We start from the raw sequence: 56900 nt of genomic DNA, 5'->3' as shown, positions 1-56900 counted from the left end.
CAAAATGCGAGTAAGTTTGGGTGTTGGCAATTTAGCCATAGCTGCGGCATAAGCTAGATCGACGTCTTTAAATAGCTCCTTGAGTCCAGTACCTTTTTTAGCGGAGATTGGATGAACGTTAGCAAAATCAAGGAAGCGTAATTTTTGAGCAATCTCTAGACGTGCACGCTCTTTCACATACGAATCTAAACCATCCCATTTATTCACGGCAACGACTAATGCGCGGCCTGCCTCCACAATAAATCCGGCAATATGGGCATCTTGCTCAGAAATATCTTGCTGGGCATCAAGCATCAAGATCACCACATTGCAATCCGCAATGGCTTGCAATGTTTTAACGACTGAAAACTTCTCAATCGCCTCAAATACTTTTCCACGGCGACGTAAGCCTGCCGTATCTACCAAGATATAAGGCTTGCCGTTACGCTCAAACGGAACCTCGATCGCATCACGGGTTGTTCCCGGCATATCAAATGCGATGACACGCTCCTCACCGATCAATTTATTGATCAAGGTAGATTTTCCAACGTTTGGACGACCCACCACCGCAATTTTCATTGGGCGATTGGGATCACTTTCCTGCTCTTCGGGCTCGGGCTCAGGAACACCTAAGGAATCCAAGGCGTCATCAATCAAACCACGAACGCCATCACCATGTGCCGATGAAATCGGGAAGGGCTCACCTAAACCCAGCTCATGAAAGTCTGCAGTGACTACACCAGATTGCATGCCTTCGGTTTTATTCACAGCAAGAATGATCGGCCTACCAGTCTTGCGTAAGAAATCAGCAATCACCCGATCCTGTGGTGCCATACCTAAGCGCCCATCAACTAAGAAGATAATGATGTCAGACTCAGCAACAGCTTGTTTTGTTTGCTTAGCCATCTCAGCAACAATGCCGGTCTTGGCTACGGGCTCAAAGCCACCCGTATCTACGCAAATAAATGCACGCTCTCCAATCCGACCTTTTCCATAATGGCGATCTCGGGTTAAGCCTGAAAAGTCAGCCACCAAGGCATCACGTGAACGCGTTAGGCGATTAAAGAGTGTCGATTTACCAACGTTAGGACGGCCGACAATGGTGATTACTGGATTCATTTTGGACTGTACGCCGCTAGTTTGCCACCTTGAGACTGAACCAAGATGAGGCCATTCACCGCAATCGGTGCGGCTGAGATTGGACTACTGTCATGACGAATGCGGGCCAGCATCTCACCATTCGCTTGTGAAAGTGCATGCACATAACCCTGCGCATCACCAACGAGCAAGACCCTACCAACTGCTAAGGGCTCACCTAAATCTCTAAATGTCAGTTGTGTATTTTCCCAAACCTGCGAACCATCTTTCACAGCAAAAGCAGTAACGTAAGACTTTTCATTGGATGAGAATACTAGGTCGGCACTTTGCGCTGTACCGGTATAGCTGGAATAATCTTTGAACCACAATAAGTTGCCTGTGCGTGCTTGACCGCAACCCACACGTCCTTGATAAGAAACAGCGCAAATAATTTCACCTTCCATACTAGGTTTAGCGGTAACATCATTGAGACGTTCAATTTCTGAGAAGCCTTTTGGAAATGAGACTGGGGTTTCCCAAATCAAACCTCCGTTAGCAATCGCAATCATGCCAAAACGACCACCGGAAAATCCAGTCACAATCACCTCATTCGCAATTGGCAACATGCCGTAACCAACACGCAAAGACAATGCCGATTGTTGACGCTGATATGTCCACTTACGGGCACCTGTTTGCGCGTCAAGACCGATGAAGCGGTTATCTAATGTGCGAATGATGACTACGCCACCTGCAACCACTGGCTCAGACAATACTTCACTGCCAACACTCATATTCCAAATAGGCTTACCGGTATCGTCATATGCGTAGACAGTACCTTTAGTGGTAACTACAGCCGTAGTACGACCATCAGATCCAGGTCCTATTGAAAGACGATCGGGAACCGTTACTTCCCATAGCTTTCCGCCTGTAAGCATATCAATCTTAGTGAGATTGCCGCGGTGAGAAGCGGCGTAGATAGCATCACCTGCTACTGCAAGATGAAAATTGAATGGTATAGATGAGCCGATATTGGTCGACCAGACTGGAGCCAAATCAAACTGATTGCTTACCGTTACTAACTCTGCTGGTTTACGTACACGTGAACTACCAGAGCAAGCCGCCAAGACTGTGATAACTAAGCACAGTACTAGACCATTTATTGATAGCCTTACTACGCGCCTGTATTCCATCATCACTGAGATACCCCACCGACAGCATCTAATTTCACTTTCAGGAGGCGTCGCGCCTCTTCAGGGAATTCTTTGACATCATTTAATTGCTTCCATGCTGCTTCATAACTCTTACGTGCATCGGCTGTATTTTTTTGAGCCAAATACCAATCTCCTCGACGCTCTAACCACAAAGCTTCAAACCCTGAGATGGGCTTTTCTTTCAAAATGACATCAGCTTCTGATAAATCTTTCTCAGCACCCTGCTCAATTAATTGAGCAGCCAAACGTAACTTTCCTATGGCTAAATATCCTGAATCAGATGAATTTTTAGCAGCCCATCGTAAATAATCTATTGCTTTCGCAGAGTCGCCGGCGTCAGAGGCAATCTTTGCGGCGACTAGACTCGACATTGCAGCGTAAGGCGTACCTGAGAATTGCTTTTGCAAATCATCAGCGGCACGCAAGGTTTGATCTTTATCGCCCTTATTAATGGCGGCAACCATCGTCTCATACAACTGGGATGCTGCTGCAGCTTGACTGGTTTGCCACCATTGGTAAGCACTATAAGCTGCATAAGCAAATAAAGCGGCAGTCACAAGACCCGTAATGAGGTTGCGATACTTTTGCCAAAATGCTTTAAGTTGATCTAATTGTTCTTGTTCTTCTAGGTCTAAAGGCATATCAATCCAAGCTAATAAATACAGTATTAATAAGTAATGTCTTAATTCTATTCGGTAGCGCCAACTATGGCATCAATTACCGCTTCTACAACGCTATCCAGCGCTACAGACTTCTGCTGGCCAGTGCCGCGCAAATCCTTCAGCTGAGCCTCACTCCTAACCAATTCATCGGGGCCAATAATGACAGCGTAAGCCGCCCCACTTGAATCCGCCTTCTTCATCTGAGACTTAAAACTCGCAGCCTGACCATCTGGGGGGCAAAAAAGGATGACATCAATCCCAGCATTACGCAGACGCTCGGCAATAATCATGGCGGCAGTTAAAGTCTCTCCACCCTGGTGAATGACAAAAGCATCGCATTGCGCTTGCGCCTCAGGCAGGGAATCAGAAACCTTCATTAGCTCCAGAACGCGCTCCATACCCATCGCCCAACCACAGGCTGGGGCTGGTTTACCACCCATACGCTCGATTAATGGGTCATAACGACCACCACCAGCGATTGTTCCCTGGGCACCCAACTCTTCAGTAATCCACTCGAAAACAGTCAAGTTGTAATAGTCCAAACCACGGACCAAGCGGGGATTAATCTTGCATGGGATGTTATTGGCCTTAAGCAAGGCCTGAACCGCCTCAAAATGCTGCAGTGATTCTTCGCCCAAGAAATCCAGTAACTTCGGCGCGCCTTCGATAAGCTCTTGCATTGCCGGATTCTTAGAATCCAAGATACGCAATGGATTTGTGAGCAAGCGACGCTGTGAATCTTCATCTAACTGCTCTTTATTGTTCTCAAAGTAGCTTACTAAAGCAGTGCGATGCTCTGCACGCTCAGGAGCCTGTCCAAGAGAATTAATCTCGAGACGCACACCTTTGAGACCTAGCTCATCCCATAGACGTTGACCCATCAAAATAATTTCTGCATCAATGTCTGGACCAGCAAAGCCCATCGCTTCAATACCAAATTGGTGGAACTGGCGGTAACGACCACGCTGTGGGCGCTCATGGCGAAACATGGGGCCGGTATACCAAAGACGCTTTGGCCCTTCGTAGAGAAGATTATTCTCAACCACGGATCGAACCACAGCGGCAGTACCCTCTGGACGTAATGTCAGTTGCTCACCGTTAAGACGATCCTCAAACGAATACATTTCCTTTTCAACGATATCAGTTACCTCACCAATTCCACGCTGAAATACGGCAGTCGCCTCCACAATCGGAGTGCGCAAAAACTCATAGCCATAGGCACGAGTTAGATCACGCAACACATGCTCTAGATGTGTCCATTGCGCAGCATCTACGGGCAAGAGATCATTCATGCCACGAACGCCATTAATTTTCTGAATCTTCTGTGTCTTTACTTGATCGGTCATGGTGTACGTTGTTGCAATTCTTAATTATTTTTATGATTTACTTCGGTGCGTAATGCTGGTTCACATAATCATCAACAATGACTTGAAAGTCTTGAGCAATATTCTCGCCACGCAATGTTTTTACCTTAACCCCATCCACAAACACAGGTGCAGCAGGCGTCTCGCCAGTCCCTGGCAAGGAGATGCCGATATTGGCATGCTTGCTTTCGCCAGGACCATTCACGATGCAGCCCATGACAGCAACATTCATGGCCTCAACACCGGGATGGGTTTTTTTCCATACCGGCATTTGCTGGCGCAAGTATGACTGAATATTCGCAGCCAACTCCTGAAATGTTGTGCTCGTCGTTCTACCGCAACCTGGGCATGCAATCACCATCGGAGTGAAGTTGCGTAATCCCATGGTTTGAAGGATTTCTTGCGCAACAATAATTTCATTTTCCCGCGGCGCTCCTGGATCAGGAGTGAGTGAGACTCGAATCGTATCGCCAATACCCTCCTGCAACAAGATACCCATTGCAGCAGTTGAGGAAACAATCCCTTTACTTCCCATACCTGCCTCAGTTAATCCTAAGTGCAATGGGTAATCTGAGCGATAGGAGAGATCGCGATAAACCGCTACTAAATCTTGTACGTTGCTGACCTTGCAAGACAAAATAATTTGATTGGGGTTCATACCAAACTCCACCGCTTTTTCAGCAGACTGTAGTGCAGACTGAATCAAGGCCTCAATCATGACCTCTTGCGCAGTCTTGGGAACGGGCAGTGCTGCATTAGCGTCCATGATGCTGGCAAGCAAATCCTGATCTAAGCTGCCCCAGTTCACACCAATCCGAATCGGCTTCTCGTACTTACAAGCAGCCTCGATCATTTGCGCAAATTGTGGGTCACGTTTAGCACCCTTCCCTACATTGCCTGGATTAATACGGTACTTCGATAAGGCCTTGGCACAGTCAGGGTAGTCATGTAATAAGGTATGACCGTTGTAATGAAAGTCACCAATCAATGGCACTAAGACATCCATCTTGTCTAGTTGCTCACGAATATAAGGAACGGCTGCAGCCGCAGCTGGCGTATCCACAGTAATACGAACCATCTCAGAACCAGCGCGAGCCAATTCTTTTACCTGAATAGCAGTTGCAAGTGCATCGGCTGTATCGGTATTGGTCATCGATTGCACGCGTACTGGTGCATTACCGCCGATCGTAATGATGTTCGTTTTCCAAGCAACCGTTGCTTGACGTGTTTCGCGTTTTGGCGATGGGCCTAATGGCAGCTTGGGAGGATTGCTGGAAGTATCACTCATAGGACTCTTTTTTATGAAATTAGTCGTCTAATCTTTTAAGCCACTGCACTGGGTGCTCAGCTTGGTACTGTTGCTCTTCTTCATCAAGACTATCAACATCATCATCTTGACCTAAATTGATCTGATTGTCATGCACGGCACGCTCACGCACTCTAGTGCGATCAACCACATCACCCGCCAATTGACCACAAGCTGCGGCAATATCATCGCCACGGGTTTTGCGAACAGTGGCTACCATACCAGCGTCTAATAAGATGCTGGCAAAGGCATGAACGCGCTGGGCTGATGAGCGCTTCAGCCCAGACTCTGGGAATGGGTTAAATGGAATGAGGTTAATCTTGCACTTGATGTTTGCCAACAAGCGCACTAACTCTTTTGCCTGAATGTCAGAGTCATTCAAGCCATCGAGCATGCAGTATTCAAAGGTTAAAAAATCCCTTGGGGCAAACGGTAAATATCGTTCACACGCAGCAAGCAATTCTCTTAAAGGATATTTTTGGTTAAGTGGAACGAGTTGATCGCGCAGCTTGTCATTTGGCGCATGCAATGACACTGCTAATGCCACCGGACAATCTTGGGCCAAGCGATCAATCATCGGCACTACGCCAGAGGTGGAGACGGTCACGCGACGACGCGATAAACCATAAGCCCTGTCATCAAGCATTAAACGCAAAGCAGTCACCACATTGTCATAGTTGAGCAAGGGCTCACCCATGCCCATCATGACCACATTGGAGATCACTCGCCCTGTATGTTCCCAGCCTGGAGTTGGGTATTTCTCAATACGGCGAACTGCATTCGGATCAGTGCGAAGTAAATGTTCAGCAAACCAGAGTTGACCAATAATTTCACCGGCGGTGAGGTTGCGTGAGAAGCCTTGATGACCGGTTGAACAAAAACGGCAATTGACCGCACAACCAGCTTGGGATGATATGCACAAGGTGCCGCGATCATCCTCAGGAATAAATACCGACTCCACAGCATTACCAGCACCAACATCAAGCAACCACTTGCGGGTACCGTCTGCTGCATGCTCATCTTTAGTAACTGGCAGGGAAAGAACCTGCGCTTTATCTAGCAGTGTTGCTCTAAAGCTTTTTGCTAGATCACTCATGTCATTGATGTCGGAAACACCACGTTGATGTATCCACTGCATGAGCTGCTTTGCCCTAAAAGGCTTTTCATTCAACCCCGCGACATACGCCGCCATTTGGTCAGCGTCGAAATCTAAGAGATTTACGCGCGGGGAGGTCAATGCGCCTACTTATGTATTAAATAGGTTGTTCGTTTTCAATCGTGAATTAACGATTGAAAACGTTCATGCCAGCGAAGAAGAATGCAACTTCAACAGCGGCAGTTTCTGGGGCGTCAGAGCCGTGAACAGCGTTTGCATCAATGCTGTCAGCAAAGTCAGCGCGAATAGTGCCCTTGTCAGCCTTTTTAGGGTCAGTAGCACCCATCAAGTCACGGTTCTTAGCAATCGCGCCCTCGCCTTCCAGTACCTGAATCATGACAGGACCAGAAATCATGAAGCTCACCAGATCCTTAAAGAAAGGACGTGCAGCGTGCACAGCGTAGAACTGCTCAGCCTCAGCTTGTGACAAATGCGCCATTCTGGACGCAACAATCTTCAAACCAGCAGATTCAAAACGGTCATAGATTTTGCCGATCACGTTTTTTGCTACAGCATCAGGTTTGATAATAGAAAGGGTGCGTTCGATAGCCATGTAAAACTCCAATAGTGATTTCAAAGATTTTGCCGAATTAGCGCCAATTTGGACCCAGGGAGAACATCTTCCCCATTCCCTACAACGCGCTAGGAATTCAGCGACCCCCAAATTATACATCGGATGACCGTATTTACCCTGATCCTGGTGGGTCTAAGCCATTGAATTTACAGGGCATAACCCTTCGATTTGTAGTCTTTTTAACAGGGGGCTTGAAATTACTCTATTTTGTCTATACTTACTGTCAACAGCTCCTTGTGGGCTCGTGTAATTACTATGAAAAAGGAGTCAATATGAGTGATCTCAACTCTTACGGCTTTGGGCAAACTAGCTCGATTAGCACCCCCCAGATTCGCAACCGCGTTCTGCGTAATACTTACGCCCTTTTGGCGCTCTCGATGGTCCCGACTGTCATTGGCGCATGGCTTGGCGTTGCCTTTGGACTGAACTTTATGGCGGGTAGCCCTTTTATGGGTTTCATCGTCTTTATGGCAATTGCTTTCGGTTTCTTTTGGGCGATTGATAAAAACAAGGACACCGGCTTAGGTGTACTCTTGCTGCTAGGCTTTACCTTCTTTATGGGCATCATGATGTCCGGCTTGGTAGGCTATACCTTGAATAGCTATAGCAACGGTGCTACCTTAATCATGTTGGCCTTTGGTGGTACTGCTGCGATTTTTGCTGTAATGGCAACCATTGCCACTGTCAGCAAGAGCGACTTCTCAGGCATGGGTAAATGGCTGATGGTAGGTGTATTACTCTTGATCGTTGCTTCATTAGCCAATATTTGGTTACAGCTACCCGCATTGATGTTGACTGTGATGGTTTTGGCTATTGCAATTTTCTCTGCCTTCATCCTGGTTGACGTACAGCGCATCATCAATGGCGGCGAGACCAACTACATCATGGCTACTCTAGCTATCTATCTTGACGTCTACAACGTCTTCACTAACTTGCTTGCTTTACTGGGCATTGTTGGCGGAGACCGTGACTAAGTCATTGCAGAACTGGCCCCAAGGCCTTACCGAACAAAAGGCGCCACTGGCGCCTTTTTTCATACTCATTTTTTTCTTTTTTGATGCAACTTCCCTAGTTACTTTGCTGTTAAATCATCGCACCACGCGTAATAGGTATTAATCCATTGGCCAAATGGCCCTTCATTCACGCGACCAGCGCCACAACCTGTGAGCTTGTTACCGTTGATCTCATAAACGCCAGAGCCGCCCTTATACGCGATTTGTAGCTTCTTACCATCTGGAGAAATTGTTCCGATTTCATAAGCTTTGTAGTTAGGATTCTGATAAGTGAACTCTACATGAGGCCCATCTTGCTTGATGATAGTTAATGTAGCAGGCACATCTTGCGTTTGTGTCTTAGGATTTTTTTTAGAGGCGTTGATAGAGGTTTCACTCGTCTTGCCGCTATAAACCTTTTCCAATACAGGAATGCCTTGGGCATTTACAAGGAAGCTCATCCCCAAACCAAGAGCCAAGACAATAATTGATTTCATAAAGCACCTTTATGTGAAATTAAAAATAAAGTATATCTTCATGAACAAATTCTGGTTAATTCAGATTGAGGCGCTCAAATACCGCCATCGACTCCACATGTGATGTATGGGGAAACATATTGACAATACCCGCACTCTTCAGATTGTAGCCCGCCTGATGGCATAGGATATCGGCATCCCTGGCGAGCGTCTTTGGATTGCAGGATACGTAGACAATACGTTGGGGCGGCAAATCACTACCCTGCTCATGTAATTGAGCTAGGGCCTGGCAGATCTCTATCGCCCCTTCTCGGGGAGGATCCATTAGCCAGCGTTCGGCCTTGCCCCATGAGGCGATCGTTTCCCCGCTAACCTCAAAAAGATTGCTTTGCATAAAGCTTGCTTTATCTGCAAGTTGATTATGCTCAGCGTTGGCTTTAGCTCTTGTGGTGAGGCTTTCTAAACCCTCAATACCTAAGACAGCGTTGGCTTTTCTCGCGAGCGGTAATGTGAAATTACCAATACCGCAGAATAAATCGAGTACACGATCACTTGCCTGAACTTCTAAGAGGCGAATCGCCCTACTAACCAATGCACGGTTCATCATGTGATTCACTTGCGTGAAATCTGCCGGTTTAAATGGCATCTCGATCTCAAACTCAGGCAGTCGATAACAAAGCTTACCTGTTAATGGATAAAACGGCGCAACAGTCTCTATCCCTTTAGGCTGCAACCAAATCCAGACCTGATGTACATCCGCAAATTCTCTAAGTAACTGCTCGTCTGCCGATGTTAAAGGCAGAAGATTTCTAAATACCAATGCAGTGACTGGCTTTGCTTTTTGGGGATCATCTGAGTTTAGATCCTCCGGCTCACCAACTGCAATCTCGATTTGTGGCATGCGATCCACTATGGATAAGCCCATGACTAATTTACGCATCTGCGGTAATAAATCGGAAACCTGTTTAGGAAGAATCTCGCAAGCAGTCATGTCAGCGACATAGCCACTTTTACCCTCATGAAATCCAATCAGCACTGTGCCTTTTTTGATGGAGCGATTGACGGCACTTAAACGAGCACGATGTCGATACTCCCATGTGGGGCCACCCATCGGCCGAAGAATCTCTTCTGGAGCTACTTTAGCGATATGCTTTAAATCATCCTCAAGAACGCGTTGCTTCATCGCTACCTGCGCCCGAATATCTAAGTGCTGCATAGTGCAACCACCACAAACCCCAAATGCTTCGCACTTCGGCTCTGCTCTGAATACGGCAGGCTTGAGGATATCGAGAACCTTAGCCTTACTAAAACGAGCTTTGTCGCGGGTAATGACATAAGTCACCAATTCAGTTGGTAATGCCCCCTGAATAAAGATGACCTTACCGCTTTGACCCTGATTAAGCTCTTCCTCATTAGGCGCTAAGCGAGCAATACCTTGTGCGTCTAAATCAAGGGAGTCGACTCGCACTGGCTCAGTCACCACGATGTGGACTGGCTTTTCTCCTCTACGCATCAGTAGCAAAACCCAGGAGATACTCTTGCCACTGTTCACCATGTGGCTCTTGAGATTCTTTTTCTAGGTACGCTTTCACGAAAGTGATTTCTTCTTTGTACTCTTCTAATGAGAATCCGCCACGCAACAACTGAAAGCGGCAATACATCAAATAGGTGTTGACTACATCGGTTTCGCAATAGCGTCGAATTTCATCAAGCCGACCATCTTGATAAGCTGGCCACACTTGGCTACCATCCATCCCCATTTTGCCCGGGAAGCCGCAGAGTTTTGCCAGCCCATCTAAGGGTGCGTTAGCGCGACCATTAAATTTAGCCAAGAGATCCATTAAATCTAGATGGCGCATGTGATAACGACTAATGTAGTTGTTCCACTTAAATTCACGACTATCGTTCTCTTGACTCTCACCCATCTCCCAATATCGTGGCGCCTGTACATGGTTTACTAATGCGCGGTAATGCAATACCGGCAGGTCAAAGCCACTGCCATTCCAAGAAACCAACTGAGGGGTATATTTTTCAACGAGCTCAAAGAAGGTCTGAATCAGCACCTTCTCATTATCTTGTGCAGTACCTAATGTGCCAACCTTGATTTGAGGCGAGCCTTCCTTAGTTGTTCGGCGAATAACACAGGAGATGGCGCAGATACGTTGCAGATAGAGCGGTAAAAAATCACTGCCCGTCTTCTCCGCGCGCTCTGCCATTGCTTTATTCGCAACCTCACTATCAGATAAGGTATCAGGATAGTCATTCAGGCGACGCAGTCCTACTACATCGGGAATAGTTTCAATATCGAAGACGAGAACCGTTGCCATTCTTAAATCGCTAGCAAGTTATCTAAAGCGATTACTGCAAATATGGCGTTGGATTTACTGGCTTGCCATTCACACGTAGTTCAAAGTGGAGTTTGACCGAATTCGTATCGGTGTCACCCATCTCGGCAATCTTCTGCCCCTTCTTGACCGCATCACCCTCTTTTACAGAAAGTGTACGGTTATGGGCATAGGCTGTGAGGTAAGTATTGTCGTGCTTGATGATGACGAGATTGCCGTAACCTCGCAAGCTATTGCCAGCGTAAACAACCTTCCCATCTGATGCTGCGGTAATAGGCTCGCCTAACTTACCAGCAATATCAATCCCCTTAGTCTTTTCACTGAAGTCTTCGGTGACCTTACCTTTAGCTGGCCAAGACAAACGAATACCCGGTTCTGCAACAATTTCTTTTGCAGACTCTGCTTTAGGAGTATCCCCTTTTGGTGCATCAGCTTTAGCGGCATCACTAGCAGGCTTCGGAATTGGTTTAACAGTCATTTTGCTGTTAGCGGGAGGCTTCACCAAAATGAGATCGCCCACCTCAATTAAATTCGGATTCGATAAATTATTCCACTGCGCCAAATCTCGCGGGGATTGACCGCTATCTAAACCAATCCGCGCCAAAGTATCGCCACGTTTAACGCGATAGTAACCAGGAGGAGTGGTCTCATTATTGTTAACACTGCTAGCACCAATACCACCACTACGATCTACAACATTCGCTGGCTTAGCCCTAGGAGTTGTTGAGCAACCTACGTTGAGCAGTAAAGATGCCATTGCAACTAGCAATAGGAGATATTTGAATAGGATATTCATAGGCGTTTTCATACTACCCCTGATTGTAAGGGGACAAAAAAGACCTCGTCCAGAACGGTTCTTTGATAGCGCTGGGAGCTCATTCGCTCAACCATGATCAATTGCTGCTCTTTCTCATTTTTGGCGACTGGAGCCACTAAACGCCCACCAATAGCCAATTGATCCAATAAGGCATCTGGAATGCCCAAACCTGCCGCCGCCAGAATAATCCCATCAAATGGGGCAGCCTGAGGTAGGCCTAAGATGCCATCCCCATAGATAAGGCGCAGATTTTTAATGCGAAATGGGCGCAGCTTTTCTCTGGCCATATCGTGCAGAGGCCGAATACGCTCAATGGAATACACCTCATCGGATAACAAACTGAGAACTGCGGCTTGATATCCACAACCAGTACCTATTTCTAGTACTTTTCCTAATTTTTGTCTTGGCTTATGCAAAAGCTCAATCATACGAGCGACTACTGATGGCTTTGAAATGGTTTGCGAGTGCCCGATTGGCAAAGCAGTATCTTCGTAGGCCTGCGGATGCATTCCAGCATCCATAAACGCATGGCGTGGAACAGTAGCAATGGCCTCCAATGTTTTCCCGTGTTTGATCCCAGCGGCGAGGACTTTCGCAGCCAAGGCTTGCCGATGACCGGCATTACGCTCTGCTGCTGGCCTCAACCGCGGTCCCAACCATTAGCGCGCATCGCCGCCAAACGCGCATGATGGGTTAGATCTAATTGCATTGGTGTAATGGAGATACAGCCCTCATCAATTGCATGAAAGTCTGTGCCTTCAGAACTATCTTTTGCATCCCCTGCCGCACCAATCCAATAAATATCATCACCACGTGGACTTTTCTGAATCACCACGGGTTGTGAATGGTGGCGATTACCAAGGCGAGTTACACGCCAACGATAGAGATCTGCATAAGGACGGTTAGGGATATTGACATTCAGCAAAGTAGCGGCGCCATCGGCACGAACCAACTGAGACACCAGGAGTTGCGCAACAATATCGTGAGCAGCTTTAGCAGCATCCTCAATCCGATTCCAGCCTTTATCAATTTGAGAGAAAGCAATGCCAGGAACGCCAAACATGACTCCCTCAACTGCAGCGGCCACAGTACCCGAGTAGAGAGTATCTTCGCCCATATTCTCACCTTGATTAATACCTGAAATCACTAGGTCTGGTTTTTCATCCAAGAAACCAGTCATCGCAATATGGACACAATCGGTTGGGGTGCCATTGATAAATAAAAATCCATCACGCTCACCACCCGCTACTCGATGAATCGAGAGTGGTCGTGAGAGTGTTAATGAGTTCGATGCGCCACTATGATTTTGCTCAGGAGCAATCACGGTCACTCGACCTAATGGACGTATGGCGTTTACTAAAGCCAAAAGACCAGGTGCAAGATAGCCATCATCATTCGAGATCAGAATGTGTGGCTGCTTTGTGTCTTCACTCATGAATATCAATACTTTCTTAGGGGTCCTAGGCTTTGGCCACCTGAGGTAATGATCTACCTCTGAACCATCCATATATTACTGGTAATACTAAGAGAGTCAAAATAGTCGTAGTCACCATGCCACCCACAATGACTAGCGCTAGAGGACGTTGAGCCTCAGAGCCAATGGAATGGGATAAAGCAGCTGGTAATAGACCCAGCCCAGAGAGAGCGGCTGTCATCAGTACCGGGCGAACCCTCAATGAAGCACCCTCTACCATGGCATCCTTCATCTCGTGATGCTCAGTAGATGAAGTCTTATTAATAAAGGAAATTAGAATCACCCCATCCTGAATCGCAATACCAAATAACGACAAGAAGCCGAAGAAGGCGGAAATACTCAAAGTCTCTCCCGCCAGATGCAAGGCAATCACGCCACCAATCGCCGCAAATGGTACGTTGATCATGACGATCACCGCATCTCGGAAATTACCAAAAGCACTAACGAGTAGTAAGAAAATACCTAAAAGCGCTAAAGGCACGATCAACATCAATTTCTTCTGCGCCTGCTTCATTTGATTGAACTGACCATCCCAGCTGATTGAGTAGTTTGGCGGCAGAGTTATATTTTTCCCAACTAAGAATTGCGCGTCTTCTACAGCGCTGCCCAAATCACGGTTACGTACACTGAACTTAATCGCAATATATCGCTTACCAGCCTCACGATAGATGAAGAATGGTCCGTCGGATAACTGAACAGTGGCAACCATAGACAATGGAATTGCCGGACCATTGAGAGAGTCAACTAATAAGCGACCAATATCCGCAACGTCATTCCGGCTACCCTCATTAAGGCGTACCGCAATACCAAAGATTTTTTCATCCTCTAATAGATTGGTCACTGCCGCACCACCAATCGCATTAGCTACAACCGACTGAATATCATTGACATTAATACCATAACGAGCAGCGCGTTCACGATCAATTTGAATATTTAATGTTGGCTGACCCAGTTCTTTCAGAATACCCTCATCAGCAACACCGCGAACTTTCTTCAGTTGTGCAATTACTTCAATGGCTTTTTGATCCAGGACCTCAAGATCAGTCCCGTAGATCTTGATCGAGTTCTCACCCTTTACACCAGAGAGCGCCTCATTGACGTTGTCCTGAATGTATTGCGAGAAGCTGTAAGTTACTCCAGGAACTTTATTGAGCTCTTGCTCAAGACGCTTAATTAACTCTTTCTTACCAGAGCCGCTTGGCATCATATCTGGGCTCTTTAAATAGAGGCCATATTCTTGATTAAATACACCAGTAGAGTCGGTACCATCATCTGGACGGCCAATTTGGGCAGCTACTTTTTCAATCTCCGGTTGCTTTAAGAAAGTTTCGCGCAACTGATTAGCCACTTTAACGGAATAATCTAAATCCACCGTATTAGGTAAAGTCACTCGTAGCCAAATATTATTTTCTTCCAAGGTTGGTAAGAAAGCCGTTCCTAAGCGAGTCACACTTAACAATGTCAATCCCAAGACAAACACTGCAACAGAAACCACAGTTAAAGGACGATCCATCCACTTTCTGAGCAAAGGCTTGTAAGCATTCAGAAGTTTTGTAATAAAGCCGGGCGGTCTGTGCTGTAAGTTCTCACCAAATACCAGCGAGATCATGGCTGGCAAGAAGGTTAAGCTAAGAATCATGGCAGCAATTAAAGCAAAGCCCATCGTGAATGCCATTGGCTTAAAAATAATGCCCTCTACTCCACCCATAAAAAATAATGGGGAATAGGCAACAATAATGATGCCTGTCGAGTAGATCATGGCACGCTGAACTTCACTTGTTGCCAAGATAATGCTTTGGTTAAGTCGCTTACCACCCTGCTCCAAGTGACGCATGACGTTCTCCGTCAGAATCACTGCCGAGTCGACAATCACACCGAAGTCAATCGCACCTAGGGAAATCAAGTTAGCCGGAACACTCCATAAGTGCATCTGAATAAACGATACACAGAGCGCCAATGGAATCACTGCGGCCACTACCGCTGCAGCACGCAAATTGCCCAAGAAGAAAAAGAGCACTGCGAGAACGAGAGAAATACCGAAGAATAGTGTGTGTTTAACCGTACCAATCGTAATATCTAGCAAGACTTGGCGATCATAGAAAGGCTTTACTTCAATGCCGGGCGGCAATATTTGCTTGTTAATATTCTCAACGGTATTGCGAACTCGGGCCAATACTTCAGTAGCATTCTCGCCGCGACGCAAATAGACAATCCCTTCAACAGAGTCAGGATTGTCATTGAACTGGAACATCCCCAAACGTGGCGCGTTGCCAATCTCCACCCGAGCAACATCGCCAATGCGAATGGGGACTCCATTATGAATGGAGATAACTACCCGCTTGATATCATCAATATTTCTGAGTAGGCCAACACCTCGAACCACAAACTGCTGCTCACCGCTAGGTAATAATCCGCCACCGGTATTGCTGTTGGCATTGGTTAAGGCAGTAACCAGTTCAGGCACTGTGACGCCCTTTGCCTGCAGACTTTCCGGGCTAACGATAACCTGATACTGACGAACCTTGCCGCCAAAAGAGGAAACGTCGGCAACACCCGGAGTCTGTTTGAGTTCTTTATAGATCTCGTAGTTCTGCAAGGTTTTTAGATGGGCAGACGAGGCGTAATCTGACCTCACCTCGTAACGCATGATCTCGCCTGTTGCATCAGAATCTGGACTAATACTGGATAACACTCCAGGCGGAAAGTTAACATTTGACAGGCTAGCAATAAAACGTTGACGCGCTTGAAATGGGTTTGTTGTGTCATCAAATTTCAGCGTAACAACAGAGAGTCCAAATAAAGAAACAGAGCGGAAAGCTTGTAAACCTGGAATTCCAGCTAAAGCATTTTCAACCGGGATCGTAACCTGCTGCTCAACCTCTGTCGTACTTCTTCCGGGCCATTGAGAAATAGCCTGAATAGTTAATGGCGCTACACCAGGATATGGCTGAATCGGTAACTTAGAAAGACTAAACATCCCCAAACCGAGTAGCACAATCGAGCCCGCGATGACCAGTACGCGTTTCTCAAGTACGCCTCGAATAAAGGAGGTAAATGCGCTCACTTAATCTTCCTGCTTAGCAAAACGGTCGTTTAATAGAACGGCACCTTCAGCAAGAATACGAGAGCCTGACTCTACACCCTCAGTAATAGCGAAGGCTTTGCTATTGAGATCATAACCTTTGACTGGTATGCGGCGAAATGTCTCGGCGCCCACTTTGATAATCACATAGCGTATTTCCCGAATACGCACTACCGCCGTTTGAGGAACCACGATGGCATCAGCCATCCCCGTAGTTAATTTAGCGGAAACATACATATCGGGACGCAAGAGGTTATCGGCATTCTCAATCTCTGCACGAATCAGCAAGGCACGTGTCTGAGAGTCAATTGCTGGAGCTAGGTAATTTGCATAGGCAACAAATTCTTTATCGGGATAAGCCTCAACTTGTAAGGTCAGTTTTTGACCTTGCTTGACTAGACGCAAATCCTGCTCAAATACGTTTCCTAAGAACCAAAGTTGTTTTGGGTCGGCCAAAGTAGCAATCACATCACCTGAGTTCACGGCTGAGCCTGGCTCAACACTGCGCTTTACTAGCACCCCTTTTAATGGGGAGCGCATGATGAGATTGGCTTGGGTCTTACCATTAGCTTCAATCGCTTTAATATCCCCATCACCAGCCCCCAGATTCCGAATGCGATTAGCGGCAGCCTCTTGAGTAATGCGAGCATCACCTAAAAGATCACTCATCGTTTTGCTGGTCTCCAATACCTTGGCAGTTCTAGAAGAAAGCAAGTACTCTTGCTGAGCAGAAACAAATTCTGGGCTGTAGATCTCCACTACTGGAGAGCCGACATTAACCTCAGCACCCTCAAAAGCATAAATATGCTCTACCCGTCCTGGTGCACGAGCAGACAGTACTTTAGATTTTTCCGCATTAAAGGCCAGACGACCAGCAACTTTGATATCGATTGGTACCTGTACTTTTTCAGCAGTTTGGAAGATGTAAATTTCTGGGTTGAGCTTGATACCCGGAAGCTTTAACTCCAAGATGCCACTCTTCTCTACCTTCAATGCTTTATCAGAGGCTTCAATTTTGACGATACGATTCACAATAGTAATACGGCCTAAAACAATACCCATCGATAAAATAGTAAAAGCATAGGCGGCTAAACGCACTCGATGACGATTTTGCGGGCTGAGATTCCAGTACAGACCAGCAACACTGGCAAGGGCCACCAGAAGATGATGGCCACCAAAATGCAATACCTTGTCGGCGATAGGTCTTACCTTATCGGCAAGCTGTTTTAAAAAAGAAAGAATTTTGTCTTTCAACACTGCTCCTTAAAAAGGTTCTTTGCCAGATGTCACTAGCAATATTGCTTGCGCTTGGAGCAGATTACTCTCCGCTAGCGCCAATTGAACTTCTAAACTACGCAATTGTGTTTGCGCTGTCAGTAGATCGTTAAATCCCTGACCATTATTAGAGTACTGAGTCAGGCCAACCTTATAAGCAGCATCTGCTTGAGGCACTTGACGCTCTTTTAAAAATTGAGTTTGATTCTTTGCCTGCTCATAGGTGGCATAGGCGCTATTGACTGCCAACACAATTTGTTGACGATTAGAAATGTTGCCCGCCTCTGCAGCCGCTTGATTTCGTTGCGCCTGCTCAACTCCATATTTTTCCTTGGTAAAGAAATACAGCGGAATGATGAGATCGAGCTCTAACTGGTAGAACATCGTTCCATTGTTAGCTGAAAATGGACCGCGCGGCGTAAATGAGGAGCCAATGACCTGAAAGTCTGGCAAATACGCTTTCTTGGCAAGATCTACGCCCTTGCGGGCAGCCTCTAACTGCAATGTTGAGCTCTTCAAAGAGGGGTGACTAGTTTCTGCATAATCTTCCAACTCTAGTAGAGTAGGCACACTGTTCATGGCACGACGTACATCACCGCGCAAGACTAGCTTTTCTCTCGAGTGACGACCCACTAAAGTATTGATGTTATTGAGGGCGACTGAAAGCTGACGCTCAACATTAAATTGATCGGCTTGTGCTGCGCTTTGTGCTACTTGCGCATTGAGATATTCAACATAAGCTGCAGAATTATTTGAGTAGCGCGCTTTTGCTACATTCTTAATCATCTCCAAGCGCATTGCCGACTCTTTCAGTACCTGTAACTGCTTTTGCGATGCTAAAGCGGTGTAATACAAAGTGGATAGTTGGGCACCGAGCTGTAAATAGATAGATTCACTTTGAGCCAATAGTGCTTCAGCATTGGTATTGGCAATGTCGGAGGCCAAACTCTTCTTACCCGGAAACTGAAACGGCTGCGCAATAGAAATTGAGTTATTACTACTGATGCCATTAGGATACTGGGGTGGATTAGGTGCGTTTGCCCCACCCAAAGCAAATGGTGAATTTGATGGCATGCCTGACCACACGAGGCCTACTTGCGGATTAGCTGGAGCATTGATCTGCGGCACAGTTGCCTTGGCGGATAAATAGGACTCGCGCAATGAAGACAGCTGAGGGTTGTTCAGTTTGAGTTCATTCCAAAGCTGCCGTAAATCCATTTCCGCGGGGCCTGATTGAACACCTTTTGTATAGATCTTCGGTGTATTACTTTGAGTTACTGGCCCAAATAGTGGCGCGGCATTTGCAGGAGTGCTCCCCAACGGCGGTGTTGATAGAGCATCCTTGGATTCATTTGTCTGGACTGTTACGCTCGCAGTTATGGCGGGATTAGCGGGCGATGTTTGAGCAATAACCGGGCTTATCAGAAATAATGGGGCGATTAGATAAGCAACCCAGCTGAATGGGGTTGTTCTGACATCAATAAATTGGCTCTTTTTTTCATGGCCGTAAATCAAATCGGCTGCCTCTAAATCTCTAATAATGCTGTTTTTATAGCCCCAGATGCAGAATTACCTGCATTGGTAAGGGGGTTTTAAAGATTATAGGTGACAAATTCCAAAAGTCTACTTATTGGAGTTTCATAAGCCATTGATTCTAAAGATAATAATTAAATTATTTCTAAGTGAAATCCCTAGAACTCAGCATGGATCCTGAAAGACAGGATATTGACCGGTCCACGAGCAGCGTTATAGGCCGGATTAATGATGTGCTGGAAATTCAAACCCGCTAAAACATTCTTAATTACGGTAGCGTTGTAATAGATCTCGCCGATCCGCTCCGGTGAATACGAAATCGTCTGACTTGGGCTAGCGTAGTCGCCAATGAAATAGGACACACCTCCCGCTTGGAGATAGCTAAGGCGATAGCTTGATAAACCGTTTTGCATCATCGAGATACCAACGCTGTCTTTTGGGCGCTTCCAACTTGTACCGTTCATGCCCATACCAACCGAGATGGAATTGTCCGCCTCAGTAAACGACATGGTTTCAGTATGGCCATCTGATGTAAAGGCGCGAGCATAGATGCCGAGGTCTTTTGTTAAAGCTTGCTCTCCATGTAAACCAATACCAGTTTTGATCTGCATATTGTTGCGGACATTGTTGATTGCTTGAGTGCCTTGGCGAGCATTAGGATCTTGATCAATGTAATTAGTCGCATCAGAGAACCGCGCCAGCATCATCTTGTTGCGATACGCCAAAACGCTGACCTTGCCAGGAAGATTAGCGATATTATGTTGACGCTCTACCTCCACTTGATCGCCATAGGTATTGAAGATTTGCCAATTAAGGTCACGACCATTTGGTGATTTAGGGGCTAGCATTCTCGAGGCTCGCATGACCCAATTATCGAGATACCATTCTCCTGCCAAGCCCCAGCTATAGCCTCTCGCATCGGCTGCATAGTCGTATGCGAGATAGGTCATATTGCCCCAGTTCATAAACTGAATACGAGGGTCTTTGGCATAACGGCTGTCATCAAAGATATCTAGCGTAGAAAACTGACCGCCAGTCAACACAACACGATTACTGCTGACCGTTTGGGTAATTTGATTGGCCTCATCCTCAAGAACAAGTTTGCTACCTTCTTGATTGATGGTATGGCGAGCAAAAGCGCGGGCAGAATAAAACTTGGCTTGTGCGCCTGTCGCTTTACTACCTTCGCCGTTGGTAAAACCACCCAAGCCCACTAAGCCAGAAAAGGGCACTCCAGAAATAACTTCAGGATTGAAATAGATATCCGTATTCGGTGCAATGCGCGCACCAAAGAATAAAGTGCCGGACCAGGTATAGCTCATGGAGTTTTGAGCATTCAAACTATTCTGACCAGAATAGGATGAGGTGAAATTGTTGTAACGCTGATTAACGTAAGTCGTTTGCCCATGAATATTCACTGGCAAGCCAAAGAGCGTTCCTTCTGTTGGAACACCATCAATGGGAGCGGCAAAAGTTGCGATTTGATCTGATCCCGAACCCGCCTTCTGAGCGAGCGCAGTCGTGCTGTAAAAGGCAGCAAGCAAGCTCAATAAGAAAACATAGGATTTATGGATCATTAAAACTTCATCATGCTTAGCATCAATGGCCAATGAAAACGTAAGGACCAGATCTACCGGGGTAAAAACAAGACAGCTCGGATAGGCACGGAGTGAGATTGAAGCTCAACAGGGGTGCTGGCCAAATTATCCCTAAAAAGGACTAGTTTACCTAGAATTTATGTCGAATTAGTGACGATTAGGCTCCAGAGACTGGGCATTCAGGATGTCAAACAACTTTGGAACGGATAATTCGGAATGGTCTTCCGCAATTTTTCCCAAATGAACCCAATACTCAATTTGTTGAGATGGGAAACTTCCAGCAAGCCTACCAACTTCCCAAGCTTGCATTACTAGATTCTGAGACAACCTAATCACTTTGGGCATTATTTGTATATGTGCTTTCGATCACCAACACTCAAGACGAGAATGCTGATCTCTTTATCTTTAATAGAGGTAATGATCCGATAATCACCGACCCGATAGCGCCAGTAGCCCCCATACTCAGTTCCCTTTAAAGCTTCACCAAGAATTCTGGGGTCAGCCTGAACGGCAAGCCTCTCTCTGCAAAACCCAATAATTCTTTTAGCTACTTTAGGATCAAATTTTCTTAATTGTTTTTGTGCTGATGGGGCAAACTCAATCTGCCAAACCAAGATTTCGCTCCACTTGATCCAATGGAATAGCTTTTACTTTGCCACTTTTTAAGGCTTTCATACTCTTATCCGCTAGATATACATCTTCCAAATCTTCTAGATAAGCCAGAATTGCTTCGCGGGCATAGAAGGTTTTTGTTCTTCCGGTCGCCTTGGCCAAAAAATCAAGTCTCAATTCAATTTCCTTGGGTAATCGTATTGCCAACATATGACCTCCTAGTCTTTGCTATACAAGTATAGCAATTATGACGAATTTATAGGGGGCACAGCAAGGACAACATTAGTTAAAAGGGGTGAGCTGAGATTTTATTAAAAAGGTGCATGTCAATCAACGCCAAAAACAAAAGGGTTTTTAGAAAACCACTTTACTTAGCGACGATCCATCAGCGCTCTGGCCAAGGTGCCTGCATCCACATATTCCAACTCACCACCTACCGGAATACCTCTGGCAATTCTGGTGACTTTGATGCCTTTGGATTTAAGTACCTCACCAATGTAGTGGGCTGTAGCCTCACCTTCACTCGTGAAATTCGTTGCTAATACAACCTCCCTGACTGGCACTCCAGTATCTGGGGCTTCAATGCGATTAAGCAATCGATCGAAATGAATTTCATTGGGACCCATACCATCGAGTGGTGAGATGCGACCCATTAATACAAAGTAATTGCCTTTGAAGCTCAAGGTCTGCTCGACCATGACTTGATCAGCTGGTGTTTCTACAATGCACAGTAATGATGGATCACGACGATCATCATTACAAGTAACGCAGATTTGAGTTTCCGAGAAAGTATTGCAGCGGGTGCAGTGCCCTACTGTCTCCACAGCCTCACCTAATGATTGAGCTAAAACTGCTGCTCCATTGCGATCATGCTGCAGTAGATAAAAAGCCATGCGTTGTGCTGACTTTGGTCCTACTCCAGGCAATACGCGTAATGCCTCGATCAATCGACCAAGGGCATCTTGCGGAGCTTCTTGACGAGCCATTAAAACGGTAACTTAAATCCAGGAGGCATTGGCATACCCGCAGTAGCACCAGACATCACTTGTGAGCTAGCAGCTTCTACTTGTTTGAATGCTTCTGTGTAGGCAGTAACCAGTAAGTCTTCGAGCATTTCGCGATCATCCATTGCGCCTGGATCGATCTGCACACGCTTCATTTCATGTTTGCCAGAGATGGTGACTTTCACTAAACCACCAGCAGCTTGGCCAGTGACTTCTAGCGCAGCCAATTGCTCTTGCGCTACTTTCATCTTCTCTTGCATCTGCTGGGCTTGTTTCATCAAACCAGCAAGGCCACCTTTCATCATCGCTTATTTCCTTTGTTTATTTGTCTTAGATCTATCTATGAATATGAAACTCAATTAAAGAGGTTTCACGGAGCCACCGACTACCTTGGCTCCAAACTCTTTTTCTAATTGCTGAATAAATGGATCTTGCGCAATCATCTGCTCTGCATTCTGTCTTTTCTCTTGATGAATCTGGGCATCGACTTTAGCGACCGTCTTACCTTCAACTTCACCCTTCTCAATAATCACTTTGATCGGCTTAGCAAAGTGTGCAGACAGCGCATCCGCAAGACGACCAACAGAAGCATCAGATGCGAGCTGGGGCATGGGTGTCACAACCGTTGCGCGCACGCCTGCCGGTGAATCTTCCCAATCTTGTAATTCTGTCTGAAATGCTAACTGCTGTACCAAACCCTTAACAGGCAACTGGCGCATCAAGGTATGCCAGTCCGGACGATCTGCGCTGGAGGCTGATGCAGCAGGCTTAGCTACTGGTGTGGGAGTAGATGCAGCAGGCGCAGCTCTAACTGGAGCAGCAGTTTGGTTTGCTGGTGAAACCGGTCTTGGGGTGCTTACTACTGGAGGCGTCGAATTTCCTACCCTGCCTGGAGCTTCGCCTCCCGGACGAAAGGCCAGCATACGCAAGAGTGTCATAGCAAAGCCAGTTTGCTCATCTGGTGCTAGTGATAGATCCGGACGGCTGGTGATGCTAATTTGATAGAAGAGTTGCGCCTCTTCTTTTGTCAGTGCACTAGCCAAGCGACGAATCTCTGCTGCTTCTGGCCAGTCTTCTAATACTGAGTCAGGAACAATTTGTGCAGCTGCGATTTTTTGAATCAGGCTAGATAGATCAGCCAGCGCTAATGAGAAAGACATACTGCGCTCACCCATCTCATTGGCAATGGCTAATAATGTTGCACCATCTTTAGCTATCAGTGAATCCAGAATTCTGATGAGATAAGCATCATCTAAGGTGCCGAGCATGCCGCGTACGGCTTCTTCAGATACTTTGCCAGCGGCATATGCGATGGCTTGATCAGTTAGCGATAAGGCATCGCGCATGGAGCCTTGTGCCGCTTTAGCCAAAACTCGAAGGGCATTGGTTTCGCAATCCACTTTTTCTGCGGCGAGTACTTTTTCTAAATGCTCCACGATGAGCGGTACTGGCATTTGCTTGAGATTGAACTGTAGGCAACGGGACAGAATGGTGACTGGGATCTTTTGGGGATCCGTAGTTGCAAGTATGAACTTCACATGTTCAGGCGGCTCTTCGAGCGTTTTGAGCATGGCATTAAAAGCATGATTGGTGAGCATATGCACCTCATCAATCATGTAGACCTTGTAACGTGCATTGCTTGGGGCGTAGGCCGCCTTCTCCAATAGAGCAGCAATATCGTCTACCCCGCGATTACTTGCAGCATCCATCTCTATATAGTCGACAAATCGTCCAGCATCGATTTCTAGGCAAGCTGGGCATTTGCCGCAAGGTTCTGAGGTCATGCGACCCTGGCCGTCCTCCCCAGTGCAATTGAGAGCTTTGGCCATAATTCGGGCGATTGTGGTCTTTCCGACCCCGCGAGTGCCCGTAAAGAGCCAAGCGTGGTGGAGTCGACCCTGGTCTAAGGCATGGGTTAAGGCCTTAACCACATGGTCTTGTCCTACCAATTGGGAGAAAGTTTTAGGGCGCCACGAACGGGCTAAAGCCAATGCTGTCATGTATTACATTCTAACAAGCTAAAATGGAATTGGACGGGCCTCCTCGCATGGCGGTTTGGATAACCTGGTCAGGTCGGGAACGAAGCAGCCAAACCCAATTCTGTCAGTGCCGGGGGTCGGGCTCGTCCACCTTCCCCAAGCTGTCTACATGGCCACCCCCTTACCTAGAGAAACCCTCATGACCCAAGCCATTATTTTTGATGTAGAAGCAACCGATAAGAACGATGCCGTCATCATTGAAGCTGCTCATTTGGATGTCACTTCCATAAATCCTCTAGCCGTTGGCAATCCTTGGGTGCAGCGTTACAACCCTGGCAAACCGATTAGCTTAGGCGCTCTAGCTACTCACCACATCATGGATGAAGAGTTGGTCAACTGCCCTGCTAGTAGCTCCTTTAGACTGCCTGCTGGCACGAAGTACATCATTGGTCACAGCGTGGATTTTGATTGGGAGGCTATTGGCAAGCCAGAGGTCAAACGTATTTGCACCCTTGCACTATCCCGCAGCCTTTGGCCTGACTTAGATAGCCATACTCAAAGTGCCCTGCTCTATCACTTTGAACGTGCAACTGCTCGTGAGCAATTACGAAATGCCCATAGTGCATTAGCGGATGTGTGGATCTGCTCCAAGATTCTGGTACAGATCATTGAGAAGCTTAAGCCTTCTTCACTGGATGCTTTATGGGAAATGTCTGAGAAATCCCGCATTCCGACAATCATGCCTTTTGGCAAGCACAAGGGTGAGTTGATTAGCCAGGTACCATCTGATTACAAGCAATGGATGCTGCGTCAGGACAATGTCTCTGAATACCTTCGCAAGGCCTTACAGGCTTAAGTTTTTAATGCTGCTTGTGTGCCGAGGACACTAGTTTCTCTGTATAGGCAATCGCAACTGCTGAAAGCACAAAGGTGACGTGGATTAAGGTTTGCCACAGCAAGGTCTTTTCATCATAGGAGGATGCATTGATGAAAGTCTTGAGCAAATGAATCGATGAGATACCAATGATGGCGGTTGCGAGCTTTACTTTTAGTACGCCTGCATTTACATGAGATAGCCACTCGGGTTGATCTGGATGATTCTCTAGCTCTAGGCGTGAGACAAAGGTTTCCCATCCACCCACAATAACCATGACCAACAGGTTGGAGATCATTACTACGTCGATTAATCCCAACACGACCAACATGAGGGCAGTTTCAGTCATAGACTTATCTGCCATCATCGTAATAAGGTGAACCAGCTCTAACCAGAACTGCCAAACATAAACACCTTGGGCAACAATCAGGCCGATATAGAGTGGTGCCTGCAACCAGCGGGACATAAATATCCAGCGTGGCAGTGGACGTAACTTTTTATCTATATAGGTTTGCTTGTCATCGATCATATAAGGGATTTTATCCATATTTATGACATTTTTATATTCACATTACACCTATCTGGCGTAGGGGAATTCCGATGACTATCGCCTTTACTAGGAAATAAGGAATCCGTGATTTCCTTATTCCCCTTCTAGGCAGCTGCTGCTTATTCTGTTTTTTCTTACTGATACTTGCGGCTAAATACTTGGGTCTTGCTACGCTCATTACGCTTCGTATTTTTCAACACTGCGCAGTAAGACAAAATCATGATGATTGCGAGTGAGATGCCGTTGAAGTTATTTAATAGTTCCATTTGATTTCTCCTTATTTACTGTTTACTTACTTCGTTACTTAATTAGTTAATTGCTTATTTATCGTGCTACAGGTAATTCATCCCACTGTGTGGTGTAGTTCGGTGACTTGTTGCCCGATCGCATCTTCCAGTCCTGCTTAGTACCAGATGCTGCGGTTTTGATGGCGGCATTACCAAAGCGGCTGTTAATTGAGTCCATGGCTTTCATGAGTCCAGCCGATTTACCTTTGACTTCCATGTCATCAAATAGGGATTGCTGCATGGTGGGTTTATCGGCCAAGAGATTAAAAATGACGCCTGCCTTCTTGTACTTAAAGCCGGCTTTGTAGATTTGCTTTAGTCCTTTTAATCCAGCACTAGTGAGCGTTAAGGTGTTATCACTAGGATCACTCAGGACTACTGTGATGCTTTGATGGTGTTGTGGCTCAAATGGTTTATGTGGATTGGTTTGCACAAAGATGGTGAGCGCGCCCGTAACGGATTTTTGGCTTCTAAGTTTCTCGGCGCCTCTTGCAGCATGGGTAGCCACAGACTCAGCCAACTCCTCTATTGAGGTCACAGGTTTACCAAAACTTCTGGAAGAAATGATTTGCTGTTTAGCTGGAGCCACTTCTTCCAATTGCAAGCAAGATACGCCACGCAACTCGTAGCAAATGCGCTCAATCACAACGCCAAACTGTTGCCGCATGGCTTGTGGTGATACTTGCACCAAATCAAATACGCTGTTGATCTTCAGTTCTTTAAGCTTCTTAGCAGTCTTGCAGCCAATACCCCACACCTCACCTACCGCTGTCTCTGCCATCCACTGATAGAGCATTGCTTTTGGCATGGAGCTAATGTCACACACACCAGCAAACTGGGGATTCTTTTTAGCCAAGTGATTGGCCAACTTAGCGAGCGTCTTACTTGCTCCAATGCCAACACATACAGGCAAGCCTGTGGTGTCTTTAACATCTTGCTTGATGATTTGACCCAGACTAGTAGGGTCAGCGTATTGCTTGAGCACTGTCTCGATTTGCAGAAAGCTCTCATCAATACTGTAGACCTCTAAATTGGGCGTGAACTTTCTTAAGATTTCCACTACCCTGCCACTCATATCGCCATACAAGGTGTAGTTTGAAGAATAGGCCTGGATACCGTGCTCCTTAGCCAAATCCTTCATCTGAAACCAGGGTGTACCCATCTTCACACCTAGCGCTTTGACTTCAGCACTACGCGCTACGGCACAACCATCGTTATTCGATAGAACTACCATGGGGACATCTTCTAGCTTGGGCGCAAATACGCGCTCGCAAGAGACATAGAAGTTGTTCACATCAACGAGTGCGAAGAGTTGATTCGTTTGGCCGGCTTGGTTCATGCGGATCTTCTGTTTCTGGTGCTAGCGTGGCTGTACTTACGCACTACCCCAACGACCACACCCCAGATTTGGAGTTCACTATTCTCGTTAAAGGTAATGGGCTCGTAATTGGGGTTCTCTGGCTGAAGCTCAGTTTTGCCGCGCAACTGATAGAGGCGCTTGATGGTGTACTCGTCATCCACTACGGCAACCACGATGTCTTTATGTTTTGGCTTGAGGGCTTTATCCACCACCACCTTATCGCCGTCACAAATACCCGCGCCCATCATTGAATCGCCTTTGACAGTGAACATGAAGGTGGCCGGCTTGTTTTGGACTAAATAGTGGTTTAAATCGAGACCTTCCTCGGCATAATCCGCTGCTGGGCTCGGAAATCCCGCTGAAATGCGATGACTCAGGAGTTTGAACTCATAGACGCCATTTGCCGCCAAGGCTTGTGGAGTCTGGGTCAGCGTGCTTTCTGAGGAGCTTTGTGGAAGTGCGATAAGTGCCATGGGTTCTAATATACTGTATATCCATACAGTATTTCAATACCCGGGCCTTATTTTTTCAAAAACGTGGTTTTTGACCCATTTTTAAGGGTTCAGCCTGATGGTTTGGCGCCCCACTCAGTTCTGATACAGCGATACTCCAGCCTTAATGGTTTGCACAACACCAATGTCCTTGATGTCTTTTGGGTCTACCTTAAGAGGGTTTTGATTGAGCTCAACCAAGTCGGCCAACTTGCCTACAGTGATAGTGCCTTTTTTACCCTCTTCCTTGTATTGATAGGCCGCATTACTAGTAAAACCTTTCATCGCAAGATAGGGATCCACTTTTTGCTCTAGTCCTAAGGTATTTCCAGAAGCAGTTTGGCGGTTCACGGCACTCCAAATGGAAAAGAGCACATTCGGGCCAGAAGACGGGGTGTCATTGTGAAGCGCAGTTACGACGCCTTTTGCATGCGCACTCTTTAGTGGACTTAAATTATTAGCTCGCTCTGCCCCCAGAACCCGGGGATAAACATCGCCATATAACCAGGTGTCGTTTGGCATCATCACTGCCATGATGTTGTTCTTTTTATAGCCTTCTAGTTGATCATCACGCACAAAAAATGAATGGGCGATCACCGTACGGCGATCATCACGAATGCCAGTCTCTTTGATAGCCTTATCAATAGCCGCAAGCGTCATATCAATACCAGCGTCACCATTGCTATAGCCAAAGTACTGGATATTTTTCTCATAAGCTAGTTTGACGTACTTATCAATCAAGCTTTGCGGATAATAGGGAAATCCGCGCCAATCTTTTGAAAATCCCGTAGTATCCAAATAGGGTTTGGTGAAGTAAGCCAAGCGTAACTGTGGCGCACCATCAGTGGGTACTTGTATACCCGCCACCTTGAACCCTCGATCACCTTTACTGTAGACACCAAACTGGTAATTGGGGTTAGTCTTGAGGAGCTCATCAACAATATCAAAAGTTGGCAAAGCAATTAAGTCAAGCTTTACAATGCCGCGATCTACTGCCAAACGCATATTACGCATATCAGCCAGAGTGGCCTCATAGCTCTGCGCAGTGGTAAAGCCGTTAGACAGATAGAGCTTCTCAGCCTTGCGATAAGACTCAAATGTGAGGTCTTGAGAATATTTACCTACTGCTTTTGCTACTGCAGTGAGGTAAGGCATACCAATGAGGTCACCAGTCAGCCTCCCTGTTTTGGGATCAACTGGAATAAATCCATTCACTGCTTTAGTAGCAGCAGTAATCCCTAATTTTTTCAGGCCCGCACTATTAACCATACCTGTTAAGGTAGAAATATTTTCGATTAAGACTGGTGTATTGGGAAAGGCCTGATCAAGCTCTGCCAAGGTAATTGCACCATCGCTTAATAGCGCTTCTGAGTATCCCGTACCAACAATCCAGCCATTAAAAAGCCTTCCTTCAGTTTTGAGTTTTTCAAATAGCTGTGACTTATTCTGCGGTGGATTTTTAGAAAAGTACGCCACATTCACACCAAAGGTATCTTGCGCAATTAAGGCAAAGTGACCCCAGGTATCAATAAAACCTGGCAAGAGGGTATGGCCTTTTAAGTCGTACATATTGGCATTGCTGCCAGCCTCAGCCAAAGCCCCTTTCATATCGCCAACAAAGGCAATCTTGTCATCTTTCACCAAAACGGCTTCAACATACTTGGGACTGTCACCCTCCATTGTCAAAATGTCCCCGTTGAAATAGAGGGTGGCAGGAGCAGCAAAGGCCATTATCGCAATGGACAGGTAAGCACCAAGCAGAATTTTGGGAATCATTTTCATAAGCACCATTTTTACAGGAAAAGATGCTGAGTAAGAAAAAACCACCCGAAGGTGGTTTATTTGCTTGAGCCGCTTGGTTTCTTCTTAGCAGAATACAAAAGCCAGAATAGCTGGATCATCTAAGAGAGCATTCGAGGTATAGATACTTGCCCGATAAAGCCAAGCATGCCCCACTTCGATGAACTCGATTACTCTCTCCATTAGCCGAGGTAATCTGCTTTGCCGAGCTCAATACCGTTGTGACGCAAGATGTTGTAGGTGGTTGTGATATGAAAGTAAAAGTTTGGGATGATCCAAGTCAGTACATATTGCTCACCCACAAACTCAAAGTTTCGCCCTTTAATTGAGAACTGAATCACTTTTGCTTCTGTGCCATCAATCTGCTCAGGCTTGATGCTATCCATAAAGGCAATCGTTTTAGCAATACGCTCTTTTAGCTGAGGAAGCGTGCTTTCGGTATCCTCAAATTTAGGCGCTTCAACGCCAGCCAAACGCGCCAAACCAAACTTCACTTGATCGCAAGCAATCTGTACCTGCCTTGCCAAAGGGAACATATCTGGAAATAAGCGCGCCTCTACCAAGACCTTACCATCGACTCCTTTTGCAGCTGCATACTCTTCAGCCATAGTCAGAATGGTGGTGAGGTTGACTAGCATCTTCTTTAACTGAGGAGCCGATGCTTGGTACATGGAAATTGCCATAAATACTTTCTTATATGAGCTACTAGATTAAGAGTGAATTAAACATCACTCATAAAATCGCCACCGCCGCTATTGTCATCCCAAGAGGATCCTGAGCTAGCATCATCCCAAGAGCTAGCATCACGCACACCAAAATTAGGATCCAAAGATGCTGGGCCGCCCACTTGATTGAAGTTAGGGTTGGCGCCGTGATCCGCATTGGAATGGCCGCCATCGCGCCCACCCATGAGGCTACCGGCCAATGCTTGACCAGCATACATACCAGCACCTAATGCAGCACCAGTTGCAAGACTACCCATCAAGCCGCTACCCATTCCACCTGCGGCTGGGGCTCCAGGGTATCCAGGGCCACCGGGGCCACCAGGATTGCCAACAGGGCCGCCTGGAGTTCCAGGGTAACCAGCGCTTGGTGCGTTGTAGACCTGTACTGCTTCAGCCTTGCGACGCTTCATCACCATAACAACACCAATGACCAAGATGGCAATCAAACCCCAGAAGAGTGGATTGCTGAAAATGGATGTCTGACTAGCAACAGGCGCAACTTGAGTGCTAGCCAATTGCACTTGAAGCTTTTGTACAGACTCAGCTTGTGCAAATGGCAATCCTGGCGCTAAGTTTTGCGCTTTAATGAAATGATTGCGCGCTGCCTCTACCTTACCTTCTTTGGCATAAAGCTCGGCCGCCACATAGTGCGCCTTTGCACTATTAGGATGGTTTTGCAGAACTTCTTTCATCATGGCATCAGCTTTAGCCATCTGCCCAGATTGCACCGCCTTATATACCTCTGGCAAAGTTGCCTCGGCAAATGCTACGTTGCTAGTTAACAGTAGCGCTGCTGCGAATACGCCAACGAATAAATTAATTACCTTACGAATGTTCATGAAGACTCCTTGTAGGATGTTTCGTGTGAATTTCATTATCCCCAGTTTGGGGATTTTTGCTATTCCCTACTTATATAGGGCCTTTAGGGTGGATTTCAAGGGGGGTGTCGCAATTCTAGGGATTGAGTATCCTTATTTTTTGTAGCTATATTAATTCATTGCTGATATGATTTAACGTAACTACAATATTTCCGATGAAATTATCTTATGATTTGGCTAAAAATAATTCAAATATTCAGAAACACGGTTTATCTCTTGCAGAGGCTAAGCTACTTGAGTGGGATGCGGCCCTAGAGTGGATTGATGGCAGGAAAAATTATGGTGAGGAAAGGCGCATAGCGCTGGTCCCAATGAAGCAACGCTTGTACTGCATTGTTTACGTTGAGCTAAAAGTAGGCATCAGAGTTATTAGCTTGAGAAAAGCAAATGTTCGGGAGGTTGAAAAGTATGAAAAAGAAAATAATTAGACCGACTGCAGCAGAAGATGCTGCAATCACAAAGGCTGCGATGGCAGACCCAGATTCCATTCCATTCACCGATGAAGAGTGGGAGAAGGCCAGACCCACAATGGTTCGTGGTCGTGGCAGGCCCTTAGGCAGTGGAAGTAAAGAGCAAGTTACCCTGAGAATCGATAAGGATGTTTTAGATTTCTACAAATCCAAAGGTGAAGGATGGCAAACGTTCATCAATCTGGTGTTGGGTGAAATTAAAAAAGAAGCTAAATCCATATCAGTTGTTGAGAAAAAAATTATTAAAGGTAATTTAATTTCAAGCAAACTCAAAATTGCCGCTTAAGAATGCGCTTAACTAACTTCCGCAATCTCACCTCTAGCAGAGATTAAAAAGGCCTTAGCCGGCTTATCTGGACGTATTCTGGCCAGCTCTTGTTTGTAGTTATTGAGCTGTGCGCGGTATTTATTATGAGCTTCACTACCCACCTCGGGGATCGTAAGCTTGTAATCCAGGATAGCCAAGTGATCGCCAAACTCTACTAAGCGATCTAAGCGGAAGCTCTTGCCATCTAAACTCACAATATCAATCTCATTCCAGGCTTGCACCCACTGATTTGCTGTGAGGTATTGCTCAAGCTCTTGAGTATTGAGAACGGTAGTTGCCTGGTCTAGTGCTTTACTTGCCAACTCATTGCTAATGCCGAGCCAGCGTGCGATTTGCTCTACGCCAATCGCTTCTGGCTTTGCTGCTCCAGTCTGTAGAGTGAGATGCTGTAGCAATTGATGAAAGTGCACGCCCTCCTCCAATATTTTGGAGCTATCCAGCGTATTGCCATCACCTTGAAATACTTCTAAAGTCATGCCACTTTCGATATTTTTGAGCTGTTGCTCATGACCAGCCTTAGCCGAGCCCCAGGAAATCTCAAAGTCATCCATCATGAAGCTCTTTGGATTGACGGTCTTTTGACTTACTAGCACCTGGGTATTGTTTTCTGTCAGCCCTGGTTGATTTTCAAGAATAGGTAACTGACCCAAGGTTGCTCTGCCATACCAAGACTTTTCATCTAAGCCTGTAGGATTTTTTGTGGTGGGTGCTTTTGCTACACCACTAATCCACAGTCCCTGCTTTGCTCTGGTCATTGCAACGTAGAGCAGATTCCAGTTCTCGTTCTTACCAATCAGTAGCTCGCGTTCACGTACTTCACTGCGAGGATTGGTTAAGGTGGCTGAGGTGTACATCGACAAATGGCTAGGACTCTCACTCTCGGGCGGCCAATCCAATAAGACGCCACGATGATCCGCCTTACCTTCGGTATGGTTCGCATCGAGCATAATCACAAATGGTGACTCCAAGCCTTTTGCTCCATGAATTGTCATGATACGAACGCGCTTGTTTTTATCCTCCTCAGATAACTCACTCCCCTCATCAAGCTCTGCGAGATCAGATTCCACCTCAACATCACCCTCATCAGGAGTTTCATCATCATCGCCACGACGAATAGTATTAATCTCCTCAATAAAGCGACCTAAGCTTGGATAACGGCCGCCATCTTGATTCAGCGCGAGCTCCAGGAAGGCATCGAGGTTCGCTAAAACTTGCGCACGGGCAATTTCTTGAGAAACGCTAGCGTACTTAATACGCAAATCACTCTCTTGATAAATCTGATCAAGCAAGTCGTGTACTGGCAAGCGCTCACCTAATATGCGCCAATGCTCCAAATACCGCGCTGCCTGTATCAAGCCAGCATCTAGGCTCTCTTGCAAAGCATCCCACCACGAGCGATATTGATTAGATGCCATTGCCTTAACAAGGGTTTGCATTTGGCTCTCCGTAAATGCAAAGATCGGGCTTCTCAATACCTGGGCAAGCGGCAAATCATGCCGCGGCGTTACCAAGACGGTTAAGAGTGCAATCAGGTCATCAATCTCCAGCGTATTGAGTAAGCCACCGAGCCTTGAGCTCTCAAATGCTAAGCCTGCCTCACGTAAAGCACGCTCAAATTGCGGAAGGTACTTGCGGCGCTTAACTAATAGCAAGAAATCACTCTCCCTTGCCTTGCGCCAGACTTCTTGACCATTGATGCGGTCCACTACAGGACGCGTCTGAATGAGATGCTGGATCAACGTACTGACCTGCTGCCCCTCAAGATAGCGCTGAGCGACGTCAGCAGTTTGCCTCGCATCCACAATGGCTTGCTCAAAAGCATTGCCTGCTCTTTGCTCTAACTCTTCGATCTCAAATTTCACGAGAGGCAATAAATAAGCCTCACCCTCGTTTGAATATGGCGCTAGTGCAGTATTGACTAGCGGCGCTTTCCACAAAGTGTTTTGGGCGGTAAATGGGTATGACTCTGGTAATTGTTCAGTACCGAAGATCTGATTGACTGCCTCGTTGATTTTCGGGGCATTACGGCGGGTAGTGTTTTGGTTTAATGAAGCTGCGTTCATTTCCTTTACTAAAAAAGCCTGCGCATCATTAAATAATCTCGGGTCAGCACGACGGAATCGGTAAATGGACTGCTTAGGATCCCCTACAATAAAGACGGTGGGTTTAGATTCATCCTGACCATAACCCTCTAACCATGCCCGCAGAATTTGCCACTGCAAAGGATTGGTGTCCTGAAACTCATCCACCAGAATATGCCTGTACTTCGCATCTAATCGAGACTGCAAATAGGCCGCATTAGCAGAATCCGCCATCAACTGACTAACGCCGATCTCCAGATCATCAAAGTCACGCACACGCATGGACTCTTTGCTTACGTTCACGTGATCCATCATGGCAGCGCTCATTGCAAACCAAGCTTCATTGAGTGCGAAGGCCTCTTGCTCTTTTTTCCAGGCAACAAATTCTAAGAAAACAGTTGCCCAAGCTTGCTTATAAGTCACATGCTCTTGCTCGCGATCCAGTTCGCCCACTTTTTTGAGGTATTTCTTGAGATCGCCCGCAGCTTTATCATTCGATGTGCGATTGGTTTTATCTTGAGTCAAAAATACTGACTGCAATATCGGTGCTATCTCCATCACATCACTACCGCTATTCTTTAGGTCGATTGCCATCTGAATAGTGGGCGCATAGGCCATCTCAGTAGCCCCGCTATTACTAAAGCAGCGATGCAAGTACTCTAAGTCTTCTTTGGCGTTAATGGCATTCCAAATTCTATTGAGCGGATTATTGATCTTTAATCTCGATAAATCAGTTTTAAGTCTTTCAATGGGGGTAGTACCTCGAGCCTTGCATGCTTGAGAGAAGAATGTCCAAGCGCCTCTTTGTTTAAAGAGGCTGTAATTACCCCTTAAGAAGTGTTGGGTCTCACTTGCTCCTAGTGCGTTTAATAAGGTGTCGTAATGCGCTGTAATATCTTCTGGTAAATTGCCCCACCAATCATCCAGACATTCATCTTGTAAACGCTTTGCATCCTCTCGCAAGCTAAAGCCAGGCTGAATACCTGTTGAGATTGGTGCTGCGCCTAAGAGCCTGCCAAACCAACCATGGAAGGTATCAATCACAATGCCTTGTGGGCTTGATAGCACTTTGACATAGAGAGACTTGGCCGTAGGCAGTAATGCCTTCGCCTCATCAGCATTCAGACCACGCTCAGTTAAATGTCCAATAAGTTGCCCATCACTCGCCTGTGAAAACTCCTCCAACAAGCGATAGAGACGATCACGCATCTCTTGTGCAGCTTTTCTGGTGAAAGTAAGCGCGAGGATTTCTTGAGGCTTTGCTCCTGCTAACAGGAGGCGAGTCATTCGGGCAACCAATAACCAGGTCTTACCACTACCCGCACAGGCAGACACGATGACCGAGCGATTAGGGTCGCAAGCAATGTTGACTGGGAAAGTAGAGTTACTCACCACATCCCCTTTCTGCAAATACCCCTAGCCTCGCAATACTGACAAACACTATCGGGTGCGAATGCTTTGAGTGGTTTATCAGACCAAAGAGATTGCATATCCTCAGTTATTTGCTCAGAAAATACTTGCATAAGCTTTGGCATTTCTAAGACGACTACTGAACGCTCAGACTCACCACCACCCTTTTTTACATCCGCTTTTAAGGCCACCCACTCAGCTGCATTGACTGCGCGCCCAGGGATCTTGTTACTCTCATTAGAAGCTCTGGCATAAATTAATAACTGTGGATCATCCAACAGTACTTCTGAGCGCGACTCTAATTTGGCGAGATTTTGATTCTTATAGTCAATAACCGATGCAGCTTTTGGATCGTGGATACTCACATCAAAACGGTCGGCATAACCCTCAATCCGCATATGACGCTCATTGCCATTGACATCGGTAAACGGTAGATCAAAACCAACCTTTACTTCAGCGTCATAAAACTGCCAGCCCTGTGCCTCACGATCTAACTGCCATTGAATAAAACTCGGGATTTGTTTTTGCCAATCCCTCAAGATACCCAAGACCCTGGCATCCCCTTCAATTAAACGCTTAAAGACTTGTTCGGAGATCAGTGTGAGCTGATCTTGCATCCAAGCGCCGCGCAGTTCAGGGTCAACGGTAATTGGTGAGAGGGACTTTTGTGCCTCACTTTTCATTGCGTGATAGAAGTTACGCAAGATCTTGTGCAGCGTTTGACCAGCAAGAGAAGCATCAAAGCCTTCTTCAAACCCTTTAAGCTTGCGTAAGCCCAGTAGGCTACGTACGTAGTATCGATAAGGGCAGTCTCGTAAAGCTTTATAAGCACTTGGACTCATCGAGACAGGCATTGGCAAGTCTACGTCTAGGCTTGCGATTGCCATTTGTGATGGGATTGCTGTGCCACTGCGAGGTGTAAATAAGGAACTAGCATTTTGTGCCTGCCAATTGGGCAAACCGATTTGGAGTCGCTGGATCCAGGCAGATGGTCTTAGGGGCTCCCCACTCTTGCTCTTGCTTTGCCAAAGGAGATTGACACTTTGGAAGGAGACAAGCAATTGAGATAAATCTCGTGCCTGCTGAATAAATTGAGCTTCAATACTCGATCCACCCAAGAGTCGATTCAAGGCATCGGAGAAAAATAACGGTGGCTCTGAAAATGTAGGAAGCTGCTGCTCGTCACAACCTACCATCACAACAGATTCAAATTCCCTAAAGCGAGTGGAGCTAAGAGGCAAGATACTTAAAGTAGCCGCCGCATTAATACCCTTCTCTTCATAAGAAGACTCTTCAATGACGGTCTTTAATAAACTCAGCCATTCATTGAGGCGCATCGAAATTTGCTGATGCTCAACATCAAAATTAAATGTTTCCAGCAGCTCAAGCAATTGTTTGCCAGCAGAATCTTTTTCTAAGCTCTGAGTCATTCCCACTTGAATCAGGTCATCCATCAGATATTGATGGGCTAGAGCGCAATTGATTTTGATTCCACGCCAACGATTGAGGCGACCACGAATGGATTGCAGTAACTCTAGTAAAAGCGGATTAGGTGCAGCAGAGCCATGTGCGACCGATCCCTCAATCGCCATATGAAAAGTTTCCCAGCCAGATTTAGCCTGACTAGCAATCAAAATATCTTCGAGCTGTGCCACCAATCCATTTAAAGATTCTGCGTCACGCGTACCGTTGGGGTTAAGGCACTTTCCAAGATCTAGGAATGGGTTTTGCAAAAACTCCAATAGATCAGCTGCACTCGGACCCTCAGATGGTGCGCGCAATAACTCGAGCCAACTATTGAGCGCTGCAGCTGCTCTGGTGGTGGATAACTTCCAGCCCGTTTCATCTTGAATCTTGAGAGATGGGCCTAGACGTGCAAGCAATGCACGCGCCCTTCTGGCCACGAGACGATCTTGCGCTACCAGGGCGATATTGGTTTTGCCATCTATTAACTGCTGCTCAATGGTTTTAGCTGTTGCCCATGCCAACTCTTCAAATCGCTTAGCGGCAATGAGATGCCAATCCTCTGGATGGGCATTGCTGATATTGGCTTGGATGGTTTGCAGCTTTTGCTCTTCAGGAATCTGGCGGCTTATTGCTTCGGCCCAGAGTGCTACTGATTCCCAGTTCATCGTCACTTCAACTGCTGGCGCGAACTGCGCATAGTCCGCTAAATATCCTTGAATAAGCTGCTTATCATTCGGAGTTGGGTCTGCGGTCTCTACCCAAATCAAAGGTCTTGTATTTAAAGGTTTTGTACTTGCTTGTGAAGTTTTCTTGGCAGCCTCAAGATGGGCGGCCATAGCAAATTGCCTTCTGAATGCGGGATCACTTGGGCTGGTGATGTATCTCCAAAATGTCAGCAGCACTTGCGCTTCTTGATCCACTACTTTTCTTGCAAGTGCTGGATATGCCCGCCCAATGGTGCGATCTAATAATGGTTCAAGGGTTTCAATCCAAGATTGCGTATTTTGAGTAATAAGCTCTTCTTGATTTGAGATTAATCGATGTAGCTCTTGCTGAAGGCTGGGCGCTATAGAGTTCGATAAGGTATCGCAGGCTGCGATGATGGCCTGAGCCAATCCCCACGAACCTGCCTCGTTTTCTGCTTTGAACCAGGATTGCAACTGCTTATGTTTGCGCAGAGTGGCATATACAGATAGCCAACGCTCTAGATCGGTTTGCTTTTTGGGGAACTTCCAGGCGCCTGGCGCTGCTTCTAGCCAGTCGTTAAAACTCATGACTTGGGGCAGGAAGGCAATGTGATTTGGCAGATCGTTAGGTCGATACTTTTCCAGGGCTGCTCTCACCCCCATTAATGGGCCTGCGGTACTTAGCACCACTAAGGGGCGCTGGTTTGTTTGCTTTGCACAATTCCAGATACCCTCGGCGAGTGATTTCAGAGCACTGGCATTAGGCGCTATTGCCCAAGCATGTGGCTGCTTCTGCTCGTTTAGGATGGGAAATGGGGGCGGCATTGAGGTAAGTTCTGGGGTTTCTTTTGAGAATTTAGGCAGAAAGTGTGGCTTATTGCTAATATAAGCGTTGTAGTGCAATAACTATATAAAACTAAATAAGATTAATTAAGGAATTTTCATGAGTGCCGGCATCAAATATGTAACTGACGCATCTTTCGAGCAAGACGTTCTCAAGTCCGATAAACCTGTTCTCCTGGACTTCTGGGCTGAGTGGTGCGGTCCTTGCAAGATGATTGGCCCTATCCTGGAAGAGCTTTCTGGCGAATACGGCGATAAGATTCAAATTGCTAAGATGAATGTGGATGAGAACCAAGGTGTTCCTGCCCAGTTCAATATTCGTGGCATCCCGACATTGATCCTGTTTAAGAACGGCACTGTTGCTGCTCAAAAAGTAGGCGCTTTGGCCAAATCTCAGTTGACTGCATTTATTGATAGTCATCTGTAAATAGTCCTTGATCACAGGTTCACTGGGTGAGCCTGTGGTTTTTAGCTGTTTTTAGTGTAGTATCTAGTTCATCAGTATTTCAACGCACTTTAAGTGCCCCTCTTTTCTAGCAAACTCCCAAAAACTCTGTTTTTCCAATCCGTCTGATATCCATCTAGACAGCGATACCCCAAAACCTATCTACTTCCTTATCTACACCCGAGAACCACATGCAATTATCTGAACTCAAAGTACTCCACGTATCCGCCCTACTTGAAATGGCAGCCAGCCTGGAGATTGAAAATACCCAACGTATGCGCAAACAAGAGTTGATGTTTGCCATTCTCAAGAAACGTGCCAAGGAAGGTGAATCTGTTTTTGGTGACGGTACTTTAGAAGTGTTGCCAGATGGTTTTGGTTTCTTACGCTCTCCAGATGCCTCTTATATGGCTTCTCCGGACGATATCTATATCTCTCCTGCGCAAATTCGTCGCTTTAACCTGCATACTGGTGATAGCGTTGAAGGCGAAGTTCGCACTCCTAAAGATGGTGAGCGTTATTTTGCTTTAGTCAAAGTAGACAAGATCAACGGTTTGGCTCCTGAGGCCTTGAAGAACCGCATCATGTTCGAAAACCTCACCCCATTGCACCCAAATCGCGTCATTCAATTAGAGCGTGACATCAAGGCTGAAGAGAATTTAACAGGCCGCATTATCGACATGATCTCCCCGATTGGCTATGGTCAACGCGGTCTGATCGTATCTTCACCGAAATCCGGTAAGACAGTCATGATGCAGCACATTGCCCATGCGATTTCCACAAATAATCCTGATGCGATCTTAATCGTGTTGTTGGTGGATGAGCGCCCTGAGGAAGTTACTGAAATGCAACGCTCTGTGCGTGGTGAAGTGGTTGCCTCAACCTTTGATGAGCCAGCTGTTCGTCACGTTCAAGTTGCTGAGATGGTGATTGAAAAAGCCAAGCGCTTAGTAGAGATGAAAAAAGATGTCATCATCTTGCTTGACTCGATTACCCGTCTTGCTCGTGCTTACAACACCGTAATCCCTTCATCTGGAAAAGTACTCTCTGGTGGTGTCGATGCAAACGCATTGCAACGTCCAAAGCGCTTCTTCGGTGCCGCACGTAACGTCGAGGAAGGTGGCTCACTCACCATCATTGCAACTGCTTTGATTGAAACTGGTAGCCGTATGGATGACCTCATCTACGAAGAATTCAAAGGTACTGGCAATATGGAAGTTCACCTTGAGCGTCGTTTGGCCGAGCGTCGTGTATACCCATCGATTAACCTCAACAAGTCCGGCACCCGTCGTGAGGAGCTTTTGGTTAAAGCTGAAAACCTCCAAAAAATCTGGGTTTTACGTAAATTATTGGCCGATATGGACGATATTGAGGCAATGAACTTTATCGTTGATAAGCTCAAATCGACCAAAAATAACGGTGAATTCTTCGATTTAATGCGTAAGGGTGGCTAATTTAGGCTCTCAGAGTCAGTAAAAGTGCGCTTTGTTGTTGATTTCATGGCATAATTTCGCCTTTACAGCTTTAATAATTTGCATTTAACTTGGGTAAGTATTTAGGTCTTTAGATCAAAACGGCTGCCCGCTAATAGGACTCAATAATGAAACCTGGCATTCACCCCGAATATCGTGAAATCGTCTTTGTAGACGTTTCTAACAACTTCAGCTTCAAGACTCGCTCCACTATGTCTACTAAAGAGACAATTAAGTGGGAAGATGGCAATGAATATCCATTGGCCAAGATTGAGACTTCATCTGAGTCACACCCTTTCTATACTGGTACTCAGAAGATTATGGATACTGCCGGTCGTGTTGAGAAATTCCGTCAGAAATTCGGTACTAAAGCGGTTGCCAAAGCAACTGGTGATGGCGCCGCTAAAACAGCCGAGAAAAAAGCTGCTGCTGCAGAAGCTAAAGCTGCTGAAAAGCCAGCTAAGAAGAAGTAATAGGCATACTCAACAAAGGGGTTGGGCATACACCCTCCCCTGCGAGATAATCAAGGCAGCGTTTGCTGCCTTTTTTATTACTAGTTTTTTATGGTCAAACTCACCGCCGCCGCCACTACATCCATCCCACGCATCATTATTTTTGCGCTGACCATAGTCTATGGTTTGGCAGGGCTATTTGCGCGCGACCCATGGAAGAATGAGGATGCTATTGGTTTTGGTGGCATGTGGACCTTAAAGAACGGCACTTCGCTTGATTGGATTGTTCCGCATCTAGCAGGCCGCGATACTTCTCTTGGTGCACCCTTTCCCTATTGGCTAGGTGCCACTCTGATGGATTGGTTTGGCCCATGGATTGGCATGGCTAATGCTGCACGTCTCTATTCAGCAGTTTGCTTCTTTGCTGCTGCCCTTGCCATCTGGTATGCAACCTACCTATTAGGACGTCGCCCAGAAGTGCAACCCATGGTGCTAGCAGTTGGTGGGCAGCCAGGTCGTAAAAACTACGGCATGACTTTAGCAGATGGTGCACTATTGATTTTCTTAGCTTGCGTCGGTCTTGCACAACGCGCACATGAGACAACGCCAATGATGGCGCAACTCATGGGTATCAGTATCGTCTTATACGGCACAGTACGTGGCCTGGATAAACCTTGGCAAGGTGGTTTATGGACTGGTCTTGGTATTGCTATTGTTGTACTCTCTAGCAATCTCACACTAAGCCTCATCATCGTCAGCTCGACCATCATTGCAGTTATTGCTAGTAATGCCAAATTACGTTTTCGCTGGACTTTGACCAGCACCGTTTTAGGTCTGATTGGTTTTGCAATCTGGCCTACGCTTTGGCATCTAGGGAACCTCACTCCAGAGTGGCGTCATATTGCAGAGGAAGGTTGGCGCAATATGCCAGAAATGCGCACAAGTCCTTCCATTCAATCCCTAGCATTTTTAAGTATTAACTTCTGGGCCTATGCCTGGCCGGTTTGGCCATTGGCTATTATTTCGCTCGCACATTGGGCTCGAGTGAAAGAGGCAGGTCAATGGCGCGCCCCTCATCTTTGTATTCCGCTAAGTTTGTTTATTGGGTGCTTGATTTATACCTTGTTCAGACTGGAAGCCAATGAGCATGACCTCATCATTTTGATTCCAAGCCTATCCATTATTGCTGCATTTAGCTTACCGATTCTCAAGCGTGGCCTGATTAGCTTCATTGACTGGTTTGCCATGTTTAGCTTCACATTGATTGCCCTAGCCATTTGGATTATTTGGTTAGCAAAAATCACCGGCTTTCCGGAATCTACAGCTAGTAATTTGGCAAGACTGCTACCAGGATTTCAGGCGCAATTTGACTTAATTGGCCTGATTATTGCCCTCATCATTACTGGTGTGTGGATGGCGATTGTGCGCTGGAGAACTTCTCGTGCTCCCAAAGAAATCTGGCGCTGCCTCATCATTTCCGCTGCAGGCACCACTTTGATGTGGGTGCTGTTGATGACCTTGTGGCTACCAACAATTAATTACGCTAAAACCTATCGCTATGTTTCTGATCGTCTGCAAACCATTATTGCCAATACGCCAGGCTGTATTGACACCACCAATCTAGGTCAGGCCCAGCTCGCTTCATTTAGTTATTTCACTAAGCTTCCGCTAAGGGATGATCCTAGCTGTAATCTCATGTTGACCCATAGCTCTTCAGAGGCAAAGGCCTATGCCAACCTCAATAAAAAGAAAATTGAATTACTGTGGGAGGATCGCCGTGCTGCTGACCGTGATGAGCGTCTTCGCCTTTACGAAATTACCCCTGCCGACAAAGAATAAACCGTGGCGCACTTTAAATTATCGCGTCTGCGCGAGGATATCCCCTCCCTACTAAAACTCGCTGGCCCACTACTCATTGGTCAACTCGCTGTGATTGCTTTCGGAGTTTTAGACACCGCAATGACGGCACGCTACTCTGCCGATGACTTAGCTGCACTAGCAATGGCTTCCGCTATCTTTATTAGCGTCTATGTTGGGCTTACCGGCGTGATCTCTGCACTCGCCCCCATTGCTGGACAACTCTTTGGTGCAAAGCGTTTTAGTGAGATTGGCGAGGAAGTTCGTCAAGCCACTTGGCTAGCTCTTGGGCTTACTCTATTGGGCGGAACAATTTTGCTCAATGCGGATCATCTTCTACAAATCTCTCAAGTAACGCCGGATATTGAAGGCAAGGCGAGGTTGTATCTTCAAATTTTGGCAATTGGCCTGCCCGCTAGTATGGCAATGCGCGTTCTCATGGCGCTCCATAATGCAGTCTCTAGGCCGGCCGTCATTACCGTAGTTCAACTCATTGGCTTAGGCCTAAAAATCCCGCTCAACCTCCTCTTTATTTATGGCGGCTTCGGCATTGAAGGCATGGGCGGACCGGGCTGTGCAGTAGCTACTGTCATCATCAATTGGTTCTGGCTCATCATCACTCTTGCCTTTGTAGTCTTTGATGGCTTTTATAAACCATTCAACATCTTTGCAAGCTTTAGCTGGCCAGATTCGCATCGCATTTGGACTCTGCTAAAGCTGGGGACGCCAATTGGCTTGAGTTATTTAATTGAAGTAACCTCCTTCACCTTTATGTCACTCTTCATTGCGCGCCTTGGAACGACTGCTTTAGCTGGCCATCAAATTGTCGCCAATATGGGGACAGTGATTTATATGGTGCCCCTATCCCTATCGATTGCAACGATGACGCTAGTTTCCCAATCTATTGGCGCAAACAAGCAAGAGCGTGCTGAAGAAATTGGCTGGTCGTCGGTTTTCTTTACAACTACGCTATGTGTTTTGATTGGTGTTGCGGTATGGATCTTCAGATTCCAGCTATTAGAGCTCTACGATCCACCAGAAGAGGTAAAAGCATTTTCTATTCCACTTTTTTTGTTTATCGCTTTTTATCAAGTTTTTGACGCTCTGCAGGTGACTGCGGCATTTATATTGCGTGCTTATCGCATCGCCTTCTGGCCGATGCTAATTTATGCAGGTTCCCTATGGGGCCTTGGACTTGGCGGCGGCTACTTGATGGGCTTTAATGTCTTTGGCAACACACCGGAATTCTTACAGGGCGCCAATGGATTTTGGGCTGGCAATAGCATGAGCCTAGGATTAGCTGCCTTGCTATTACTCTATCTATTTAGAAGAACGGCGGCACGCTTTGAGAAAACGCGTCCGCCAGTAGAGGTTTAATTTCAGTAAATTGATTTATTGAATGGGTTTGAAGCCACTGCTCGGTGGCCCGTATCTAGGGCTACCTCCCTGCGATGGATAGCTTGGCACCTGGTTACCCTTGGAATACATACACTGCTGATAAGCGATGTTGTATTGAACTTGTGCCTGATTTTGCTTGCCAGAGGAATTCATAGCACCCATAGCGGCTCCACCAAGAAGTCCAACACCTGCGCCAGTTCCAATATTCTGACTACTGCCACCTTGAATGACTGCGCCAGCAGCTGCACCTAAAGCAGCACCAATAACAGCACTAGTAGCACCCTCTTTTAAGGCGGCATTACTCGTATCTTTTACTGCATTTGCAGCGAACTCCCGACATTGCTGATCTTCCTGCTGAAACACTTCAAAAGGCTTGCCTTCACGGGGCATGATTGCGATTGTGGGACCGGTTGGTGCAGAGACACAAGCAGCTAAAGAGCTGATGATGGCCAATGTCAGTATGGTTCGTTTCATATGAATTCCTTAAATCAAATAATTGCTCAATTGTGTATGCAGTTTTATCGACGCATGCTTGATGGTGGGACTGCTGGCTGCGTCTGCCAGCCAGATGAGCAACTTTGCACGTATGGGAAATACTGCCCACTCGCTTCACAGTAATACCAAACTGGGGGCTGAGCTTGAGAAGCTAACACCATAGGCTGCTGTGGTGCTACATAGACGACTGGGGGTGCATAGTATCCAGTGGCGTAAGGATAGCCATAGCCAGGGCCGTAATACCCCCCACGCCAGCCAGGACCCCATACACCACTCCCCCAGCCAGGGCCGTAAGCTGCTGGACGCCAACCGCCACCATAGCCACCACCAACAGATACCGCCCAGCCGACATTACCAGCTTGAGCACTCAGCGGAACAAGCGAGAATAAACCTGCAGAGACGAGAAGCATCAGGACTAATTTAGACTTGACTAATTTACATTGCATTTGGCTTGTTTTCATAGTGGACCCCATTATTTGGTCGCCTCCTATTCTCTTTAACGCTTCAATTAAATCCAAGCTGACAAGAATTAGGCTTTGAGTGGAATATTTATCATTCCAGCTTTTTTAACTCACTATTCCAATTTTGCGCCCGATTTGTAAATAACCCTACCCCATTTATTGGTCTCAGATTGAATCAACCTAGAAAGGTCTTGCGGACTTCCTGGAGCGGGCTCCAAACCGATAGCTAGTAACTTGTTTCTAACCTCAGACTGATTGAGAGTTTGACGAGTTAAGGTATTTAAGCGTTTTTGTAGAGTTAAAGGGAGATTTACCGGCGCCATGAGGGAGAACCAAGACGTAGCCTCAAATCCAGGTAAACCTTGCTCAGCCATGGTCGCAATCTCTGGAGCTACCGGTGAGCGTTTTAGTGTGGTTACTGCCAAAGCCTGTACCTCACCCGCCTTAATCAGGGGTAATGATGAAGAGAGATTATCAAAGAGCATGGAAATACGCCCGCTAATAAGATCAGGCAGTGATTGAGCCCTTCCTTTGTAGGGAATATGACGAATCTGCACCCCAGTCATTTCTTTAAAGAGTTCTCCAGACATGTGCAGAGAAGTACCAACACCAGAGGATCCAAAAGTAAGCTCATTTGGTTTTGCTTTGGCTAACTCAATGAGTTCATGCAGATTATTCACGCCCAGCTTCTTATTAACCACCAGCACATTGGGAGTGCTAGCTAAAAAACTAATCGGCGTGAAATCATTAATTGGGTGAAAAGACATCTTTTCATAAAGAGCGCCGTTGATTGCATGAATACCCACCGTGCCAATCAGCAGTGTGTATCCATCTGGCTCGCTCTTTGCAACAACTTCAGCGCCAATATTGCCGCCGTAGCCCGGACGGTTTTCAACAAGCACTGGCACACCTAAGCTTTGCTGCCAACTCTCTGCGAGAACGCGCGCCAAAATATCTGGCGCACCGCCTGGGGTAAAGGTCACCACAATCCGAATGGCTTGTTTGGGCCAAGTAGTATTAGTTTTAACTGTTTGAGATTGGGCGGTATTAGCAAAGCTCAGGCAAGCAAATAGCGTTGCCAGACCCTTCACCAGCCTAGAAGCGATCATCATAAAGGACTTACGCTCAACTAAAAACCAAAGCGAGTGCGCAACCAAATCCATCCATCGTATTTAACAGGATCATCAGCGCAAGGACCAGCACCACACTCAAGCAGCGTCGATGCAAGATTAGCAAAAACTAGAAAGATAAATGCAACTACTAATACATTCGCAAATATGGAGCGTGAACGTATATCCCGGTTAGGCAACATCAATAAAATAGCAAGGCCCGCCAATAATCCAATATAGCCTACATACGCCCAAGTATAGAAATGCAACTCTAAAAAAGTTTTTCCAAAGCCTTGGTCACCGGGCAAAATATGTAAGAGCACCTGTCGCAAAGAAACCATCATTCCCACTAAACCACCGATGATGCCCCAGCCATAATGCGCAGAATGCGCACCACAGCGAATATTGAGAACGAGTGCGAAACCGATGATGATAAAACCCATGCGCTGCATTAAGCAGAGAGGGCAAGGTAACTCACCAAAATAGAATTGATCAACAAAAGCATAGGACAGCATGCCGATGATGGCAGCCAATACTAGCTGATTACCCAGACCAGCTAATGAAGAAAAAGAAAGTTTACTCACACTCTTTACAGACTGATATTCAGGTGAGTTGTGGCATGGATTCTGAACCAGAACATCAAGATGCCAACCGTAGTCGCAAGCATGACTAAGCCTGCCAAACGCTTCTCAAACCAAACGAGGACAAGGCCGATAAAAGCTGTCAGGAAAGGTAGAAACATGTACATAGATGAATTCTATCGCAGGTAGGATATCAGCCTAGAAACAAGCTTCCCAAAGGGTCATTTATTTAGAATGGAGGCTAGTGCGTAATTTAAGCAGCAGAATGCTCAGCGCCAGCGCAAAGGTCAATGCATTGGCAAGAATCAAAGGCCACTTCTCGATGATGAGGCCATAGATAAGCCATAAACCAACACCTGCAGTAAATAAGCTATACATTCCCACCGATATTCCAGAAAGGTCACGGGTACGCCAAGAATGAATGGCTTGAGGTAAAAAAGCAATCGTTGTCAAAAATGCAGCGCAGTAACCAATAATTTCAATCTGATGTGGCTGCATATTCATACATTTATGGTTTCTTATTCAGACTAGCTTTGCGCGCTTCAATTTCTTTGTTAATTGCAGCCAGGGTTTTTGCATCTGGAGTCTTCCAGTTGCCACCTGCCTTATTCACCATATATGCTACTGCATCCGAAAAACCTTCTACTGTGAGGTTTGGGTTACCGCCCTTAGCGGGCATACCTCTTACACCAACATAACCATGCGCTGTAAGAGTCACCTGGCCTTCAGCAATTAACGGAGCCCATTTAGCCTTATCGCCAAGCTTAGGGGCATTTAAAACACCAGAAGCATGGCAGGCAGCACAGACTTGTTTGTAGGTATTCTCGCCAGGTTCAGCAAAAGCAGAAAAGGCGAGAAAACTCAGAGCGATAGTTAAAGCGTGAAGAGATAATTTCATGTCGATACCAATGGAGATTGTTGTCAATACTAACAATGTATCTCAATTTTTAAACCAAGGTATTGACACTGTATTAATTCAAGCGACACCAAGATCAGACAGGGATGCTGTGAGATCAATGAATAAGCTATAACCAGCCAGCAATCTGTCTTTTCAAACCAATGGATTTGTAGCCTGGAGTGGCTCCAGAGAGGGTACGTATTTTTCGAATGAGCTTTGCAAGCTCGCCATTAGTACTTAAATCTTCATTCATTGCCAGAAAAAAGATTTCGTCTTTCAGCTGTATAAAATCCAAGCCATTCTCAAGGGCAACGCTTTTAACCCCCATACCTACATCTGCTTTTTTAGCCAATATTGCAGTAGCAATCGCAGAGTGCGTAAACTCCTCATTCTGATAGCCCCGGATACTATTTACATCAATACCCTCTTTGGCTAATATAGTATCAAGCAGTAAGCGCGTGCCAGACCCTTTCTGGCGATTGATAAAGCGAACCTTAGGTCTTAGTAAATCTTTTGAAGAAATGATATTCAGTGGATTGCCCTTAGCCACCAATAAACCTTGTACGCGCTTCATCACCGGAAATATTTGCATACCCTCTTTGTAAAGTCGCTTAGCAATAATTTGTGAGCTTTGCGGATCAGAAACATGGAAGCCCGCAATATCAACCTCGTAATTGAGCAGGCGCTCTAAAGCCTCACCCGAGCCAGCAGTAATGAGCTCAAAGCCACCAATATCAAAAACTGCCTTTTGAATAATGGGATCACTACTACTAGCAAAGCGCCATTGTTTTTTGGCCTTCACTCTAAATTGAGCAAATCCTTCTTCAAGATGAGATAGGCTGGATTGACCCAATCTCATAGTCTTTTGATCAAAGTCCTCGGTAAATTGAATTAAGTACCTAGCGTATTCCGATAATTGAGATCCATGACCTCGGACTCGATCCATTAACTTAAAGCCAAGAGCCTGCTCTACCTCGTTTAATTTTTGCCATACATTTCGATAGGACAGACCCATTTTCTTGCAGGCAGACATCAGCGTTTTACCGTGATCGATGTCTTTCAGTAAAGCAGTCAACCACACCAAATCGACTATGGCCGGATCTTTAGCATTCTTACTTCCAAAAACAAGGGTTGGACGGATCTGAATTCTCATATGTAATTTTTTGCATATTGATATTTTGTAATATGACGAATCTTAACCGAACCTAGCAATGGAAGCGAACTACGATGAAATTCTCTATTAACCGATTACTGGCATCTGCCATTACTGCATTAACACTTTTAAGTAATACAACTTACGCACAAGAGAAAAGCATTGTGCTTTCCTCAACTACCTCTACTGAGCAATCTGGCCTATTTGGCTTCATTTTGCCAATCTTCAAAATGAAAACGGGTATCGATGTCAAAGTTGTAGCGGTTGGGACTGGTCAAGCTTTAGATATTGGACGCCGTGGTGATGCAGATGTGGTGTTCGTACATGACAAACCTGCCGAAGAAAAGTTTGTTGCTGATGGCTTTGCTACAAAACGCATTGAAGTGATGTACAACGACTTTGTACTGATTGGACCGAAATCCGATCCAGCAAAAATTGCAGGTGGAAAGGATATTAAGACTGCATTCCAAAAAATTGCAAGTGCGCAATCACCATTTGTATCGCGTGGCGACAAGAGCGGCACACATGCTGCAGAGCTGCGCTACTGGAAAGACTCCGGCGTAGCGGTTTCCCCTACTCTCGCCTGGTATAAAGAAACAGGCTCAGGCATGGGTCCAGCCCTCAATACTGCCTCAGGAATGAATGGCTACATCTTGGCTGATCGCGCTACCTGGCTTTCATTTAAGAACCGTGGTGATTTGACAATCTTGGTTCAAGGCGATCCAAAGCTGTTTAATCAATATGGCGTGATGTTAGTTAACCCAGCTAAGTTCCCACATGTAAAAAAAGCTGAGGGCCAAGCATTCATTGATTGGATTACTTCCAAGAATGGTCAAGACGTCATTGCTAGCTATCAGATTGGCGGCGAGCAGCTATTTTTCCCAAATGCTAAAAAATAATCTCTAAAGAAAAATCATGGAACTGAAAGTCAAACTCAGTGCACGTAATACGCTCAGCGGTAAAGTGGTTGAACTCAAAATGGGTCAGACTACTTCTCACGTGAAGTTAGATATTGGCGCTGGCCACATCGTTACCGCCTCCATTACTAATGAGGCTGTCGATGAACTCAATCTCAAAGTTGGTGATCAAGCTTGGGCAGTTATTAAGGCTTCAGATGTCATGATTGCTAAGGACGCTTAATCATTTAGTAGATATGCAAAAGGCCCGCATTGCGGGCCTTTTTCTTTACCACTCAGCATGTACTGATGCTGAATTGGTATTGAGGATTTATTTCTTTGGTGTTACAAAACCAATGGCTGTGTCGTCAACGAACTCAACCATGACATCATCACCAGCTTTGAATTTCTCAAGACCCAAAACACTTTGGTCCACTTTTACTTTTTGCTTCTCGCCTGATGGCAATGTAAATGTCACGATACGGGTTTTTACATCAATAGTGCTGATCTTCACCGTTGCATACATAGTGTCCGTAGTCTCTTCAAATGGCTTCGCAGAACCTTTGCCAGACATCACGACAGAGCGAACACCTGAAATGCCCGGTTTTGCACCTTTAGGAGCCGCAACTAGACCCACTGCAATCGCTTGCGCATGCTCAACTACAAAAAGATCACCCTTCTTAACCTTATCCAAATCATTGACTTGCTTACCTACATTCATTTGCGCCAAATTACCGTTCACATCCTTAAGTACCACGATGCGATTTTTTACATCCACCGATTCAACTGAAGCAGTTAATACAACGACTTCAGCTGCCAAAGGCAACATCTTTGCTGGTGCCTGAGCAAATACTGAGCCCGCAACGACTAAACCGAGTGTGGCCACTAATGTAGCAAGTAAAGATTTCTTCAAGATAACTCCTAGATAAAGGTTGATGAGGGACGCCAATACTCTGACCCCACCAATTCATTTTAACCATGAAGTGATTTACTTATGAGCCCTAGAGCTAGTATTTAAACCCTAATTTGAACTCCAAATGGGCATAATTTGCTACATTGACTGAATTTACAGCCCTCCCCACCTTCTAATTTAATTGGCGCATAGATATCGTGATCTTGATTAAAAACTGGCAGGAAGCCAAACAAGAGGCTTACTTAGTTCGAAAGCAGGTATTTATAGAGGAGCAAGGGGTTCCAGCAGATATGGAGCTAGATGAGTTTGACTCGACTGCCAAACACGCCCTTGCTTATGTGGATTCAGAATGTGTCGGTACGGCTCGCCTGATTGCTTTACCTAGGAATATTGGCAGAATTGGGCGCATGGCAGTATTGCAGACTTATCGAAGGCGAGGTATTGGCGGTCAACTACTCAATGCCTTGCTTGAATCATGCAAATCTCAGGGTATAGCGAAACTAGAGTTACATGCCCAGTTAGTAGCTATGCCGTTTTATGAGAACTTTGGATTTATTGCCCAAGGAGAGATGTATTACGAAGCAGGCATTGCCCATCGCGATATGATTCTATCTATTTAAAGAAATCTTATTCATCATGAGTCAATCTACCCAACCAAGCGATTCCATTAGCCCACCCTTTCTATTTCGGGTCTGCTACTCAGATACTGATGCAGCAGGATTTGTCTATCACGCACGCTATTTAGAAATCTTTGAACGGAGTCGTTCCGAATGGTTGCAGCAAAGAGGCCTGAGCCCCACTAAATTGGTAAATGAATTTGGGATCCTTTTACCTGTTCGAGAAATCACAATGAACTTTCATAGGCCAGGACGCTTAGATGACCTGCTTAGTATTGATCAGATCATTGAACATCGTGGGCGCACCCAAATTGCAGTCAAGCAAACTGCTAAGCGCATCAGCGAAGGCGCCGAACCTGAACTCATTGCCAGTGCCTTATTGCATATTGTTTGTGTAGATACCACCACCCTCAAACCCAAAGGTCTACCTGATTGGCTATTCACCAAGAGCCAATAGACTAGAATACAGACTCTTTCTGCAAACACCATAAGTGTGGCAGCTCACCCCATTGACCGGGATAGTCGTTTAATTGAATACGGGTCAATATTTATTTGGCCCCTATGTTATTTACAGACCTCGGTTTATCTGAATCCATTCTTCGCGCGATTGGTGATGAGGGTTACACCAGCCCCACCCCGATTCAAGAAAAATCCATCCCTGCCGTATTAAAGGGGGGAGATTTACTTGCTGCAGCTCAAACAGGTACCGGCAAAACTGCTGGATTTACGCTGCCCATTCTTCAGCGTCTAATTACTACTGCCAAAGTTGGCGGGAAGCGGCAATTGCGCGTATTAATCTTGACCCCCACTCGCGAACTAGCTGCTCAAGTTCAAGAATCTGTTGTGACCTATGGTAAATACACCGACATTAAGTCGACAGTAATTTTTGGCGGTGTCGGCGTAAACCCCCAAATCAAAGCGATTGCCGCAGGACTCGATATTTTGGTAGCAACACCAGGTCGTTTATTGGACTTGATGTCACAGAACTGTGTATCTCTCGCCAATATTGAAATTCTGGTACTTGACGAAGCAGATCGCATGCTAGACATGGGCTTCTTACGTGATATTAAAAAAATCTTGGCTGCACTTCCAAAGCAACGTCAGAATTTATTATTCTCCGCTACCTTCTCTACTGAAATCAAAGCTTTAGCTGATAGCTTACTAAATTCACCGGCCTTGATTGAGGTAGCACGCAGCAATAGCACGAATGATGCTATTGCCCAACTGATCCACCCAGTAGATCGCAACCAAAAGCATCCCTTATTAGCCCATCTAATTAAATCAAATCAGTGGCAACAGGTTCTCGTATTTACACGCACAAAACATGGTGCTAATAAATTAGTCACTCAGCTTGAAAAAGATGAGATCAGTGCCATGGCTATCCATGGCAATAAAAGCCAAAGTGCTCGCACTAAAGCTCTAGCAGAATTTAAGGATGGAAAAATTACCGTCTTAGTTGCTACCGATATTGCGGCACGTGGCATTGATATCGACCAACTTCCCCACGTTGTGAACTATGATCTACCGAACGTATCAGAAGACTATGTACACCGCATTGGTAGAACTGGTAGAGCCGGATCAAATGGGGTTGCAGTATCTTTGGTCTGTGTTGATGAACATCAGATGCTCAAGGATATTGAAAAACTGATTAAACAAAAACTACCTCAAGAGATCATTGCTGGATTTGAGCCAGATCCCAATGCTATAGCACAACCGATCCAACTCAGAAGCCAACAGCACCAACAATCCAGAAAATCTCGTCCTGGTAATTCTGGTGGTGGTAATGGCGGAGTAAAGCCCCCGTCTAAACGGGGAAATTCTACTCAGCGAAGTTTTAATCGGTAATTTTTAACGCTATAAGTAGAATTTTTAGCAGATCATAAAAAATAGTAGCCTGACACTATTCGCCACGTACGAGATGGTAAAGATCTAATATCTCGCTAGCTTATCTATAAACTAGCGAGATGAATTACGGGGAGCAGTGATGACTATTAAAGTGATTGGCCTCATCCAATTAAATGATGTTGAGGCGTTTGAGCAATACCGCTCCAAAGTAGGAGAAACGGTAGCTTTATATCAAGGGAAAATTCTCTCCCGGGGATCATTCAATCAATTCTTCTGGAATGAATTAGGATGCGATTCCTTTAGCGCCTATGTTGAGCTAGAGTTTCCAGACGTAGAGCTTTCCAAATCGTGGGCTAATAGTCCAGAGTATCAAGATCTGGTTGCTATACGCAGTAAAGCAATGAAGCTCACTCTGTTTTCTATAGCGACCTAAAAAATAAAGCCCGACTCCTTTTGAGGGTCAGGCTTTAATAAGTAAGGAGTTGAAGTAAGTTACTTCTTAGCTTCCATCGCCTCCTTAGTGGCGGTAATTTCTTTACGACGCTCTTTGCATGCGCCAGCAATTTCTTGCAAAGCCTTACGTGCGCGAGCAGCGGATGCCTTGACACCCTTTGCAATAAACTTTTCGTTTTCTGCTTTGTAAGTTTCAAAAGCGGCTAACAATGTATCGTGTTGTGACATCTTGTCTCCTATATTTCTGATCAAAGGTGAGTACTGAGCTCGGAATTAGTATATCCCCATACAAAGCAGTGGTTTTCAGGGTGGGTATCAGGGATAACTCTTACAGCAGACGTAATAAAGCTTACTCATAAGCCCGCAGGATTCGACTATATTGCCCTTATAAACCGCTTTTTTTAGGGCTTTTTATGGGTTTAAGTCCACTTTTCTCCCGCGAGGCCAGTATTCTTAGGTTGATGAATATCCCCAAGCAAGTAGCCTTATCTTCTTTTTCTATTTTGGCGCTCCTAGCCATGTCAGGCTGCGACCGAGATACCTATACGACCTGGTCATGCATTGATAGCGCCGGGTCCAAATCCACCATGGTCCTCAAAAAGGCACAGATGCAGTTTCAGGATCATCAATACGATTACTGTGGAAGCCTTGGCCCTCAAAGTTATTTTGATATGAAGTGTCCTGCACAAATCCAAGAATCGAATTACAGCTTTACTCCCAGCTCAGGAAAAATGCTTAGTAGTACAAATGAATATCAGTGCAATGCCCTCTAAAGAACAAAACTCCCTTCATCCCAAGAAGCTGCTTCTCAGTAAATGGACAGCAGTAAAGCCAACACTGAAACGGAAGCACTTTTTAGTTAGCAAAATTATTCTTCCAGAATTACCAGAACAAGCAATTGAATTCGTTGAGCTAGAAGCTGTGTTTGATGGGAGTACACAAGTAATTGCATGGCGCAAGCTCAAGGATTCTGCAATCTGGCTTCAGGGCTGGGTGTAAAAAAGCCGTCGAGTAAACAAAACGACGGCTTTTTCTCTAAGAACTAAGTCAGATCATCTCTCTAGGAGTCTTATTTCTTCTTCGCATCAGAGGATTGTCTAAGGTGATCGTCAATATTTTTCTCGGCAGCATCTGCTACTTGATTGACAATTTTTCGACCCTCTTTAAACATTTTTTGACCAGCAGTCGACATGTCGTGAACCACTTTAGACAACTTGTCAGCATGACCCGGCAATTTACCCTCAACATCTTCAAGCCAGCTCACCAAGGAACTGCGAACTTTCTCTAAATGCTTTTCAGTTCCGTCGGCAGCCTCATCACCAATGTCCTTCAGAACAGACTTCACCTTTTTTTGATATACCGTCGCACGCTTTGCTGCTTCCTTCGCAGCTGACTCTTGAAGCTCTTTGAGCTTGGTGAGGTCATTTTTGGCGGCTGACTTAGCGCTATCCATCGCATTTTTCATGCCCCATTGAATTTCTTCGAGATGGTGGGCACTGAGATCTTTAGCGGCATCCAATAATTTATGTGAATACTCAAATAGCTCCTTTGCCTTCTCTTGCTGCCATTCTTGAATGTCTTTCTTATCCATTACATCTCTCCCTAAAGTTAAATAAGCGCGCTGATTCTTCAGGTACACCTACATTTCTACTCTATACCCAAATCCGAGACTTGCCAATTCTATGCATCATTAGTATTAAGATTGATGCATGAGCGAAAGAAAAAACCCATACGAGATGATTGGTGGCGCTTCAAAGCTTGAAGAGCTAGTCGACCGCTTCTATGACTTGATGGCCTTAGAGGAGCCTTTTGCAGACTTACGGGCAATGCATTCACAAGACCTTACGGGCTCTCGAGATAAGCTCAAGCTCTTTTTATCGGGGTGGCTAGGAGGTCCAGATGTGTTCTCTCCAAAACATGGGCACCCCATGTTACGAGCGCGGCACCTACCCTTTCAGATTGGCCTGAAAGAGCGTAATCAGTGGCTAGCCTGCATGTACCGAGCAATGGAAGATTGCGACATCGATGGGCAGATTGGCGCCCAGTTGGAGGAGTCTTTCTTCAATACAGCAGACTGGATGAGAAACCAATCAAACTAATCGAGCTTGGCTCCAGCCTGCTTTACGGCCTTAGCCCAGCGAGGCATCTCAGCTGCTAGGAACTTAGTAAATTGATCTGCACTGAGATAGGCCGGATCAGCGCCTTGCTCTAGCATTCTCTTTTGAATATCAGGAGACTCCAAGGTCTCTTTGAAGGCCTGGCTAAGCTTATTCACCACATCGGGCGGAGTTCCCTTTGGAGCTAAAACCCCATAAAAACCAACGACCTCTAAGTTGGCAATACCCGTTTCAATCACCGTTGGTGTATTTGGCAATGCTGGGTTCCTCTTAGCGCTCGTAACAGCCAGCGCCTTTACCTTACCTAACTTTGCATAATTGGCTGCCTGGGGAACAGACTCAGCCATAAATTGAACATGGCCGGCGATAAGATCAGTAAATGCTGGCGCACTACCCTTAAATGGAATGTGCACCATAAAAATTCCAGTTTCACTTTTTAACATTTCAGGGACTAGGTGAGAGATGCCACCATTACCTGCAGAACCATAGTTCAACTTACCGGGATTGGCTTTTGCATAGGCTATAAATTCTTTGAGCGTTTGAACTGGCACATCATTATTAACTATCAAGGCTAAGGGTTGCTGTGCCGTTCTAGCAATCGGCTGAAATTCTTTTAAGGTATCAAAAGCGCTTTTGGTATACACAGCAGGATTAATCACCATTGTGCCCGTATTAGCTAGCAACAAAGTATATCCATCTGCTGGTGACTGAGCTACAAACTGAGCACCGACAGTGCCACCCGCACCGGCCTTATAGTCCACAATGACTGTTTGACCTAAGGAGGACTGAAGCTTCTCAACAAGTAATCGCATATGTGCATCTAGTGGACCACCCGCCGGAAATCCAATAATTACTTTAATGGGCTTGTCTGGGTAAGCGGCTTGAGCACCCACAATAAATGAAAGGCTGAGGACAATAACAGATAGCAAAAAGGTGATTTTTGAGCGTCTTAGCATGATGAATGAATTAGTT

The 56900-nt window shown here is 45.9% G+C and carries 62 protein-coding genes, 1 other RNA gene and 1 pseudogene (1 of these 64 cut by a window edge); 20 read left to right on the top strand and 44 right to left on the bottom strand.

The features are described from left to right. From der to ndk, 7 genes are all read right to left on the bottom strand, one after another. Nucleotides 1–1098, bottom strand: partial view of a ribosome biogenesis GTPase Der gene (gene der / locus ICN43_RS06445; RefSeq protein ID WP_216197930.1) — the 5' portion only. Its footprint begins 267 nt before the window's first position; the window shows 1098 of its 1365 coding nt (coding positions 1–1098); it begins with the start codon at nucleotides 1096–1098; the stop codon falls past the left edge of the window. Continuing rightward, on the bottom strand, nucleotides 1095–2249 hold the full coding sequence (bamB, locus tag ICN43_RS06440) for an outer membrane protein assembly factor BamB (RefSeq protein ID WP_216199963.1): 1155 nt from the start codon (nucleotides 2247–2249) through the stop codon (nucleotides 1095–1097). The genes der and bamB overlap by 4 nt, the downstream gene beginning before the upstream one ends. Then, nucleotides 2249–2908: a tetratricopeptide repeat protein gene (locus ICN43_RS06435; RefSeq protein WP_216197928.1), complete on the bottom strand. Its 660-nt coding sequence runs from the start codon at nucleotides 2906–2908 to the stop codon at nucleotides 2249–2251. Before ICN43_RS06435 ends, bamB begins: the two co-directional genes overlap by 1 nt. A gap of 47 nt (nucleotides 2909–2955) precedes the next feature. Then, nucleotides 2956–4275: a histidine--tRNA ligase gene (hisS, locus tag ICN43_RS06430; RefSeq protein ID WP_216197926.1), complete on the bottom strand. Its 1320-nt coding sequence runs from the start codon at nucleotides 4273–4275 to the stop codon at nucleotides 2956–2958. Nucleotides 4276–4312: 37 nt separating this feature from the next. Continuing rightward, complete coding sequence (ispG, locus tag ICN43_RS06425) at nucleotides 4313–5581, bottom strand: flavodoxin-dependent (E)-4-hydroxy-3-methylbut-2-enyl-diphosphate synthase (RefSeq protein ID WP_216197924.1); 1269 nt, start codon at nucleotides 5579–5581, stop codon at nucleotides 4313–4315. 19 nt (nucleotides 5582–5600) lie between these two features. Further along, on the bottom strand, nucleotides 5601–6791 hold the full coding sequence (gene rlmN, locus ICN43_RS06420; protein WP_216199962.1) for a 23S rRNA (adenine(2503)-C(2))-methyltransferase RlmN: 1191 nt from the start codon (nucleotides 6789–6791) through the stop codon (nucleotides 5601–5603). A gap of 91 nt (nucleotides 6792–6882) precedes the next feature. After that, nucleotides 6883–7308 carry a nucleoside-diphosphate kinase gene (gene ndk, locus ICN43_RS06415; RefSeq protein ID WP_046330292.1) on the bottom strand — a complete coding sequence of 142 codons (426 nt, stop codon included), beginning with the start codon at nucleotides 7306–7308 and terminating at the stop codon, nucleotides 6883–6885. A gap of 293 nt (nucleotides 7309–7601) precedes the next feature. On the opposite strand from ndk, the gene ICN43_RS06410 reads away from it, so the two are divergent. Then, nucleotides 7602–8303 carry a Bax inhibitor-1 family protein gene (locus tag ICN43_RS06410; protein ID WP_216197923.1) on the top strand — a complete coding sequence of 234 codons (702 nt, stop codon included), beginning with the start codon at nucleotides 7602–7604 and terminating at the stop codon, nucleotides 8301–8303. A 98-nt stretch (nucleotides 8304–8401) separates the two neighbouring features. On the opposite strand, the gene ICN43_RS06405 is transcribed toward ICN43_RS06410, so the two are convergent. The 16 genes and pseudogenes from ICN43_RS06405 to dnaX form a co-directional block, all read right to left on the bottom strand. Continuing rightward, nucleotides 8402–8818, bottom strand: coding sequence for a hypothetical protein (locus tag ICN43_RS06405; RefSeq protein WP_216197921.1), 417 nt, complete (start codon nucleotides 8816–8818; stop codon nucleotides 8402–8404). 55 nt (nucleotides 8819–8873) lie between these two features. Beyond that, entirely contained in the window at nucleotides 8874–10310 is a 1437-nt protein-coding gene (gene rlmD / locus ICN43_RS06400; RefSeq protein WP_216197919.1) for a 23S rRNA (uracil(1939)-C(5))-methyltransferase RlmD, read from the bottom strand. Continuing rightward, a complete protein-coding gene (locus ICN43_RS06395; protein WP_216197917.1) occupies nucleotides 10303–11124 on the bottom strand; it encodes a 3'-5' exonuclease in 822 nt (273 codons plus the stop codon). The genes rlmD and ICN43_RS06395 overlap by 8 nt, the downstream gene beginning before the upstream one ends. 31 nt (nucleotides 11125–11155) lie before the next feature. Continuing rightward, nucleotides 11156–11938 carry a peptidoglycan DD-metalloendopeptidase family protein gene (locus ICN43_RS06390; RefSeq protein ID WP_216197915.1) on the bottom strand — a complete coding sequence of 261 codons (783 nt, stop codon included), beginning with the start codon at nucleotides 11936–11938 and terminating at the stop codon, nucleotides 11156–11158. A gap of 8 nt (nucleotides 11939–11946) precedes the next feature. After that, nucleotides 11947–12570, bottom strand: a pseudogene (locus tag ICN43_RS06385) (protein-L-isoaspartate(D-aspartate) O-methyltransferase); the annotation flags it as partial. A gap of 29 nt (nucleotides 12571–12599) precedes the next feature. After that, nucleotides 12600–13394, bottom strand: coding sequence for a 5'/3'-nucleotidase SurE (gene surE / locus ICN43_RS06380; protein ID WP_216197911.1), 795 nt, complete (start codon nucleotides 13392–13394; stop codon nucleotides 12600–12602). A 25-nt stretch (nucleotides 13395–13419) separates the two neighbouring features. Then, the gene (locus tag ICN43_RS06375; protein ID WP_216197908.1) at nucleotides 13420–16497 is read right to left on the bottom strand and encodes a CusA/CzcA family heavy metal efflux RND transporter; all 3078 of its coding nucleotides are present in this window, start codon (nucleotides 16495–16497) and stop codon (nucleotides 13420–13422) included. Further along, nucleotides 16498–17772 (bottom strand): efflux RND transporter periplasmic adaptor subunit, encoded by a 1275-nt coding sequence (locus ICN43_RS06370; RefSeq protein WP_370623163.1) that lies wholly within the window; start codon nucleotides 17770–17772, stop codon nucleotides 16498–16500. It abuts the gene before it with no gap. Between the two features lie 6 nt (nucleotides 17773–17778). Beyond that, a complete protein-coding gene (locus ICN43_RS06365) occupies nucleotides 17779–19305 on the bottom strand; it encodes a TolC family protein (protein ID WP_255533449.1) in 1527 nt (508 codons plus the stop codon). A gap of 176 nt (nucleotides 19306–19481) precedes the next feature. Next, nucleotides 19482–20900 (bottom strand): carbohydrate porin, encoded by a 1419-nt coding sequence (locus tag ICN43_RS06360; RefSeq protein ID WP_216197906.1) that lies wholly within the window; start codon nucleotides 20898–20900, stop codon nucleotides 19482–19484. A 168-nt stretch (nucleotides 20901–21068) separates the two neighbouring features. Then, the gene (locus ICN43_RS06355) at nucleotides 21069–21266 is read right to left on the bottom strand and encodes a ParD-like family protein (RefSeq protein WP_255533448.1); all 198 of its coding nucleotides are present in this window, start codon (nucleotides 21264–21266) and stop codon (nucleotides 21069–21071) included. Then, a complete protein-coding gene (locus ICN43_RS06350; protein WP_216197902.1) occupies nucleotides 21266–21535 on the bottom strand; it encodes a type II toxin-antitoxin system RelE/ParE family toxin in 270 nt (89 codons plus the stop codon). Before ICN43_RS06350 ends, ICN43_RS06355 begins: the two co-directional genes overlap by 1 nt. Further along, entirely contained in the window at nucleotides 21519–21743 is a 225-nt protein-coding gene (locus tag ICN43_RS06345) for a CopG family transcriptional regulator (protein ID WP_216197900.1), read from the bottom strand. Before ICN43_RS06345 ends, ICN43_RS06350 begins: the two co-directional genes overlap by 17 nt. A 161-nt stretch (nucleotides 21744–21904) precedes the next feature. Continuing rightward, complete coding sequence (recR, locus tag ICN43_RS06340; RefSeq protein ID WP_216197898.1) at nucleotides 21905–22519, bottom strand: recombination mediator RecR; 615 nt, start codon at nucleotides 22517–22519, stop codon at nucleotides 21905–21907. Then, nucleotides 22519–22842: a YbaB/EbfC family nucleoid-associated protein gene (locus ICN43_RS06335; protein ID WP_046330302.1), complete on the bottom strand. Its 324-nt coding sequence runs from the start codon at nucleotides 22840–22842 to the stop codon at nucleotides 22519–22521. Before ICN43_RS06335 ends, recR begins: the two co-directional genes overlap by 1 nt. A gap of 54 nt (nucleotides 22843–22896) precedes the next feature. Next, nucleotides 22897–24537, bottom strand: coding sequence for a DNA polymerase III subunit gamma/tau (gene dnaX / locus ICN43_RS06330; RefSeq protein ID WP_216197896.1), 1641 nt, complete (start codon nucleotides 24535–24537; stop codon nucleotides 22897–22899). 32 nt (nucleotides 24538–24569) lie between these two features. Between dnaX and ffs the strand changes: the two genes are divergently transcribed. Both ffs and ICN43_RS06320 read left to right on the top strand, forming a co-directional pair. Beyond that, nucleotides 24570–24667: signal recognition particle sRNA small type (gene ffs, locus ICN43_RS06325), an RNA gene on the top strand. 18 nt (nucleotides 24668–24685) lie between these two features. Continuing rightward, complete coding sequence (locus ICN43_RS06320) at nucleotides 24686–25372, top strand: putative quorum-sensing-regulated virulence factor (protein WP_255533447.1); 687 nt, start codon at nucleotides 24686–24688, stop codon at nucleotides 25370–25372. Between the two features lie 4 nt (nucleotides 25373–25376). Here the strand turns inward: ICN43_RS06320 and ICN43_RS06315 are convergent, their stop codons facing one another. The 7 genes from ICN43_RS06315 to ICN43_RS06290 form a co-directional block, all read right to left on the bottom strand. Next, nucleotides 25377–25937, bottom strand: coding sequence for a TIGR00645 family protein (locus tag ICN43_RS06315; RefSeq protein WP_255533446.1), 561 nt, complete (start codon nucleotides 25935–25937; stop codon nucleotides 25377–25379). A gap of 137 nt (nucleotides 25938–26074) precedes the next feature. Further along, nucleotides 26075–26206: a hypothetical protein gene (locus tag ICN43_RS11175; RefSeq protein ID WP_255533445.1), complete on the bottom strand. Its 132-nt coding sequence runs from the start codon at nucleotides 26204–26206 to the stop codon at nucleotides 26075–26077. A gap of 58 nt (nucleotides 26207–26264) precedes the next feature. Then, complete coding sequence (locus ICN43_RS06310) at nucleotides 26265–27566, bottom strand: Y-family DNA polymerase (RefSeq protein ID WP_216197894.1); 1302 nt, start codon at nucleotides 27564–27566, stop codon at nucleotides 26265–26267. Continuing rightward, the gene (locus ICN43_RS06305; protein WP_216197892.1) at nucleotides 27563–28060 is read right to left on the bottom strand and encodes a LexA family transcriptional regulator; all 498 of its coding nucleotides are present in this window, start codon (nucleotides 28058–28060) and stop codon (nucleotides 27563–27565) included. Before ICN43_RS06305 ends, ICN43_RS06310 begins: the two co-directional genes overlap by 4 nt. 114 nt (nucleotides 28061–28174) lie before the next feature. Further along, a complete protein-coding gene (locus ICN43_RS06300; RefSeq protein WP_216197890.1) occupies nucleotides 28175–29860 on the bottom strand; it encodes an amidohydrolase in 1686 nt (561 codons plus the stop codon). Between the two features lie 200 nt (nucleotides 29861–30060). Next, complete coding sequence (locus ICN43_RS06295; protein ID WP_216197889.1) at nucleotides 30061–30561, bottom strand: DUF1993 family protein; 501 nt, start codon at nucleotides 30559–30561, stop codon at nucleotides 30061–30063. 38 nt (nucleotides 30562–30599) lie between these two features. Then, a complete protein-coding gene (locus ICN43_RS06290) occupies nucleotides 30600–31442 on the bottom strand; it encodes a tetratricopeptide repeat protein (RefSeq protein WP_216197888.1) in 843 nt (280 codons plus the stop codon). Between the two features lie 194 nt (nucleotides 31443–31636). Between ICN43_RS06290 and ICN43_RS06285 the strand changes: the two genes are divergently transcribed. Then, nucleotides 31637–31909, top strand: coding sequence for a BrnT family toxin (locus tag ICN43_RS06285; protein WP_216197886.1), 273 nt, complete (start codon nucleotides 31637–31639; stop codon nucleotides 31907–31909). Then, a complete protein-coding gene (locus tag ICN43_RS06280; RefSeq protein WP_255533444.1) occupies nucleotides 31890–32237 on the top strand; it encodes a BrnA antitoxin family protein in 348 nt (115 codons plus the stop codon). The genes ICN43_RS06285 and ICN43_RS06280 overlap by 20 nt, the downstream gene beginning before the upstream one ends. A gap of 8 nt (nucleotides 32238–32245) precedes the next feature. Here ICN43_RS06280 and ICN43_RS06275 read toward each other — a convergent pair whose 3' ends face one another. Further along, nucleotides 32246–35752 (bottom strand): UvrD-helicase domain-containing protein, encoded by a 3507-nt coding sequence (locus ICN43_RS06275; RefSeq protein ID WP_370623162.1) that lies wholly within the window; start codon nucleotides 35750–35752, stop codon nucleotides 32246–32248. Then, complete coding sequence (locus tag ICN43_RS06270) at nucleotides 35749–38748, bottom strand: PD-(D/E)XK nuclease family protein (RefSeq protein ID WP_216197882.1); 3000 nt, start codon at nucleotides 38746–38748, stop codon at nucleotides 35749–35751. Before ICN43_RS06270 ends, ICN43_RS06275 begins: the two co-directional genes overlap by 4 nt. A 118-nt stretch (nucleotides 38749–38866) precedes the next feature. Between ICN43_RS06270 and trxA the strand changes: the two genes are divergently transcribed. From trxA to ICN43_RS06245, 5 genes are all read left to right on the top strand, one after another. Then, nucleotides 38867–39193: a thioredoxin TrxA gene (trxA, locus tag ICN43_RS06265; RefSeq protein WP_114691518.1), complete on the top strand. Its 327-nt coding sequence runs from the start codon at nucleotides 38867–38869 to the stop codon at nucleotides 39191–39193. A gap of 209 nt (nucleotides 39194–39402) precedes the next feature. Beyond that, the gene (gene rho, locus ICN43_RS06260; RefSeq protein ID WP_216197880.1) at nucleotides 39403–40665 is read left to right on the top strand and encodes a transcription termination factor Rho; all 1263 of its coding nucleotides are present in this window, start codon (nucleotides 39403–39405) and stop codon (nucleotides 40663–40665) included. 146 nt (nucleotides 40666–40811) lie between these two features. Beyond that, a complete protein-coding gene (locus ICN43_RS06255) occupies nucleotides 40812–41156 on the top strand; it encodes a type B 50S ribosomal protein L31 (RefSeq protein WP_015421284.1) in 345 nt (114 codons plus the stop codon). A gap of 90 nt (nucleotides 41157–41246) precedes the next feature. Further along, a complete protein-coding gene (locus tag ICN43_RS06250; RefSeq protein ID WP_216197879.1) occupies nucleotides 41247–42974 on the top strand; it encodes a glycosyltransferase family 39 protein in 1728 nt (575 codons plus the stop codon). A gap of 3 nt (nucleotides 42975–42977) precedes the next feature. Beyond that, nucleotides 42978–44369 (top strand): MATE family efflux transporter, encoded by a 1392-nt coding sequence (locus ICN43_RS06245; protein ID WP_216197877.1) that lies wholly within the window; start codon nucleotides 42978–42980, stop codon nucleotides 44367–44369. Between the two features lie 15 nt (nucleotides 44370–44384). On the opposite strand, the gene ICN43_RS06240 is transcribed toward ICN43_RS06245, so the two are convergent. From ICN43_RS06240 to ICN43_RS06210, 7 genes are all read right to left on the bottom strand, one after another. Further along, nucleotides 44385–44864, bottom strand: a complete 480-nt coding sequence (locus ICN43_RS06240; protein ID WP_216197875.1) for a glycine zipper family protein — start codon at nucleotides 44862–44864, stop codon at nucleotides 44385–44387. 44 nt (nucleotides 44865–44908) lie between these two features. Continuing rightward, complete coding sequence (locus ICN43_RS06235) at nucleotides 44909–45346, bottom strand: hypothetical protein (RefSeq protein WP_216197873.1); 438 nt, start codon at nucleotides 45344–45346, stop codon at nucleotides 44909–44911. 113 nt (nucleotides 45347–45459) lie between these two features. Further along, nucleotides 45460–46458: a tripartite tricarboxylate transporter substrate binding protein gene (locus ICN43_RS06230; RefSeq protein ID WP_255533442.1), complete on the bottom strand. Its 999-nt coding sequence runs from the start codon at nucleotides 46456–46458 to the stop codon at nucleotides 45460–45462. A gap of 17 nt (nucleotides 46459–46475) precedes the next feature. After that, nucleotides 46476–47039 carry a disulfide bond formation protein B gene (locus tag ICN43_RS06225; RefSeq protein ID WP_216197871.1) on the bottom strand — a complete coding sequence of 188 codons (564 nt, stop codon included), beginning with the start codon at nucleotides 47037–47039 and terminating at the stop codon, nucleotides 46476–46478. Nucleotides 47040–47044: 5 nt separating this feature from the next. Next, nucleotides 47045–47203, bottom strand: a complete 159-nt coding sequence (locus ICN43_RS06220; protein WP_216197870.1) for a DUF5993 family protein — start codon at nucleotides 47201–47203, stop codon at nucleotides 47045–47047. 58 nt (nucleotides 47204–47261) lie between these two features. Beyond that, nucleotides 47262–47540, bottom strand: coding sequence for a SemiSWEET transporter (locus ICN43_RS06215; protein ID WP_255533441.1), 279 nt, complete (start codon nucleotides 47538–47540; stop codon nucleotides 47262–47264). 4 nt (nucleotides 47541–47544) lie between these two features. Next, nucleotides 47545–47934: a cytochrome c5 family protein gene (locus ICN43_RS06210; RefSeq protein WP_216197868.1), complete on the bottom strand. Its 390-nt coding sequence runs from the start codon at nucleotides 47932–47934 to the stop codon at nucleotides 47545–47547. Here ICN43_RS06210 and ICN43_RS11170 point away from each other — a divergent pair. Further along, nucleotides 47933–48067 (top strand): hypothetical protein, encoded by a 135-nt coding sequence (locus tag ICN43_RS11170; RefSeq protein ID WP_255533440.1) that lies wholly within the window; start codon nucleotides 47933–47935, stop codon nucleotides 48065–48067. The genes ICN43_RS06210 and ICN43_RS11170 overlap by 2 nt on opposite strands. Here the strand turns inward: ICN43_RS11170 and ICN43_RS06205 are convergent. Continuing rightward, entirely contained in the window at nucleotides 48062–49087 is a 1026-nt protein-coding gene (locus tag ICN43_RS06205) for a substrate-binding domain-containing protein (protein WP_216197867.1), read from the bottom strand. The two genes, ICN43_RS11170 and ICN43_RS06205, sit on opposite strands and share 6 nt — an antisense overlap. A 74-nt stretch (nucleotides 49088–49161) precedes the next feature. Between ICN43_RS06205 and ICN43_RS06200 the strand changes: the two genes are divergently transcribed. Together ICN43_RS06200 and ICN43_RS06195 are read left to right on the top strand one after the other, a co-directional pair. Further along, the gene (locus tag ICN43_RS06200; protein ID WP_216197865.1) at nucleotides 49162–49986 is read left to right on the top strand and encodes a substrate-binding domain-containing protein; all 825 of its coding nucleotides are present in this window, start codon (nucleotides 49162–49164) and stop codon (nucleotides 49984–49986) included. Nucleotides 49987–50002: 16 nt separating this feature from the next. After that, on the top strand, nucleotides 50003–50227 hold the full coding sequence (locus tag ICN43_RS06195; RefSeq protein WP_046330336.1) for a molybdopterin-binding protein: 225 nt from the start codon (nucleotides 50003–50005) through the stop codon (nucleotides 50225–50227). A gap of 87 nt (nucleotides 50228–50314) precedes the next feature. On the opposite strand, the gene ICN43_RS06190 is transcribed toward ICN43_RS06195, so the two are convergent. Then, nucleotides 50315–50896 carry a hypothetical protein gene (locus tag ICN43_RS06190; RefSeq protein ID WP_255533439.1) on the bottom strand — a complete coding sequence of 194 codons (582 nt, stop codon included), beginning with the start codon at nucleotides 50894–50896 and terminating at the stop codon, nucleotides 50315–50317. 197 nt (nucleotides 50897–51093) lie between these two features. Here ICN43_RS06190 and ICN43_RS06185 point away from each other — a divergent pair, with 197 nt between their 5' ends. The 4 genes from ICN43_RS06185 to ICN43_RS06170 all read left to right on the top strand — a co-directional run bounded on the left by ICN43_RS06185 (nucleotide 51094) and on the right by ICN43_RS06170 (nucleotide 53791). Continuing rightward, on the top strand, nucleotides 51094–51516 hold the full coding sequence (locus ICN43_RS06185) for a GNAT family N-acetyltransferase (RefSeq protein WP_370623161.1): 423 nt from the start codon (nucleotides 51094–51096) through the stop codon (nucleotides 51514–51516). A gap of 16 nt (nucleotides 51517–51532) precedes the next feature. Continuing rightward, the gene (locus tag ICN43_RS06180) at nucleotides 51533–51970 is read left to right on the top strand and encodes a YbgC/FadM family acyl-CoA thioesterase (protein ID WP_216197863.1); all 438 of its coding nucleotides are present in this window, start codon (nucleotides 51533–51535) and stop codon (nucleotides 51968–51970) included. A 104-nt stretch (nucleotides 51971–52074) separates the two neighbouring features. Continuing rightward, entirely contained in the window at nucleotides 52075–53358 is a 1284-nt protein-coding gene (locus tag ICN43_RS06175) for a DEAD/DEAH box helicase (RefSeq protein ID WP_216197861.1), read from the top strand. 139 nt (nucleotides 53359–53497) lie between these two features. Continuing rightward, nucleotides 53498–53791, top strand: coding sequence for a DUF1330 domain-containing protein (locus ICN43_RS06170; protein ID WP_216197859.1), 294 nt, complete (start codon nucleotides 53498–53500; stop codon nucleotides 53789–53791). 59 nt (nucleotides 53792–53850) lie between these two features. On the opposite strand, the gene ICN43_RS06165 is transcribed toward ICN43_RS06170, so the two are convergent. Continuing rightward, entirely contained in the window at nucleotides 53851–54039 is a 189-nt protein-coding gene (locus ICN43_RS06165) for a hypothetical protein (protein WP_216197857.1), read from the bottom strand. Between the two features lie 233 nt (nucleotides 54040–54272). Between ICN43_RS06165 and ICN43_RS06160 the strand changes: the two genes are divergently transcribed. Together ICN43_RS06160 and ICN43_RS06155 are read left to right on the top strand one after the other, a co-directional pair. Then, the gene (locus ICN43_RS06160; RefSeq protein ID WP_216197855.1) at nucleotides 54273–54584 is read left to right on the top strand and encodes a hypothetical protein; all 312 of its coding nucleotides are present in this window, start codon (nucleotides 54273–54275) and stop codon (nucleotides 54582–54584) included. Then, a complete protein-coding gene (locus tag ICN43_RS06155) occupies nucleotides 54559–54810 on the top strand; it encodes a TIGR02450 family Trp-rich protein (RefSeq protein WP_255533438.1) in 252 nt (83 codons plus the stop codon). Before ICN43_RS06160 ends, ICN43_RS06155 begins: the two co-directional genes overlap by 26 nt. A gap of 70 nt (nucleotides 54811–54880) precedes the next feature. Here ICN43_RS06155 and ICN43_RS06150 read toward each other — a convergent pair whose 3' ends face one another. Further along, nucleotides 54881–55402 (bottom strand): phasin family protein, encoded by a 522-nt coding sequence (locus ICN43_RS06150; protein WP_216197852.1) that lies wholly within the window; start codon nucleotides 55400–55402, stop codon nucleotides 54881–54883. Nucleotides 55403–55520: 118 nt separating this feature from the next. On the opposite strand from ICN43_RS06150, the gene ICN43_RS06145 reads away from it, so the two are divergent. Next, entirely contained in the window at nucleotides 55521–55910 is a 390-nt protein-coding gene (locus tag ICN43_RS06145; RefSeq protein WP_216197850.1) for a group II truncated hemoglobin, read from the top strand. Here the strand turns inward: ICN43_RS06145 and ICN43_RS06140 are convergent. Next, nucleotides 55907–56884 carry a tripartite tricarboxylate transporter substrate binding protein gene (locus tag ICN43_RS06140; protein ID WP_216197848.1) on the bottom strand — a complete coding sequence of 326 codons (978 nt, stop codon included), beginning with the start codon at nucleotides 56882–56884 and terminating at the stop codon, nucleotides 55907–55909. The two genes, ICN43_RS06145 and ICN43_RS06140, sit on opposite strands and share 4 nt — an antisense overlap. Nucleotides 56885–56900: the final 16 nt, after the last annotated feature.

This window comes from Polynucleobacter sp. UK-Mo-2m-Kol15 (assembly GCF_018881505.1).
Lineage (GTDB): Bacteria > Pseudomonadota > Gammaproteobacteria > Burkholderiales > Burkholderiaceae > Polynucleobacter.
Note: the sequence above shows the minus strand (reverse complement) of the source record. Positions and strands in the feature narration are given on the sequence as shown.

Coding starts and splice junctions, on each gene's coding strand:
- ICN43_RS06210 (WP_216197868.1), bottom strand. CDS start 47,934: ATGAAATTATCTCTTCACGCTTTAACTATCGCTCTGAGTTTTCTCGCC.
- ICN43_RS06175 (WP_216197861.1), top strand. CDS start 52,075: ATGTTATTTACAGACCTCGGTTTATCTGAATCCATTCTTCGCGCGATT.
- ICN43_RS06150 (WP_216197852.1), bottom strand. CDS start 55,402: ATGGATAAGAAAGACATTCAAGAATGGCAGCAAGAGAAGGCAAAGGAG.
- ICN43_RS06410 (WP_216197923.1), top strand. CDS start 7,602: ATGAGTGATCTCAACTCTTACGGCTTTGGGCAAACTAGCTCGATTAGC.
- ICN43_RS06230 (WP_255533442.1), bottom strand. CDS start 46,458: ATGATGATCGCTTCTAGGCTGGTGAAGGGTCTGGCAACGCTATTTGCT.
- ICN43_RS06285 (WP_216197886.1), top strand. CDS start 31,637: ATGAAATTATCTTATGATTTGGCTAAAAATAATTCAAATATTCAGAAA.
- ICN43_RS06235 (WP_216197873.1), bottom strand. CDS start 45,346: ATGAAAACAAGCCAAATGCAATGTAAATTAGTCAAGTCTAAATTAGTC.
- rlmN (WP_216199962.1), bottom strand. CDS start 6,791: ATGGCGGCGTATGTCGCGGGGTTGAATGAAAAGCCTTTTAGGGCAAAG.
- ICN43_RS06435 (WP_216197928.1), bottom strand. CDS start 2,908: ATGCCTTTAGACCTAGAAGAACAAGAACAATTAGATCAACTTAAAGCA.
- ICN43_RS06270 (WP_216197882.1), bottom strand. CDS start 38,748: ATGCCGCCCCCATTTCCCATCCTAAACGAGCAGAAGCAGCCACATGCT.
- ICN43_RS06320 (WP_255533447.1), top strand. CDS start 24,686: ATGGCCACCCCCTTACCTAGAGAAACCCTCATGACCCAAGCCATTATT.
- ICN43_RS06205 (WP_216197867.1), bottom strand. CDS start 49,087: ATGAGAATTCAGATCCGTCCAACCCTTGTTTTTGGAAGTAAGAATGCT.
- ICN43_RS06290 (WP_216197888.1), bottom strand. CDS start 31,442: ATGAACATTCGTAAGGTAATTAATTTATTCGTTGGCGTATTCGCAGCA.
- trxA (WP_114691518.1), top strand. CDS start 38,867: ATGAGTGCCGGCATCAAATATGTAACTGACGCATCTTTCGAGCAAGAC.
- bamB (WP_216199963.1), bottom strand. CDS start 2,249: ATGATGGAATACAGGCGCGTAGTAAGGCTATCAATAAATGGTCTAGTA.
- ICN43_RS06395 (WP_216197917.1), bottom strand. CDS start 11,124: ATGGCAACGGTTCTCGTCTTCGATATTGAAACTATTCCCGATGTAGTA.
- ICN43_RS06345 (WP_216197900.1), bottom strand. CDS start 21,743: ATGTTGGCAATACGATTACCCAAGGAAATTGAATTGAGACTTGATTTT.
- surE (WP_216197911.1), bottom strand. CDS start 13,394: ATGAGTGAAGACACAAAGCAGCCACACATTCTGATCTCGAATGATGAT.
- ICN43_RS06335 (WP_046330302.1), bottom strand. CDS start 22,842: ATGATGAAAGGTGGCCTTGCTGGTTTGATGAAACAAGCCCAGCAGATG.
- ICN43_RS06360 (WP_216197906.1), bottom strand. CDS start 20,900: ATGATCCATAAATCCTATGTTTTCTTATTGAGCTTGCTTGCTGCCTTT.
- ICN43_RS06310 (WP_216197894.1), bottom strand. CDS start 27,566: ATGAACCAAGCCGGCCAAACGAATCAACTCTTCGCACTCGTTGATGTG.
- recR (WP_216197898.1), bottom strand. CDS start 22,519: ATGGCTCGTCAAGAAGCTCCGCAAGATGCCCTTGGTCGATTGATCGAG.
- ICN43_RS06250 (WP_216197879.1), top strand. CDS start 41,247: ATGGTCAAACTCACCGCCGCCGCCACTACATCCATCCCACGCATCATT.
- ICN43_RS06220 (WP_216197870.1), bottom strand. CDS start 47,203: ATGTACATGTTTCTACCTTTCCTGACAGCTTTTATCGGCCTTGTCCTC.
- ICN43_RS11170 (WP_255533440.1), top strand. CDS start 47,933: ATGTCGATACCAATGGAGATTGTTGTCAATACTAACAATGTATCTCAA.
- rlmD (WP_216197919.1), bottom strand. CDS start 10,310: ATGCGTAGAGGAGAAAAGCCAGTCCACATCGTGGTGACTGAGCCAGTG.
- ICN43_RS06160 (WP_216197855.1), top strand. CDS start 54,273: ATGAATATCCCCAAGCAAGTAGCCTTATCTTCTTTTTCTATTTTGGCG.
- ICN43_RS06140 (WP_216197848.1), bottom strand. CDS start 56,884: ATGCTAAGACGCTCAAAAATCACCTTTTTGCTATCTGTTATTGTCCTC.
- ICN43_RS11175 (WP_255533445.1), bottom strand. CDS start 26,206: ATGGAACTATTAAATAACTTCAACGGCATCTCACTCGCAATCATCATG.
- rho (WP_216197880.1), top strand. CDS start 39,403: ATGCAATTATCTGAACTCAAAGTACTCCACGTATCCGCCCTACTTGAA.
- ICN43_RS06255 (WP_015421284.1), top strand. CDS start 40,812: ATGAAACCTGGCATTCACCCCGAATATCGTGAAATCGTCTTTGTAGAC.
- ispG (WP_216197924.1), bottom strand. CDS start 5,581: ATGAGTGATACTTCCAGCAATCCTCCCAAGCTGCCATTAGGCCCATCG.
- ICN43_RS06305 (WP_216197892.1), bottom strand. CDS start 28,060: ATGGCACTTATCGCACTTCCACAAAGCTCCTCAGAAAGCACGCTGACC.
- ICN43_RS06145 (WP_216197850.1), top strand. CDS start 55,521: ATGAGCGAAAGAAAAAACCCATACGAGATGATTGGTGGCGCTTCAAAG.
- ICN43_RS06240 (WP_216197875.1), bottom strand. CDS start 44,864: ATGAAACGAACCATACTGACATTGGCCATCATCAGCTCTTTAGCTGCT.
- ICN43_RS06315 (WP_255533446.1), bottom strand. CDS start 25,937: ATGGATAAAATCCCTTATATGATCGATGACAAGCAAACCTATATAGAT.
- ICN43_RS06295 (WP_216197889.1), bottom strand. CDS start 30,561: ATGGCAATTTCCATGTACCAAGCATCGGCTCCTCAGTTAAAGAAGATG.
- ICN43_RS06180 (WP_216197863.1), top strand. CDS start 51,533: ATGAGTCAATCTACCCAACCAAGCGATTCCATTAGCCCACCCTTTCTA.
- ndk (WP_046330292.1), bottom strand. CDS start 7,308: ATGGCTATCGAACGCACCCTTTCTATTATCAAACCTGATGCTGTAGCA.
- ICN43_RS06280 (WP_255533444.1), top strand. CDS start 31,890: ATGAAAAAGAAAATAATTAGACCGACTGCAGCAGAAGATGCTGCAATC.
- dnaX (WP_216197896.1), bottom strand. CDS start 24,537: ATGACAGCATTGGCTTTAGCCCGTTCGTGGCGCCCTAAAACTTTCTCC.
- ICN43_RS06215 (WP_255533441.1), bottom strand. CDS start 47,540: ATGAATATGCAGCCACATCAGATTGAAATTATTGGTTACTGCGCTGCA.
- hisS (WP_216197926.1), bottom strand. CDS start 4,275: ATGACCGATCAAGTAAAGACACAGAAGATTCAGAAAATTAATGGCGTT.
- ICN43_RS06170 (WP_216197859.1), top strand. CDS start 53,498: ATGACTATTAAAGTGATTGGCCTCATCCAATTAAATGATGTTGAGGCG.
- ICN43_RS06355 (WP_255533448.1), bottom strand. CDS start 21,266: ATGCCCAAAGTGATTAGGTTGTCTCAGAATCTAGTAATGCAAGCTTGG.
- ICN43_RS06165 (WP_216197857.1), bottom strand. CDS start 54,039: ATGTCACAACACGATACATTGTTAGCCGCTTTTGAAACTTACAAAGCA.
- ICN43_RS06155 (WP_255533438.1), top strand. CDS start 54,559: ATGAATATCAGTGCAATGCCCTCTAAAGAACAAAACTCCCTTCATCCC.
- ICN43_RS06200 (WP_216197865.1), top strand. CDS start 49,162: ATGAAATTCTCTATTAACCGATTACTGGCATCTGCCATTACTGCATTA.
- ICN43_RS06405 (WP_216197921.1), bottom strand. CDS start 8,818: ATGAAATCAATTATTGTCTTGGCTCTTGGTTTGGGGATGAGCTTCCTT.
- ICN43_RS06300 (WP_216197890.1), bottom strand. CDS start 29,860: ATGAAAATGATTCCCAAAATTCTGCTTGGTGCTTACCTGTCCATTGCG.
- ICN43_RS06195 (WP_046330336.1), top strand. CDS start 50,003: ATGGAACTGAAAGTCAAACTCAGTGCACGTAATACGCTCAGCGGTAAA.
- ICN43_RS06390 (WP_216197915.1), bottom strand. CDS start 11,938: ATGAATATCCTATTCAAATATCTCCTATTGCTAGTTGCAATGGCATCT.